General features: G+C 69.1%; 50 protein-coding genes and 2 pseudogenes (2 of these 52 only partly in view). 27 read left to right on the top strand and 25 right to left on the bottom strand.

Annotation, left to right across the window (positions count from 1 at the left end):
* Positions 1 to 334, bottom strand: partial view of a bifunctional glycosyltransferase/CDP-glycerol:glycerophosphate glycerophosphotransferase gene (locus ACWFRJ_RS04370; protein ID WP_453524667.1) — the start only. The gene continues 1895 nt to the left of window position 1, outside the view; only the first 334 of its 2229 coding nucleotides appear in the window; the start codon lies at positions 332 to 334; its stop codon lies beyond the left edge, outside the window.
* A 229-nt stretch (positions 335 to 563) separates the two neighbouring features.
* Between ACWFRJ_RS04370 and ACWFRJ_RS04365 the strand changes: the two genes are divergently transcribed.
* On the top strand, positions 564 to 1274 hold the full coding sequence (locus ACWFRJ_RS04365) for a response regulator transcription factor (protein WP_453524666.1): 711 nt from the start codon (positions 564 to 566) through the stop codon (positions 1272 to 1274).
* A 25-nt stretch (positions 1275 to 1299) separates the two neighbouring features.
* Here ACWFRJ_RS04365 and ACWFRJ_RS04360 read toward each other — a convergent pair whose 3' ends face one another.
* Together ACWFRJ_RS04360 and ACWFRJ_RS04355 are read right to left on the bottom strand one after the other, a co-directional pair.
* On the bottom strand, positions 1300 to 1992 hold the full coding sequence (locus tag ACWFRJ_RS04360) for a response regulator (RefSeq protein ID WP_453524665.1): 693 nt from the start codon (positions 1990 to 1992) through the stop codon (positions 1300 to 1302).
* Positions 1992 to 3239: a sensor histidine kinase gene (locus ACWFRJ_RS04355; protein ID WP_453524664.1), complete on the bottom strand. Its 1248-nt coding sequence runs from the start codon at positions 3237 to 3239 to the stop codon at positions 1992 to 1994. Before ACWFRJ_RS04355 ends, ACWFRJ_RS04360 begins: the two co-directional genes overlap by 1 nt.
* A 132-nt stretch (positions 3240 to 3371) precedes the next feature.
* Between ACWFRJ_RS04355 and ACWFRJ_RS04350 the strand changes: the two genes are divergently transcribed.
* Positions 3372 to 4280: an ABC transporter ATP-binding protein gene (locus ACWFRJ_RS04350; RefSeq protein WP_453524663.1), complete on the top strand. Its 909-nt coding sequence runs from the start codon at positions 3372 to 3374 to the stop codon at positions 4278 to 4280.
* On the top strand, positions 4277 to 5128 hold the full coding sequence (locus ACWFRJ_RS04345; RefSeq protein WP_453524662.1) for an ABC transporter permease: 852 nt from the start codon (positions 4277 to 4279) through the stop codon (positions 5126 to 5128). Before ACWFRJ_RS04350 ends, ACWFRJ_RS04345 begins: the two co-directional genes overlap by 4 nt.
* A gap of 55 nt (positions 5129 to 5183) precedes the next feature.
* On the opposite strand, the gene ACWFRJ_RS04340 is transcribed toward ACWFRJ_RS04345, so the two are convergent.
* Positions 5184 to 6134, bottom strand: coding sequence for an SDR family NAD(P)-dependent oxidoreductase (locus ACWFRJ_RS04340; protein ID WP_453524661.1), 951 nt, complete (start codon positions 6132 to 6134; stop codon positions 5184 to 5186).
* A gap of 248 nt (positions 6135 to 6382) precedes the next feature.
* Between ACWFRJ_RS04340 and ACWFRJ_RS04335 the strand changes: the two genes are divergently transcribed.
* The 3 genes from ACWFRJ_RS04335 to ACWFRJ_RS04325 all read left to right on the top strand — a co-directional run bounded on the left by ACWFRJ_RS04335 (position 6383) and on the right by ACWFRJ_RS04325 (position 10212).
* Positions 6383 to 7603 carry a metallophosphoesterase gene (locus ACWFRJ_RS04335; RefSeq protein WP_453524660.1) on the top strand — a complete coding sequence of 407 codons (1221 nt, stop codon included), beginning with the start codon at positions 6383 to 6385 and terminating at the stop codon, positions 7601 to 7603.
* A 415-nt stretch (positions 7604 to 8018) separates the two neighbouring features.
* Positions 8019 to 9398, top strand: coding sequence for an epoxide hydrolase family protein (locus ACWFRJ_RS04330; RefSeq protein ID WP_453524659.1), 1380 nt, complete (start codon positions 8019 to 8021; stop codon positions 9396 to 9398).
* A gap of 160 nt (positions 9399 to 9558) precedes the next feature.
* The gene (locus tag ACWFRJ_RS04325; protein WP_453524658.1) at positions 9559 to 10212 is read left to right on the top strand and encodes a DUF4232 domain-containing protein; all 654 of its coding nucleotides are present in this window, start codon (positions 9559 to 9561) and stop codon (positions 10210 to 10212) included.
* A 146-nt stretch (positions 10213 to 10358) separates the two neighbouring features.
* Here ACWFRJ_RS04325 and ACWFRJ_RS04320 read toward each other — a convergent pair whose 3' ends face one another.
* The gene (locus ACWFRJ_RS04320; RefSeq protein WP_453524657.1) at positions 10359 to 12605 is read right to left on the bottom strand and encodes an MMPL family transporter; all 2247 of its coding nucleotides are present in this window, start codon (positions 12603 to 12605) and stop codon (positions 10359 to 10361) included.
* Positions 12606 to 12895: 290 nt separating this feature from the next.
* On the opposite strand from ACWFRJ_RS04320, the gene ACWFRJ_RS04315 reads away from it, so the two are divergent.
* Complete coding sequence (locus tag ACWFRJ_RS04315; protein ID WP_453524656.1) at positions 12896 to 14098, top strand: sensor histidine kinase; 1203 nt, start codon at positions 12896 to 12898, stop codon at positions 14096 to 14098.
* On the opposite strand, the gene ACWFRJ_RS04310 is transcribed toward ACWFRJ_RS04315, so the two are convergent.
* Together ACWFRJ_RS04310 and ACWFRJ_RS04305 are read right to left on the bottom strand one after the other, a co-directional pair.
* Positions 14073 to 14765, bottom strand: a complete 693-nt coding sequence (locus tag ACWFRJ_RS04310) for a response regulator (protein ID WP_453524655.1) — start codon at positions 14763 to 14765, stop codon at positions 14073 to 14075. The two genes, ACWFRJ_RS04315 and ACWFRJ_RS04310, sit on opposite strands and share 26 nt — an antisense overlap.
* Before the next feature lie 197 nt (positions 14766 to 14962).
* Positions 14963 to 15868 (bottom strand): AraC family transcriptional regulator, encoded by a 906-nt coding sequence (locus ACWFRJ_RS04305; protein ID WP_453524654.1) that lies wholly within the window; start codon positions 15866 to 15868, stop codon positions 14963 to 14965.
* Positions 15869 to 16013: 145 nt separating this feature from the next.
* Here ACWFRJ_RS04305 and ACWFRJ_RS04300 point away from each other — a divergent pair, with 145 nt between their 5' ends.
* The 4 genes from ACWFRJ_RS04300 (at position 16014) to ACWFRJ_RS04285 (ending at position 19014) form a co-directional block, all read left to right on the top strand.
* Positions 16014 to 16331 carry a putative quinol monooxygenase gene (locus ACWFRJ_RS04300; protein WP_453524653.1) on the top strand — a complete coding sequence of 106 codons (318 nt, stop codon included), beginning with the start codon at positions 16014 to 16016 and terminating at the stop codon, positions 16329 to 16331.
* A gap of 99 nt (positions 16332 to 16430) precedes the next feature.
* Positions 16431 to 17399: an alpha/beta hydrolase gene (locus ACWFRJ_RS04295; protein WP_453524652.1), complete on the top strand. Its 969-nt coding sequence runs from the start codon at positions 16431 to 16433 to the stop codon at positions 17397 to 17399.
* A 58-nt stretch (positions 17400 to 17457) separates the two neighbouring features.
* Positions 17458 to 18216: an SDR family NAD(P)-dependent oxidoreductase gene (locus ACWFRJ_RS04290; RefSeq protein WP_453524651.1), complete on the top strand. Its 759-nt coding sequence runs from the start codon at positions 17458 to 17460 to the stop codon at positions 18214 to 18216.
* 198 nt (positions 18217 to 18414) lie between these two features.
* Positions 18415 to 19014, top strand: coding sequence for a GOLPH3/VPS74 family protein (locus ACWFRJ_RS04285; protein WP_453524650.1), 600 nt, complete (start codon positions 18415 to 18417; stop codon positions 19012 to 19014).
* Between the two features lie 198 nt (positions 19015 to 19212).
* On the opposite strand, the gene ACWFRJ_RS04280 is transcribed toward ACWFRJ_RS04285, so the two are convergent.
* From ACWFRJ_RS04280 to ACWFRJ_RS04255, 6 genes are all read right to left on the bottom strand, one after another.
* A complete protein-coding gene (locus ACWFRJ_RS04280; protein ID WP_453524649.1) occupies positions 19213 to 20652 on the bottom strand; it encodes an FGGY-family carbohydrate kinase in 1440 nt (479 codons plus the stop codon).
* A 104-nt stretch (positions 20653 to 20756) separates the two neighbouring features.
* A complete protein-coding gene (locus tag ACWFRJ_RS04275; RefSeq protein WP_453524648.1) occupies positions 20757 to 22220 on the bottom strand; it encodes an FAD-binding oxidoreductase in 1464 nt (487 codons plus the stop codon).
* Positions 22221 to 22295: 75 nt separating this feature from the next.
* A complete protein-coding gene (locus ACWFRJ_RS04270) occupies positions 22296 to 23072 on the bottom strand; it encodes an SDR family NAD(P)-dependent oxidoreductase (protein WP_453524647.1) in 777 nt (258 codons plus the stop codon).
* Positions 23073 to 23124: 52 nt separating this feature from the next.
* The gene (locus tag ACWFRJ_RS04265; protein ID WP_453524646.1) at positions 23125 to 24426 is read right to left on the bottom strand and encodes an MFS transporter; all 1302 of its coding nucleotides are present in this window, start codon (positions 24424 to 24426) and stop codon (positions 23125 to 23127) included.
* 260 nt (positions 24427 to 24686) lie between these two features.
* Entirely contained in the window at positions 24687 to 25256 is a 570-nt protein-coding gene (locus ACWFRJ_RS04260) for a glycerol-3-phosphate responsive antiterminator (RefSeq protein WP_453524645.1), read from the bottom strand.
* Between the two features lie 88 nt (positions 25257 to 25344).
* Positions 25345 to 26034 (bottom strand): alpha/beta fold hydrolase, encoded by a 690-nt coding sequence (locus ACWFRJ_RS04255; RefSeq protein WP_453524644.1) that lies wholly within the window; start codon positions 26032 to 26034, stop codon positions 25345 to 25347.
* Between the two features lie 236 nt (positions 26035 to 26270).
* On the opposite strand from ACWFRJ_RS04255, the gene ACWFRJ_RS04250 reads away from it, so the two are divergent.
* Positions 26271 to 27587 (top strand): RICIN domain-containing protein, encoded by a 1317-nt coding sequence (locus tag ACWFRJ_RS04250; RefSeq protein WP_453524643.1) that lies wholly within the window; start codon positions 26271 to 26273, stop codon positions 27585 to 27587.
* Positions 27588 to 27668: 81 nt separating this feature from the next.
* On the opposite strand, the gene ACWFRJ_RS04245 is transcribed toward ACWFRJ_RS04250, so the two are convergent.
* Entirely contained in the window at positions 27669 to 27881 is a 213-nt protein-coding gene (locus tag ACWFRJ_RS04245) for a hypothetical protein (RefSeq protein ID WP_453524642.1), read from the bottom strand.
* Positions 27882 to 28032: 151 nt separating this feature from the next.
* Between ACWFRJ_RS04245 and ACWFRJ_RS04240 the strand changes: the two genes are divergently transcribed.
* Entirely contained in the window at positions 28033 to 28377 is a 345-nt protein-coding gene (locus ACWFRJ_RS04240; RefSeq protein ID WP_453524641.1) for a hypothetical protein, read from the top strand.
* A 144-nt stretch (positions 28378 to 28521) separates the two neighbouring features.
* Here ACWFRJ_RS04240 and ACWFRJ_RS04235 read toward each other — a convergent pair whose 3' ends face one another.
* On the bottom strand, positions 28522 to 29307 hold the full coding sequence (locus tag ACWFRJ_RS04235; protein ID WP_453524640.1) for an SAM-dependent methyltransferase: 786 nt from the start codon (positions 29305 to 29307) through the stop codon (positions 28522 to 28524).
* A gap of 439 nt (positions 29308 to 29746) precedes the next feature.
* Between ACWFRJ_RS04235 and ACWFRJ_RS04230 the strand changes: the two genes are divergently transcribed.
* The 4 genes and pseudogenes from ACWFRJ_RS04230 to ACWFRJ_RS04215 all read left to right on the top strand — a co-directional run.
* Positions 29747 to 30265, top strand: a complete 519-nt coding sequence (locus tag ACWFRJ_RS04230) for an adenylate kinase (protein ID WP_453524639.1) — start codon at positions 29747 to 29749, stop codon at positions 30263 to 30265.
* 227 nt (positions 30266 to 30492) lie between these two features.
* Positions 30493 to 30933, top strand: a complete 441-nt coding sequence (locus ACWFRJ_RS04225; RefSeq protein ID WP_453524638.1) for a hypothetical protein — start codon at positions 30493 to 30495, stop codon at positions 30931 to 30933.
* Between the two features lie 188 nt (positions 30934 to 31121).
* Positions 31122 to 31250, top strand: coding sequence for a hypothetical protein (locus tag ACWFRJ_RS04220; RefSeq protein WP_453524637.1), 129 nt, complete (start codon positions 31122 to 31124; stop codon positions 31248 to 31250).
* Between the two features lie 57 nt (positions 31251 to 31307).
* Positions 31308 to 31553 (top strand): annotated as a pseudogene (locus tag ACWFRJ_RS04215) (transposase); the annotation flags it as partial.
* 16 nt (positions 31554 to 31569) lie between these two features.
* On the opposite strand, the gene ACWFRJ_RS04210 reads toward ACWFRJ_RS04215, so the two are convergent.
* Entirely contained in the window at positions 31570 to 32211 is a 642-nt protein-coding gene (locus ACWFRJ_RS04210) for an SMI1/KNR4 family protein (protein WP_453524636.1), read from the bottom strand.
* An 864-nt stretch (positions 32212 to 33075) separates the two neighbouring features.
* Complete coding sequence (locus ACWFRJ_RS04205) at positions 33076 to 34506, bottom strand: endo-1,4-beta-xylanase (RefSeq protein WP_453524635.1); 1431 nt, start codon at positions 34504 to 34506, stop codon at positions 33076 to 33078.
* Positions 34507 to 34952: 446 nt separating this feature from the next.
* Between ACWFRJ_RS04205 and ACWFRJ_RS04200 the strand changes: the two genes are divergently transcribed.
* Positions 34953 to 36422, top strand: a complete 1470-nt coding sequence (locus ACWFRJ_RS04200; RefSeq protein WP_453524634.1) for a non-reducing end alpha-L-arabinofuranosidase family hydrolase — start codon at positions 34953 to 34955, stop codon at positions 36420 to 36422.
* Positions 36423 to 36963: 541 nt separating this feature from the next.
* On the opposite strand, the gene secD is transcribed toward ACWFRJ_RS04200, so the two are convergent.
* The 4 genes and pseudogenes from secD to ACWFRJ_RS04180 form a co-directional block, all read right to left on the bottom strand.
* A complete protein-coding gene (gene secD / locus ACWFRJ_RS04195) occupies positions 36964 to 39318 on the bottom strand; it encodes a protein translocase subunit SecD (RefSeq protein WP_453524633.1) in 2355 nt (784 codons plus the stop codon).
* A 66-nt stretch (positions 39319 to 39384) separates the two neighbouring features.
* Entirely contained in the window at positions 39385 to 39819 is a 435-nt protein-coding gene (locus ACWFRJ_RS04190; RefSeq protein ID WP_453524632.1) for a hypothetical protein, read from the bottom strand.
* Positions 39820 to 39973: 154 nt separating this feature from the next.
* A pseudogene (locus ACWFRJ_RS04185) lies at positions 39974 to 40224 on the bottom strand (TetR/AcrR family transcriptional regulator); the annotation flags it as partial.
* A gap of 612 nt (positions 40225 to 40836) precedes the next feature.
* On the bottom strand, positions 40837 to 41259 hold the full coding sequence (locus ACWFRJ_RS04180) for a secondary thiamine-phosphate synthase enzyme YjbQ (RefSeq protein ID WP_389910736.1): 423 nt from the start codon (positions 41257 to 41259) through the stop codon (positions 40837 to 40839).
* 100 nt (positions 41260 to 41359) lie between these two features.
* Here ACWFRJ_RS04180 and ACWFRJ_RS04175 point away from each other — a divergent pair, with 100 nt between their 5' ends.
* The 6 genes from ACWFRJ_RS04175 to ACWFRJ_RS04150 all read left to right on the top strand — a co-directional run bounded on the left by ACWFRJ_RS04175 (position 41360) and on the right by ACWFRJ_RS04150 (position 46810).
* Positions 41360 to 41443 (top strand): putative leader peptide, encoded by an 84-nt coding sequence (locus tag ACWFRJ_RS04175; RefSeq protein ID WP_349817350.1) that lies wholly within the window; start codon positions 41360 to 41362, stop codon positions 41441 to 41443.
* Positions 41444 to 41573: 130 nt separating this feature from the next.
* On the top strand, positions 41574 to 42479 hold the full coding sequence (locus tag ACWFRJ_RS04170) for an ABC transporter permease (RefSeq protein WP_453524631.1): 906 nt from the start codon (positions 41574 to 41576) through the stop codon (positions 42477 to 42479).
* A complete protein-coding gene (locus ACWFRJ_RS04165; protein ID WP_453524630.1) occupies positions 42452 to 43273 on the top strand; it encodes an ABC transporter ATP-binding protein in 822 nt (273 codons plus the stop codon). The genes ACWFRJ_RS04170 and ACWFRJ_RS04165 overlap by 28 nt, the downstream gene beginning before the upstream one ends.
* A gap of 67 nt (positions 43274 to 43340) precedes the next feature.
* Positions 43341 to 44384: an ABC transporter substrate-binding protein gene (locus ACWFRJ_RS04160; protein WP_453524629.1), complete on the top strand. Its 1044-nt coding sequence runs from the start codon at positions 43341 to 43343 to the stop codon at positions 44382 to 44384.
* A gap of 2 nt (positions 44385 to 44386) precedes the next feature.
* On the top strand, positions 44387 to 45595 hold the full coding sequence (locus ACWFRJ_RS04155; protein WP_453524628.1) for an LLM class flavin-dependent oxidoreductase: 1209 nt from the start codon (positions 44387 to 44389) through the stop codon (positions 45593 to 45595).
* 111 nt (positions 45596 to 45706) lie between these two features.
* On the top strand, positions 45707 to 46810 hold the full coding sequence (locus ACWFRJ_RS04150; protein ID WP_453524627.1) for an NAD(P)-binding domain-containing protein: 1104 nt from the start codon (positions 45707 to 45709) through the stop codon (positions 46808 to 46810).
* 19 nt (positions 46811 to 46829) lie between these two features.
* Here ACWFRJ_RS04150 and ACWFRJ_RS04145 read toward each other — a convergent pair whose 3' ends face one another.
* The 3 genes from ACWFRJ_RS04145 to ACWFRJ_RS04135 all read right to left on the bottom strand — a co-directional run bounded on the left by ACWFRJ_RS04145 (position 46830) and on the right by ACWFRJ_RS04135 (position 50375).
* A complete protein-coding gene (locus tag ACWFRJ_RS04145; protein ID WP_453524626.1) occupies positions 46830 to 47528 on the bottom strand; it encodes an antibiotic biosynthesis monooxygenase in 699 nt (232 codons plus the stop codon).
* Positions 47529 to 47656: 128 nt separating this feature from the next.
* Positions 47657 to 48511, bottom strand: a complete 855-nt coding sequence (gene mltG, locus ACWFRJ_RS04140) for an endolytic transglycosylase MltG (RefSeq protein ID WP_453525063.1) — start codon at positions 48509 to 48511, stop codon at positions 47657 to 47659.
* A gap of 46 nt (positions 48512 to 48557) precedes the next feature.
* Positions 48558 to 50375: an ABC transporter ATP-binding protein gene (locus ACWFRJ_RS04135; protein WP_453524625.1), complete on the bottom strand. Its 1818-nt coding sequence runs from the start codon at positions 50373 to 50375 to the stop codon at positions 48558 to 48560.
* 190 nt (positions 50376 to 50565) lie between these two features.
* Between ACWFRJ_RS04135 and ACWFRJ_RS04130 the strand changes: the two genes are divergently transcribed.
* The 3 genes from ACWFRJ_RS04130 (at position 50566) to ACWFRJ_RS04120 (ending at position 55608) form a co-directional block, all read left to right on the top strand.
* Complete coding sequence (locus ACWFRJ_RS04130) at positions 50566 to 51009, top strand: MarR family winged helix-turn-helix transcriptional regulator (RefSeq protein WP_453524624.1); 444 nt, start codon at positions 50566 to 50568, stop codon at positions 51007 to 51009.
* A gap of 31 nt (positions 51010 to 51040) precedes the next feature.
* Positions 51041 to 53959: an FAD-binding and (Fe-S)-binding domain-containing protein gene (locus tag ACWFRJ_RS04125; RefSeq protein ID WP_453524623.1), complete on the top strand. Its 2919-nt coding sequence runs from the start codon at positions 51041 to 51043 to the stop codon at positions 53957 to 53959.
* Positions 53960 to 54111: 152 nt separating this feature from the next.
* The gene (locus ACWFRJ_RS04120; protein WP_453524622.1) at positions 54112 to 55608 is read left to right on the top strand and encodes a Gfo/Idh/MocA family protein; all 1497 of its coding nucleotides are present in this window, start codon (positions 54112 to 54114) and stop codon (positions 55606 to 55608) included.
* Here the strand turns inward: ACWFRJ_RS04120 and ACWFRJ_RS04115 are convergent.
* A protein-coding gene (locus ACWFRJ_RS04115) for a cation:dicarboxylate symporter family transporter (RefSeq protein ID WP_453524621.1) crosses the window boundary here: on the bottom strand, positions 55547 to 56647 show its 3' portion. The gene runs 360 nt beyond the window's last position; only the last 1101 of its 1461 coding nucleotides appear in the window; its start codon lies beyond the right edge, outside the window; its stop codon occupies positions 55547 to 55549. The genes ACWFRJ_RS04120 and ACWFRJ_RS04115 overlap by 62 nt on opposite strands.

Genomic DNA, 56647 nt, shown 5'->3' with positions numbered 1-56647 from the left:
CTTCCTCTACGCGGCGGGCCAGCACCCCGAGCGCGTCCGGTGCGAGGCAGTCGTGGCCCTCCAGGAACAACACGTAGTCGCCGCAGGACCGCCGGGCTCCGGCCACCCGCGCGGCGCCGGCCGGCAGCCTGTGTGGCAGGCGCACCGCCCGTACCCTTTCGTCCCGTTCGGCGTACTCGTCGATGATGGCTCTGGTGGCGTCCGTCGAACCGTTGTCGACGACGACGAGCTCGACCCCGATGTCGGCGGCTTCCCCGTCCAGGGCGCTGTCCAGGCACTCCCTGAGGAATCCCTGCGCATCGAGGGCGGTGACGACGACACTGAACCTGGTCATGAAGTGACTGTTCCTGACGATGACGTTTCCCCGTGATCTCGGATACGTGGGTGTGTGTCGGGTCAACGGCTCGGGCCCATGGTGTCCGTCGATGTCCCTCGATGTCCGGGGACAGCGTGCTGGTCCCGGGTAAGCGGCCGGTCCCTCGCGGGTGAGAGGCGGGTAAGAAGCCCTGCGCCTGAGCGTCGTTGAGACGATCCGGCCGGACCACCGAGGCAGACTGGGGCACGTGTCGCAACCCGCTGCCCCTACGCCCACCGTGCTGCTCGCCGAGGACGACCGCGCGATCCGGCACGCCCTGGAACGCGCCCTGACCCTGGAGGGCTACGCCGTCACGGCCGTCGCCGACGGCATCGAAGCACTCGCCGCCGCACACCGGACGAAACCCGACGTCCTCGTGCTCGACGTGATGATGCCGGGCATCGACGGCCTCCAGGTCTGCCGCGTCCTGCGCGCCGAGGGCGACCGCACCCCGATCCTGATGCTGACCGCACTCGTGGAGACGCCCGACCGGATCGCGGGCCTCGACGCGGGCGCCGACGACTACCTGGTCAAACCGTTCGACGTGGAGGAGGTCTTCGCCCGGCTGCGCGCGCTGCTGCGCCGCACGGCCCCCGCCCCGGACGAACCGCCCCCCGGCCACCGGGTCACCGCCGCCGACCTGCGGGTCGACCCGGCCGCCCGCCGCGCCTGGCGCGGCACCCGCGAACTGATCCTCACCCGCACCGAGTTCGACCTCCTCGAACTGCTGGCCCGCAATCGCGGCATCGTCCTCGACCACGCCACCATCTACGACCGCATCTGGGGCTACGACTTCGGCCCCGGCTCGAAGAACCTGATGGTGTACGTCGGCTACCTCAGAAGAAAGGTGGACGAGCCGTCCGGAGTGCAGCTCATCCACACGGTCAGGGGCGTGGGCTACGTCCTACGGGAGGCGTGAGACGCACCCTGCTGATGCCCCTTGCCTACCAGTCCGGCCCCACCAGTCCCACCTCGTAGGCGAGAATCACCAGTTGCACTCGGTCCCGGGCGTTCAGCTTGGCGAGCAAGCGGGTCAGGTAGGTCTTGGCGGTGGCCACAGTGATGTGCAGCCGTTCGGCGATCTCGCTGTTGGAGAGACCGCTGCCGACCAGGGTCAGCACCTCGCGTTCCCTGTCGGTGATGGCGTCGAGCACTCCGGCAGGAGGCGGCGTGACCGTGGGGCGGGCCGCGAACTCCTTGATCAGGCGTCGGGTAACACTGGGCGCGATCAGACCGTCCCCGGCCGCGACCACCCGGATCCCGTTGAGGATCTCGTCGAGGTCCATGTCCTTGACCAAGAAGCCTGCGGCCCCGGCGCGCAACGCCCCGTAGACGTTCTCGTCCTCGTCGAAGGTGGTCAGGACGACGACATGGGGCAGTCCCGAATCCTCGGTACCCACCGCCCCTCCGAGGCCCGGCCCTTCGACTATCCGCCGAGTGGCCTCGATGCCGTCCATGCCCGGCATCCGGATGTCCATCACCACGACATCGGGGCTCAGTTCGGCCGCGAGCCGGACGGCCTCGATGCCGTCACCGGCCTCTCCGGCCACCACCAGGTCGGGGGCATCCGTGATGACCATCCGCAAGGAGGCGCGCACCAGTGGCTGGTCGTCGGCGAGCAGAACGCGGACGGTCATCAGTCTCCTGTGGGCAGCGAAGGTGAGGTCGGCAGGGGCAGACGGGCCGTCACCCGGAAACCCCCGTCAGGGCAGGGCGCGGCACTGAACTGGCCGTGCAGCAGGGCGATTCGCTCGCGCATCCCGGCCACACCGTAACCCGGGCCGGGCTCGCCGCCACGCCCGCGGTCGCGTACCTCGATCGCCAGCTCACCCTCACGGAAGTCGACGTCCACCCGACAGGAGTCGGCACCGGAGTGGCGTACGACATTGGTCACCGACTCCTGAATGATGCGGAAGGCAGCGAGGTCGAGATCCACCGGGAGGGCCCGACGCCTGCCTTTCCAGCAGACTCCGACGCGGACTCCGGCGGCCGTGGTCGTCCCGGCGAGCCGGTCGACGTCGGCCAGACCCTCGGCGGGCCGCAGCTGGGCTACTCGTGCTTGTCCGGAGTCGGTCGCCTTCCCGTCCCGGTCCGCGAGATCGGCCTCGCGCAGCGCCCCCAGCATCCGCCGCAGTCCCGACAGCGTCTCGCGCCCGGCGCTCTCCACCGCGAGCATCGCCTCGCGGGCATTGGCCGGCTGGGTCTCGACGACCCGGGCCGCGGCTCCGGCCTGCAGGGCGATGATGCCGACGCTGTGCGCCACGGTGTCATGCATCTCGCGGGCGATGCGCAGACGTTCGTCGGTGATGGCCTGGGTGGCGGTCTTCGCCCGCAGCACCGCGGCATGCGCCCGCGCCTGGTGCGTGGAGTCGCCGACGAGCCAGGCGACGAGCACGGTGAGGGCCACCGCGAGGAGCTGGGCGGTATCGATGTTCGCGCTCATCGCCAGGCGCACGGCAACGGGAAAGAGCAGCAGGAGCAGCGCGAAGGACGCCGCGACGGCACTGGTCCGGCGCGGGTGGCCGAGCGCGACGCAGTGCAACGCGAAGGCGGGTGCGAGGAAGGGCACCAACTCGAACTCGGACATGCCGAGCAACCCGGCCGTCAGCGCCGGGCCGAGCAGGAACAGCGCGTACCCGGTGAGCGGCCGGGCACGCAGCAGGCGGCTGCCGGCCACCACGAGTCCCGCGATCACCACGAGAACCATCCAGCCGATGAAGGGCAGGGAGAAGGTGGGCAGCGGCTGCCCGTCGTACGTGGCCTCACCGGGAAGCCGGTAGAACTTGTCGAGGAGCGCGAACACCGTCGTCGCGCCCCAGAGCACCACCGCCCAGGTCTCCGGGCGTACGCGTCTGAGCAGTGGCACGGGTACGAGGGCGGACATGCCGCGATCGTAACGGCGTGATCCATGACGGTCATCGGGCCCAGGTCGTACAACCTGGGGTGACATCTCAGCCGTCAAGTGTCAGCGCGGGCACGATGCCCCGGGCCCGTGTGCTCGGCAGTGTTGTCCCTCGTGATCGAAGTCAACGAGCTCACCAAGCGATACGGCGGCACGACAGCCGTCCACGACCTGACCTTCACCGTGCGCCCCGGCCGTGTGACCGGCTTCCTCGGCCCGAACGGCTCCGGCAAGTCCACCACCCTGCGGATGATCCTCGGTCTGCACCGCCCCACCGGCGGCACCGTCACCGTCGACGGCCGCCCTTTCCGCGACCACGCGCGCGGACTGCACCACATCGGTTCACTCCTGGACGCCCAGGATGTGCATGGCGGACGCAGCGCCCATGCGCAGCTCTCGACGCTGGCCCGCAGCAACCGCATCCCGCGGCGTCGGGTCGACGAGGTGCTGCGGGAGGTCGGCCTCGCCGAGGTCGCCCGTCGCCGTATCGGCGGCTTCTCCCTCGGCATGAAGCAGCGTCTCGGCATCGCTTCCGCGCTCCTCGGCGACCCGCCCGTCCTGCTCTTCGACGAACCGCTCAACGGTCTCGACCCGGAGGGCGTGAAGTGGGTGCGCGACCTGTTCCGACGGCTCGCCGCCGAGGGCCGAACGGTCTTCGTCTCGAGCCACCTGATGTCTGAAATGGAGCACACCGCCGATGAGTTGGTGGTCATCGGGCGCGGCGAGCTGATCGCGGCCGAGAGCCTGACGGCCTTCTCGGCCCGTGGCACACGTCATTACGTCACCGTCGGCACTCCCGCTGCCACCACCCTGCGTGACCTGCTCACCGCCGAAGGGGCCACGGTGCACCCCGAGGGCGAGCTGCTCACCGTGACCGGACTGACTGCACCTCGGATCAGCCGGATCGCTATGGACCACCGCATTCTCCTGCACCACCTGAGCGCCGGTTCCGCTTCCCTGGAAGAGGCGTTCATGGAGCTCACCGCCGACAGCGTCCAGTACCTCGCAGGAGAGTCCCGATGAGCGTGGCCACATGCCGTGCACCCGCCCCTGACCAGGAGCACGACGCCGAACTCCGGCCCCGGTTCCGCGACCTGCTCGCCGCCGAGTGGATCAAACTCCGGTCACTGCGCTCGACCTGGGTCGCCTATGGGGCCACCGCCGTCGCCGTGATCGCTTTCAATGTGGGCACGGCGTACGACACCTACAACTACTGGCCGCAGCAGGACGCGAACCGCGCCCGCTTCGTCCGGGACGGCATCCCGCTGCAGGAGGCCTTCACCGCCAACGCGGCGGTGGTCATGATGATCGCTCTCGGCGCCCTGGGCGCGATCGCGGTCATCGGCGAGTACAGCACGGGCACCATCCGTACGACGTTCGCGGCCGTACCGGCCCGGCGCTCGGTCTTCGCCGCGAAGGCCGCCGCGGTCACGGCAGCCACGACCGTCTTCGGACTCCTGGTCGCGGGCATCTCGTTCTGGCTCACTCAGGCGATACTCGGCACATGCGGTGTGGGCGTATCGCTCGGCGCCCCACACGCGTTGCGCGTCGTACTGGCCTCCGCGATGCTGGCGCCCGTCTGCGCCCTCACCGGGATGGCTCTCGGCACCGTCATCCGGCAGACCGCCTCCACGATGATCGCCGCTGTGGTGATCATCGTCGTCCTGCCGATGGTCTTCACCGACGGCCGCCACTGGTCGGCGACGGTCGGACACGCCATGCCCCACAAAGCCTGGATCCGGCTGGTGGAGGTCAACCACCAGCCGCAGGGCTTTCCCTGGACCCTCGGCGGGGCCTGGACCGTCTTCGCCGTATGGGCCCTGGCCGCGACCGCGGTCGCGATCGCCGGCGTGCACCGCCGCGACCAGTGACCGCGACGGCACTGCCTCCGCTGCGCACGCTTGGTTGCCGGCGCGCGGCCTGGGGCTAGCCGGGGATGGCACCGGGGTCGACGCCGGTCAGCTCGCAGCTCGCGTCCCACAACAATGCCGCGACGGAGGCGTCGGCGAGGTGGTCCCACACCGCTTCACGACGGGGCTCGCCCCGCAGGCCGAAGACGCGCGGTCCCCACAGCTGGCCGCCGCGCACGGCCGGGTCGAGCACCGCCCGCACCGCGGGCCATGCGCCTGCGTGCTTGCCCTGGACGAGCAGGGCCGCAGGTGCAGCGCTCAGTCGTGCGCCGGTGGTTCGCACATGGACCGGTGGCCGTGACGGAGTGAGGGAGTCCAGCGCGCCGCCGGGATGGGCCACCACGCTCGCCACCGTGCTGCCGACGGCGCGCAGGCGGCGGTCGAGTTCGACGCCGAAGTACATCTGGGCCAACTTGGAGCGTCCGTAGGTGCGCTTGGGCTGGTAGTCCTTCCGGGACTGCAGGTCGTCCAGGTCGAGCCGCTCGGACTTCGCCGCGAAGCTGCCCATGGTCACGACGCGGGCCGCCGGCGCGGCCGACAGCAACGGCATGAGCCACTGGGTCAAGGCGAAGTGCCCGAGGTGGTTCGTGCCGAACATGAGCTCGTGACCGTCCCCGGTCTCCTCGCGCGGCGGGTCGTCAAGCGCGACGCCTGCGTTGTGGACCACCGCGTCGAGGCGTTCCACCCCCAGTGATTCCACCGCTGTTTCGAGCGACGAGAGGTCGGCGAGGTCAAGGCGGACGGCCCGCACCCGTGCGCCGGGCACCCGCGCGCGGATCGAGGCCGTGGCGGCATCGGCCTTGGCGGGATTCCGGCTGCCGAGTACGACGGTGGCTCCGGTTGCCGACAGCTGCTCCGCGACGAAGTACCCGATGCCTGCGTTGCCGCCGGTGACCAGGAAGACGCGGCCATCGGCACCGGGCAGCCGTTGGACGTTCCAGGGCGGGGCGGAGGATGTGGACGACATGGCGACGGGGGGTCCCTTACTGTCGAAGGCGGCTGCGGCTGCTCCCATGGGCAGCTCGACACCCACAATTCCAGCGGTCACCGACACATCGCCTATGGATCACCGACAGTCCCGCCGGACGGCCGGCGTCCCGCCGAGGCGGTACTGGCCAGGACACTCATCTGGTCCGAGCGATGATCGACAAGACGGCCCCCGGGACAACCGGATACATTGCGCGTCGACTGACTGGCTACTTGAGGAGGGGAAGCGTGACCGACACCGGCGAAGCCCGATCCGCGGACGTTTCAGAGCATGCGACCCAGCAGAACCGACTGCGCCGGCTGATGCGCTACATCCCGTTGATCGCCCCCGTCCTGCTGTGGACCGTGCCCTGCGGGGTGCTCCTGTACACCGGCCAGCACTGGCCGCTCCCCGTCGCGCTCGCCGGCACCGCGCTGTTCGCCATCGGCCTGATCGGTATGCCGCTCGCGATGATGCGCGGCCACGGCCGGCGACAGCAGGACTGGGCGGCCATCATCGGGGACACCCTCCTCGGGGCCGGCTGGGTGCTGTTCACCTGGTCCGTCCTGCTCGGCGTCCTGCTGCGCGGCGCCCTGACCTTGGCCGGCGTCAGCGACGGGCAGAGCCGGGCCCGGATCGTCACCTGGGCGGTCCTCGGCACAGCCGCCGTACTGCTCGCCTGGGGCTACGCCGAGGCCCGCCGGGTGCCACGGGTACGCCAACTCGACGTACAACTCCCGCGCCTGGGAGCCGGACTGGACGGCACCCGCGTCGTCCTCATCACCGACACCCACTACGGCCCGCTCGACCGCGCCCGCTGGTCGGAGCGAGTCTGCGAGACGGTCAACACCCTGGAGGCCGACCTGGTCTGCCACACCGGCGACATCGCCGACGGCACGGCCGAACGCCGCCGTGCCCAGGCCGCTCCGCTCGGCACCGTGCGAGCCACCCGGGCCCGGGTCTACGTAACCGGAAACCACGAGTACTACAGCGAGGCGCAGGGCTGGGTCGACCTGATGGACGAGCTGGGCTGGGAGCCGCTGCGCAACCGTCATCTGCTGCTCGAACGCGGCGGCGACACCCTCGTGGTCGCCGGCGTGGACGACGTCACCGCCGAGTCCTCCGGCCTGGCCGGCCACCGCGCCCACCTCGCCGGAGCCCTGAACGGCGCCGACCCCGACCTGCCGGTCCTGCTCCTGGCCCACCAGCCCAAGTTCGTCGACCGGGCCGTGGCAGGCGGCATCGACCTTCAACTCTCCGGCCACACCCACGGCGGCCAGATCTGGCCCTTCCACCACCTCGTCCGCATCGACCAGCCCGCCCTCGCCGGCCTCAGCCGCCACGGCACCCGCACCCTCCTCTACACCAGCCGCGGCACCGGTTTCTGGGGCCCGCCGTTCCGCGTCTTCGCCCCCAGCGAGATCACCCTGCTCGTGCTCCGCTCCCCGCAGCGGCCCGCCACGCCCTGACACTGAGCGGGCCGACAATCCCGCTTCCGGCGACTCGTAGGGGGTGCCGGATGGTGTGGCCTGCGGGCCGGGCGTGGACACGGTGTCCGTCCGGCGTACCCGGCGCGTGCGCGGCCTGTTAGACACATGAGTGATTCCTGACGGAAGCCTGAAAAGGCACTCAAAGGGCGGCGATTGAGGTCCTAACGTAGGCCTGAGTCACAAGCAACGGACGTTGATTGTGTCTGCTTCGGCAGCTGCCGTGACGTTCGCGGCCATGTCAGCGAGCGGAGCGGACGAGACCGAACAGGTACCTGCCCCTTCTTCCCCTGAAAGGTTGAAGCGGCGAACTTCATAGCGGATTCCGGGCGCATCCAAGATTCCCCACTCAGCGGTGAAGCGGACCATCGTCCGCCACCGGGAGAAGGAGCTTCCGATGAGTGCGAATGAGAATACCGGTCGGATCAACACAGGCCGTCGGCAACTACTCGGCCTCGCGGCCGGTGGTGCCGTCGCCGCCCAACTCGGCTTTCCCCTCAGGGCGCAGGGAGCAACGGCGGGCGAGCCGACAGCTGTCCCCACAGCGGAGGCAATCGGCTCGGTCGGCCCCGTGAAGCACATCGATGGTGTCCGCCCCTTCCGCATCGAGGTCCCGCAGAAGGAGATCACCGCGCTTCGACGCCGCCTGCGGGACACGCGCTGGCCGGAGAAGGAGACCGTCGGCGACCGTACCCAGGGCGTCCAGTTGGCGAAGCTCCGCCCTCTGGTCGAGTACTGGGGCACCGACTACGACTGGCGCAGGATCGAGGCCAAGCTCAACGCGCTGCCGCAGTGCATCACCGAACTCGACGGCCTGGACATCCAGTTCGCCCACATCCGCTCTCCGCATGCCGACGCTCTGCCGATGCTCATGACACACGGCTGGCCCGGCTCGATCATCGAGCTGCTGAAGGTGATCGGACCGCTCACCAACCCCACGGCTCACGGCGGACGGGCCAAGGACGCCTTCCACCTCGTCCTTCCGACACTGCCGGGATACGGTTTCTCGGCCAAGCCGACGACGACCGGCTGGAACCCCGCACGGACGGCACGGGCGTTCCACGCGCTCATGCAGCGGCTCGGTTACCGGAAGTACGTCTCCCAGGGCGGCGACTGGGGTGCGGCCATTTCGCACCAGCTCGGGATACAACACCCGCACGGCCTTCTCGGCATTCACGTCAACATGCCCGGAACTGTGCCACCGGCCATCATCAGGCACCTGCGCAACTTCGACCCCGCACCCGCGAAACTGTCGGAGCGCGAGAAGGCCGCGTACGACCGGCTGCTGCACTTCTACCGCGACGGCTACGGATACGCGGCGATGATGAACCAGAGCCCGCAGACGATCGGCTACTCACTTGCCGATTCCCCTGTCGGAATGGCGGCGTTCAACTACGACAAGTTCGCGGAATGGACCGACAGCGGCGGCGAGCCCGAGAAGGTTCTCACCTACGACGAGATGCTCGATGCCATCTCCATGTACTGGCTGACCAATACCGGGGCATCGTCATCCCGGCTCTACTGGGAATCCGCGCGCGGAGGCGGGGGTCCCTTCAACGCCGTCGACATTCCGACCGTTCCCGTGGCGGTCACGGTGTTCCCCGCCGAGATCTACCCCGCGCCTCGGAGCTGGGGAGAGCGGGCCTACGGCAACCTCATCTACTGGAACGAGGTCGACAAGGGCGGCCACTTCGCCGCATGGGAGCAGCCTCGTCTGTTCTCTCAGGAGATCCGCGCGGCCTTCAGGCCACTGCGCGACCACCAGGTCGGCCAGTAGTGCGGGGTGACGGTGGTGGCCGGGGAACACTGTCGGCAAGGGACTGGGCCAGTACGCCTGTGACAGAACGAGGACGTCGCTGAGGACTGCCTGTAACTCGGTGCGAGATACAAATACTTCAGACCACACGCACCGCCCGCGCTCCTCATGGGGGAACACCGTGAAGTACACCCGCACCGCCGCTCTCGCCGCCATCAGCCTCGCCGCCGCCCTCTCGCTCACCGCCTGTGGCGGCGACGACTCCGGCAAGAGCTCGTCCTCCAAGGGCTCCTCGTCCTCTTCGTCCTCGGACGGTGGCTCGGGTTCCGACAGCTCGAAGTCGGAGGCCGACAACGCGAAGTCGGGCTCCGGACAGGACACCAAGACCGACGCGGGTGCCGCGAACGGCGCGACGAAGACCGGCAGCAAGGTCAAGTTCTGCAAGACAGAGGACCTGGCCATCGACGCCACCGACGTCGCGCCCGACGAGGCCTCCGGCCGGATCGACATCACCATGATCAACCGGGGTTCGACCACCTGCTCCGCGACCGGCTTCGCAGGCGTCGACATCAAGGATGACGACAACACCTCCAACCCCATCGAGCGCGGCCAGGCCCAGCCCCGTATCACCACCCTGAAGCCCGGCGACGCCGCCGTCTTCGACCTCGCCTACGACATCGACAACACCGGCAACAGCCTCGCGCACCCGACCAACATCCTGGTCACGCCCCCCAACGAGACCCACACCGTGACCCTGGACTGGCCCGCCAGCGCAGGCGACATCAAGGGCGCCTACACCGACGTCCAGGTCTACCCCACACACACCACCAAGTAGGGGCGAGCCCACTGCCCGCCCCAGCGACGCTCGGCATACCCCCTTGCGCAGCAAGTTCTGAGGCAGCGAGGCCCGCGGTGCCTCTGCGAATGACCCACTGCTGAGGCGATGCGCCCGCACACCCCGTGTGCGGGCGCATCGTGGGCTCAACGGGTCGGAGCCGTGTCGGCTTCCTTGCGGGCGGGTTCGGGGACCACGGGGAGGGTACTGCCGAGATTCTCGCCCTCGACATCGACGTGCGGCAGACGTCGATCGAGCCAGCCGGGCAGCGACCAGGCCCGCCCGGCGAGCAGGGCCAGGACGGCGGGCACGATGGTCATGCGGACCACGAACGCGTCGAAGACGACCCCGATGGCCAGACCGAAGCCGAGCGACTTGATCATGGCGTCGTGGCCGCCGATGAACCCGGCGAAGACACCCGTCATGATCAGCGCGGCCGCGATGACGACCTTGCCGCTGTGCCGGAAACCCTCGGTGATCGCCTGACGCGGATCGGCGCCGTGAACGTACGCCTCGCGGATCCGCGTGACCAGGAAGACCTGATAGTCCATGGCGAGGCCGAAGATGATCCCGACCAGGAGGATCGGCATGAGGCTCATGATCGGGCCGGTGGTCTCCAGGCCGAACAGGTCCTTGGCCCAGCCCCACTGGAAGACCGCGACCACTGCGCCGAGAGAGGCCAGGACGGACAGCAGGAAGCCGAGCGCCGCCTTGAGCGGCACCAGGATCGAGCGGAAGACAAGGATCAGGACCAGGAAGGCGAGGCCGACGACCAGCGCCAGGTAGGGCACGATCGCGTCGGCGAACTTCGAGGCGACGTCGATGTTCATCGCGGTGGTGCCGGTAACCATCGCCTGCGCACCGGTGGCGCTCTGGACGTCCTTGGCCTGGTCGCGGATGGTGTGGACGAGGTCTTTGGTCTCGTCGCTCGCGGGCGCGCTCTTGGGGACGAGGGTGACCATCGCGGTGTCACCGGCCGGGTTGTACGTGGCCGGTGTGACGGTGGCTACGTCCTTCACGTCCTTGACGCTGTCGTCGAGTTGACCGACGGCGTTCTTCGTAGCCGCGGGATCGTCGCCGCTGACGACGAGCGTCAGCGGACCGTTGAAGCCGGGACCGAACGACTCGGCGAGCATGTCGTAGGCCTTGCGCTCCGTGGTGGAGGTGGGCTTGCTGCTGTCGTCGGGCAGACTCAGTTCGAGCCTGGTCGCGGGCAGCGCGATCACGCCGAGGCCGAGGACCGAGAAGAGCAGGACCTTCCACGGGCGGCGCAGCACGAAGGCCGCCCAGCGCTCCGCCAGAGGCTGCTTCGTACCGGCGGCCTTCGTCGAACCAGCGGAACCCGCGGAACCAGCGGCACCTGCGGACTTCTTGCGGGAGGGGCGGCCGAGAACGCGCTCGGGGGCGAAGGCGAGCAGGGCCGGGACCAGGGTGACGGCGACCAGGACGGCAACGACGACGGCGCCGGCCGCGGCCATTCCCATGGCCGTGAGGATGGGCAGGTTCACCACGGCCAGGCCGACCAGGGCGATGACGACGGTCAGACCGGCGAAGACCACCGCGGAACCCGCGGTGCCGTTCGCCCGGGCGGCCGCCTCGCGGGCGTCGTGGCCCACGGCCCGCTCTGCTCGGTAGCGGGAGACGATGAACAGGGAGTAGTCGATGCCCACCGCGATGCCCAGCATGGTCGCGAGCGACGAGGTGCTGCTGTTGAGATCCAGGGCGGTGGTGAGCGCGGTGATGGCGCTGACGGTGATGCCGACACCCAGCAGGGCGGTCAGGAGCGGCATGCCGGCCGCGATGAACGAGCCGAAGGTGACGACCAGGATCAACGCGCCGAGCACGAATCCGATCGCCTCGGCGGCGCTGCTCTCCTCGGCCGGTGCCAGCGCGCTGCCGGACGCCTCCACGGTCAGGCCCTGGCCGCGTGCCGCGTCAAGGGCGTCGTCGAGGTGGCTGTGGTCCGCGTCCGTCAGTTCGGCGGGCTTGGTCTTGTACGTGACCTGGGCGTAGCCGGTGATGCCGTCGGCGCTGATGGTCTTCCCCTTGAACGGGTCGGCGACCGAGGCGACGCGCGGTGAGGATTCCTGCAAGTCCTTGAGCAGTGAGGAGACTTCGGCTCGCGGCTCGTCGGCGGTCAGCTTCTCCCCGTCGGGTGCCCGGACGACGACGCGGACGCTCGCCCCGTCGGCGTTGGCCGCGGGGTATTTCTCACCGAGCACGTCGTACGCCTTCTGCGCCTCGATGCCGGGCAGGGTGATGTTCGAGTCGCCGCTGCCGCTGCTGCCCGCCGCCGCGGCGCCCGCGACGCCGAGTACGACCGCCCAGAGCAACAGGGTCAGCCAGCGACGCCTGAACGCGCCGCGCCCGAGCCGGTGCAGAAAAGTAGCCATGAGAACAACAGACTCCGTACGTCAGGAACGAGACGAGGGTGGGAAGCGGTCGGGGCCCTGGGCTGCTCACCCGGAGAATGTGCCGGGCGCTGTCCCCACAGACCGCGGACGTGGACCGTCGTCGTCGACGGGCCGGGCGGGGCACAGGCGCCGGGGGAACGCCCGTGCCCTCGAACCATGCTGCGGCAGCACGCGGCGGCGCGGCGTCAGCCCTGGGTACGGAGTGCGGCGTTCCGTGTCGGTCATCCGGCCGACACCACAAGAGCCATCCGGCTCTTTAGGCTGGTGGCGTGGACTGGAAGCTTCCGTTCTTACCCGGCATCCGCCGTGTCGTCTCCGCCGCCGCGGTGGTGTCCCTGGCCCTGCTGTGGGCGGCCGACATCCTGGTGCTGCTGTTCGTGACCGAGCCGCCGATCGCGCCCACCAGCTGGCTGCCGGTGTTCGTCACCGGCCCGTTGGCCGCGCTCGCGCTGCCCGGCACCCACCGCCCGCTGCCCTTGCCGGTGCGGGCGGTGGGCGCGGCCGCCATCTCCCTCGCCCTCAGCTGCGTGTGCCTGTTCGCGCCGGTGAGCGGGACGGACTTCGGGTATCTGGAGATGTTCGCGCTGCTGTTCCTGATCATCCGGACACTCGCCCAGGTCCCCGGCACCCGCGCCATGGCGTGGACAGTCACCGCCCTGGCCGTCGGCATGCTGATGCAGACGCTGCGCACCCGGACGCTGGACGGCTTCGTCGGGGGCAGCTACATGGTGACGATCCTGCTCTCGCTCGGCATCGCCATGGGGTGCTTCGTCCGGGCGTCGGAGGCCCGTCGGCAGCGGGCCGTACGGGATGTGCGGCACGCCGAGCGGCTGGCTCTGGCCCGTGATCTGCACGACCTGATCGCCCATCACATGACGGGCATCATCGTGCAGGCCAACGCGGCAAGGACCGTCCACGCGACCGCGCCCGCGAAGGTCGAGCCGGCCCTGGAGGCGATCGCCCGGTCCGGTACGGAGACCTTGGAGTCGATGCGGCGCCTTGTGCGGGTGCTGCGTGAGGACGACCATCAGGCGCTGCGTCCGGGCGATCTCCTCGCCGAACTCGGGGATTTCGTCGGTGAGTTCTCCCGGCGCAGGCCCGACGCTCCGGCGGCCCGGCTCGAGGCGAGCGCCGCGGTCCGCACGAGCCGGCTCAGCCCGGAGGTCGAGGCGACTGTGCTGCGGGTGGTCCGGGAGGCGCTCACCAATGTGCTGCGGCATGCCCCGGGCGAGCGGGTGACCGTGCGTCTGGACGCCGACCCGGGGTGGGTACGGGTGACGGTGACCAACAGCGCGGGGCAGCGCCAGGCGGACCATCCGGCTGGCGGGCGCAGCGGCTTCGGCCTGATCGGTCTTCGCGAACGCGTCGAGGCGCTCGACGGGACGTTCCGGGCCGGTGTCACGAGCTCCGGTCAGTGGGAGGTGGTGGCCGGGCTGCCGCGCCCCCTCACGGACGCTGGTCCCGCGAGGTGACCACACCGTTCTCCCACGCCCAGGCCGCGATCTCCACGCGGTTGCGGGCCTCGACCTTGGCCTGGATACGGGCCAGGTAGGTCTTCACCGACGACAGCGAAAGGAACAGTTCCTCGGCGATCTCCTGGTTGGTGCGTCCCACGGCCACGAGGCGGGCGATCTCCGTCTCCCGGCTGCTCAGCCCGGCGGCCTCCTGCTGCTCCTCGCCGCCGGCTCTGTGCCGCAGCCCGCGCAGCAGCCGCACGGTGACCGAGGGCGAGACCAGCGCGTCGCCGCGGGAGGCCGCCCGCACCGCCTCCACGAGGAGCGCAGGCGGAGCGTCCTTGAGCAGGAAGCCGCAGGCGCCGTAGCGCAGAGCGTCGCGTACGTAGTCGTCCTGGTCGAAGGTGGTGATCACGACGACGTTCATCGCGGATCCGCCGGGCGAGCCGCCCGCCAGGGTGCGGGTGACCTCCAAGCCGTCCATCCGCGGCATGCGGATGTCGGCCAACACCACTGCGGGGCGCAGCCGTCGGGCCAGCTCGACGCACTCGACACCGTCTCGGGCGACACCCACGACCTGGATGCCCGGCTGGGCGTCGAGGATCATCTCGAAGCCGGCCCGGACCAACTCCTGATCGTCGGCGATCACCACATCGATCAGCTCATCGACCAGCTCATCGGCCACAGCCCGTTCCTTCCGTCTCCGGCAAGACTCGCCCCTCACGGGCGCCCCCTGACATGCGACACCGCCCCGCTGCCACCACCAAGTCCCCCTCCACCCCGGAGCTGGTGCTCATCGTAATCTCGGCAGCCCACGGGCCGGAGCGGGGCCGACCTCTCCGCCGGAGGCGGGAGGGACATCTCCGTAGTGCGGGGCCCGGCTCAGGGAAGGGCACCTGCGGGGGTGCGCACGCTGTGGCGCAAACGGGCGGCGTCCTGACTGGGGGGCGCGCCGAACTGGCGGCGGTATTCCCGGCTGAACTGTGACGGGTTGTCATAGCCGACGCGGTGACCGACTCCGGTGACATCTCCCGGGTGGGTGGCGAGCAGCAGCCGGGCCTCCTGGAGCCGGATCTGCTTCTGGAACTGGATGGGGCTCATCGCGGTCACCGCCTGGAAGTTGCGGTAGAAGGCGGAGACGCTCATCCCGGAAAGCCGCGCCACGTCCTCGACCCGGAAGGGCTGCGCGTAGTGCTCGCGGATCCAGCGCACGGCCCGGGAGACGTGGCTGAGGCTGCTGTCGGCCAGGCCGAGTTGGCGAACCGTCGCCCCCTGCTCGCCGGTGATCAGGCGCCACAGGATCTCGCGCTTGACCAGCGGGGCCAGTACGGCCCGGTCGCGGGGCTCGTCCAGCAGGCGCAGCAGCCGGACCACCGCGTCGAGCAACGGGGCCGAAGCGTCGCTGACGGCGATCCCCGACGGTGTGCCTCCGCCGGGGCGAGGAGTGTCTCCGGGCCCGGCCTGCAGCAGCAACTCGGCGACGGCGGACGGTTCCAGCTCGAGACCGAACCCCAGCGCCGGCAGCTCGGGGTCGGCCTGGGTGAACTGTCCGGTGACGGGCAGGTCGACGGATGCGACCAGGTACTGCCCCGGGCCGTACTCGTACACCCGGTCGCCCAGGGCGAGTCGTTTGGCGCCCTGGGCGATGAGGGCCAGCACCGTGCCCGACATCGAGGGCGACGGCGGATCGGACCGGTCGACCTTCGAGATGAGGACGCCGTCCACGGCGGTGGCCCAGTCGGACCGGGCATGCCGGGCCAGCAGGGTGCGGAGCTCTTCGAGGTACATGCCTCCATTGCAGCACCATTCGGCACGGTGGCTCCCGTGGGCGAGAGGATCGTGCAAGTACGAGCGAGCATCGTTCTAACGTTTTCGCAGGTCACACGGGTTGAATGGAATCACCTCACTCCATCAACGCCGAAGAAGGCACCCAATGATCGCCACCTACGGATTCAACGCCACCCTGACCGCCAAGCCCCACATGGGCGACCGGCTGGTCGACCTGCTGCTGACCGGCCTGAACGAGGGCAGCCCCGGCGCGAGCGAACATTGCGTCGTCTACCTCGTCTCCCGCTCCGCGTCCGCCCCCGACGTCGTCCACGTCACCGAGGGCTGGACCAGCGAGGAGGACCACCACCGGATCTTCGCCGACGAGACCGCCCAGGCCATCGTGGCGCAGGTCGACGGACTGCTGGCCAAGGAGTCCGAGTACACCGACTACGTGCCGGTCCGCGGAAAGGCCGCCTCCTGACCCGCCGATCGATCCCCTGGTCCTTCCTGCCGCTCGGTCCCAGCCGAGGCGGCCCTCTCCTCACCCGACGTCCGCCGCCACCCCGTGAAAGGGAGCACCATGTTCACGGCACGACCTGCCCTTGACCCCGAACTGGGCGAGCTGCTCGCCGACATGCCCCTCATGTCCCAGCTCAGTCCGGAAGTGCTCGCGCAACTGCGCCGACTCCCGTCGACGCCCATCGAGTCCCTCCTCGCCCACCGGCACGTCGACCGGCGCGAAGTCACCGTGCCCGCCGAGGACGGTGCCTCCATCCCCCTGTCGGTCTTCAGCCCCGCGAACACCGATCGCACCATCGCCGCACCCTGCGTCTACTGGATGCACGGCGGCGGGATGGTCATGGGTGATCGCTTCTCGCAGATCGACATACCGCTGGAGTGGCTGGACGAGTTCGGCGCGGTGGTGGTCTCCGTGGACTACCGGCTCGCACCCGAGGCCACCGGCACCGCCCTGGTCGAAGACTGCTACCAGGGACTGCTCTGGGTCGCCGAACACGCCGCCGAACTGGGCATCGACCCCGCCCGGATCGTCGTCGCGGGCGCCAGCGCGGGCGGCGGCCTCGCCGCCGGCGTCACCCTGCTGGCCCGCGACCTGGGCACCCCTGCGATCGCCGCGCAGCTGCTGATCTGCCCCATGCTCGACCACCGCAACACCAGCATCTCCAGCCGCCAGTACTCCGGCGTCCCGGGCGTGTGGACCGGCGAGATGAACGAGTTCGGCTGGCGCAGCGTCCTCGGCGAACTCGCCGAGGACGAGGTATCCGCGTACATCTCACCCGCGGTGGCCGACGACCTCTCGGGCCTGCCGACCACCTATGTCGACACCAGTTCCGCCGAGGTCTTCCGCGACGAGGACGCCGACTACGCCACCCGGATCTGGGCGGCCGGCGGCCAGGCCGAACTCCACGTCTGGGCGGGCGGCTTCCACGGATTCGACGCGCTGTACCCGCAGGCGCACATCTCGGCCACGGCCCGCCGGACCCGCAGCGACTGGCTCGCCCGAGTCCTGCTCCCGAACTCCAACGCATGACACCGACGGCTCACACACAACACACACGCACGCACGATCGCACTACAGGAGGAACACCATGAAGGTCGCCATCGTCACGGGCGCCAGCTCCGGCATCGGACGAAGCGCCGCGATCGAGATCGCCAAGCGCGGAACCGGAGTCATCCTGACCTACGGCAGCAACCGGCAAGGCGGTCTTGAGACGGCCGCCGCCATCGAGAAGGAGGGCGGCACGGCCGTCGCACTGCCGCTGGACGTCGGCGAGAGCGGCACTTTCGCGGCCTTCCGTGACACGGTGGCCGGTGTGCTGCGCGACACCTGGCAGCGCGACACCTTCGACTACCTGGTCAACAACGCCGGTTTCGCGCACACATCGCTGATCGAGGACACGGCCGAGGAGACGTTCGACAGGCTCATGCGGGTCCTGCTCAAGGGACCGTACTTCCTGACGCAGAAGCTGCTGCCCCTGACAGCGGACGGCGGGGCCATCGTCAACACGAGCAGCAACTCGGCGGCGACTGCCGGCCTGGAGCCCGGCTACTCGGCCTATGCGTCCATGAAGGGCGGCCTGAACGTGCTGACCCGGTACATGGCAAAGGAATTCAGCACGCGCGGCATCCGCGTCAACGCCGTCTCGCCGGGATCGACCCGCACCCGGATCGCCGACGACGCCTTCACCCGGTTCCCCGAGGTCGTCTCGACCCTTGCCGCGAGGACCGCGCTCGGCCGGGTCGGCGAACCCGACGACATCGGCGCGATGATCGCCACACTGGTCTCCGATGAGAGCCGCTGGGTCACCGCTCAGAACATCGAGGTATCGGGCGGCTACAACCTCTAGCAGAAGATCACTGAAAATCCTGGTGCAGGGGCCGTTCTGATGTCGTCGGCAGAAACTCCCGCCACCTTGCGAAATGGCTTCGGCCGCGCGGGCGGGGCGATACTGGTGGTGACAGTCGCCCCGCCGCCGGGCCGGCCACGAACGCGAGCCCGGTCGGTGAGGACGCACCTTTGTCGATGTCCTTGAGGGGAGCCGTTCATGACCACGGCGAAAGACCTGTTCATCATCGCCATGGACCGCAAGCATTCCGTGGGACAGGGCGACCTGTCCCTCGCACTCGCGGGAGCCGAGCTGATCGATCTCATCGGTGCGGGGGCGGTCGCCGTGGACGGCGACCGCATTGTGCCGGGTGGACAGCCGACGCTGGACGATCGGTTCATGGGCGAGGCTGCGGCAGCGCTCACCCGCCAGGCGCCCTATGAGCGGATCGAGGACTGGCTGTGGCGCCGGGGCCGAGACCTCTCGGCCGCGTATCAGGCCGCCCTGGAGGAGAACGATGAGCTGAAGCCACAGCCAAGCGGCCGGTTGTCCTTCGGCTCGCAACGCGTGGAACCGGTCGACACGCCCGCGCGCCGCCGAGCAACCGAGCGCTGGAATGAGAAGGAACCCGTGCTGGCCGCCCTCGCCTCGGTCGTGGGCATCGACGACGAACGATCCGACGATGAGCCCGGCCTCGATGACGAGGCGGTGACGACCGTGCTGGCCGCCGTCCACGACGCGGTGATGGAGCTGGAGGCCGTACGCCAGAGGCGGACCATCGAGAACGCGGCCTTCGCCAACCTCTGGCGCGGACCGTGAGCCGAGCCCGCATTCGCCCGTCGCGGTCGAGTCCGACGGCGACGGCGACGGCGACGCGGTCGCACGGCCGTCGGGCGGCGCGCCGTATCTCCCGGATGCGAGGAGCCCGGCCTCCTGCTCCGTCGGACCAGGAGGCCCACTGCGAGTAGTTGATCGGCCCAACATTTTCCCAGGCAGGCAAGCCCGGCAAGCCCCCGCCTAGCCGAAAATGTCAGAACTCCGCCGATAGATCGCGTCGGTGTGGCCGCGTACGTCGCGGTAAACGCTCTCCAAGCGCTGGTAGAGACGGTGGTGGGCCTGGCTCGGCAGGAAGATCTCGCCGGGGCGGACCATCTCCGCCACCGCCACGTCGAAGTCGGCGTACGTGCCCAGGCCCACCGCCGCGCAGATCGCGGCGCCGAGCCCGGCAGTGCTTGACGCTTCGGCGCGGCGGGCCGGGACGCCGTGCACGTCGGCGTGGATCTGCATCATCAGGTCGGAGCGGGAGCCGCCGCCGGAGACGATGACCTCGCGGTACTCGGCGCCCAGTTCCGCCGCCATCCGGGCACTGGTGTCATGGATGGTCATGGCGAGGGCCTCGAGGATCGAGCGGTAGATGTGGAAGCGGCCCTGGCGGCCGTCGAAGCCGAGGATGGAGCCCTTGCGGAAGGGGGCTTCCCCGGGGGCGAGCCAGTCCAGAACCGTCATCAGGCCGTCGGAGCCCGCAGCGACCTTCGCCGCCTCGGAGTTGAGGTAGTCCTCGACGGAGAGTCCGGCGGTCCGCGCGTGTGCGGCGGCTTCCTCACCGAGCAGGTCGCGGTACCAGCTCACCGTCCACATGCCGCGCCGCACGCCGTGGGACTCGTAGAGGTAGGCGTGCGGCTCGGAGGCGTAGTTGGTCCAGAAGTCGGTCGCGTTCGGGACGTTGCGCGGGCCCGTCGTCATGCCCGCGACGTACGTGCCGAGGGAGACGAGCAGCGTGTCGGGGCCGCGCAGGCCGCAGCCGAGGGCCTCGACCGCCTTGTCGTTGGCGGTGGCGACGACGGGGATGCCGACCGGGATGCCGGTGTGAGCCGCGGCGGCCTCGGTGACCGTGCCGAGAGTCTCGCCGGGTTGGACCAGCTCGACGAGCATGTCGCGCGGGATGCCGTACTTGGCGAGTTCCGCGTCGTCGTCCGTCCACTGCCAGGTGTCGGAGTCCAGGGGCCACATGCCTGCGCAATTGGCCGCCGTGTCGCGGAAGGCGCCGGTCATGCGGTGGCTGACGTAGCCGGAGGAGGTGGTGACGTAGGCCGCCTCGGGGTTCGTCCGTGTGAAGGGCAGGGAGACCCGCTCGTCCATCCAGCTCATGACCGGCTGGGCGAGGGTGCCGTCCGCTTTGAGGATCGCGCGGCAGAACCGGATCGTGCACAGACCCACCCCCGCGATGTCCGCGGGGTCGCCGCCGAAGGCTGCCATGGCCGCGCGGCTCGCCTCGCCGATCGACGTCCACAGGTCGTCGTCCGGGTGCTCGACGACACCGGGGCGCGGGGTGTCGTAGGGGCGCAGCGCGGCATGGCCCTCGCTGACGGCACGGCCGTGGGCGTCGAAGACGGTCACCTTGGACGACTGGGAGCCGTTGTCGATGCCGATGAAGTAGCGAGGACGGGTGCTGGTCATGCCCACTCCGGTCAGGTCGTACGAGGGGAGAGAAGAACGAGGGAGAGGTGGGGCGCGGCCCCGGTCGCCGGGAGTCAGCCGACCGGAGCCGCGGGCAGGGGACTTCAGGCGTCCATCGGGAAGATGGTGCCCTTGTTCATGATCCCGTTCGGGTCGAAGGTCTCCTTGAGCTTGGCGAGGATCGCGTACGCGCTGCCGTGCTCCTGTGTGGTCCACGGTGCGCGGTACTTGCCGATGCCGTGGTGGTGGACGATCGAGCCGCCGACCCTGAGGGCCTCCTCGACGATGATCGCGTTGAGCGGGATGTGGTACTTGCCGATCTCTTCGCGCGGCTCGCAGTTGATCTTGTAGTCGTAGACGAAGTAGAGGTTCGTGCCCGTCTGGTAGCTGTGCGAGGAGTGGGCACCGAGCATCACCAGATCGTCGGCCGCGGGGAACTCGTCGCGGATGCGGTGCATGACGTTGTCGTACAGCTCGACGGTGCGCGACCAGTCGACCGAGACCTCGGTGGTGTAGCCGAGTTCGGCCTGGTTGAGCATGACCTGCTGCTCGGCCTCGATCTTGTCGACGCCCCAGTTGAGGTTGTCGAACCAGTTCTCGATGAGCGCCGGGGCGACCTTCTCGTGCGCGTACTGGCCGATGACGCGCTCGATCTCCTCGCTGGTGGCGCGCACGATGCCCCGGGGGCCCTCGGCGACGAAGATGACGACGACCTTGCCGTCGTAGAAGTGCGCGAAGTGCTGGCGGGCGTCTTCCGGCGAGTACACGCGCACCACCGACGGCTTGAAGCCGTTCGTCACGACCTCACGGATGACCTTGACGCCGGTGGCGATGTCGTCGACGAGGAAGCCGTGGAACTCGTTGTTCTCCGGCTGGTACTTGAAGATCTTGACGGTGACCTCGGTGATGTAGCACAGCGCGCCCTCGTTGCCGATGACGATGTGCCGGATGTCCGGGCCCGCCGAGCGGCGCGGCACGTTCTTGATGCGGGTCACGGTGCCGTCGGGGAAGACCGCCTCCAGGCCGACGACCATGTCCTCGATCGCCCCGTACAGGGTGGAGAACTGGCCGATGGAGCGGGTGGAGACCAGACCGCCGTACTGGGCGAGCGGCTTGGACTGCGGGGAGTGGCCTGTGGTCAGGCCCTGCTCGCGCAGTGTGTCCTCGAGCAGTTGCAGCGGGACTCCGCACTGGACGGTGACCTGCATGTTCTCCGGGTCGATCTTGATGATCTCGTCGAGGCCCGAGCCGTCGAGTACGAGGGTGTCCTCGACCGCGGTCTCCAGGCCGCCCTCAGTGCCGGTGCGGCCGGTGCGCGCCACGACGTTGATCTTGTTGTCATTGGCGAAAGCGAGGACCTTCGCGATGTCCTCGGTGGAGCGGGCGTTGACGATCGCGGCCGGGATCGGGCCGTCGAAGATGCCGTGCACGGACTGGTACTTCTTGAACCGGTCGACGCTCGCGAGCTTGAGCTGCTCCTGGTCCGTGACGATCTGCTCGGCGGCGAGCAGATCCGTGAGGCGGGCGACGATGTCCTCGCGGGAGAGCTTGGAGAGCGACTGGGCCATGGTGATCTACCTCGTTCGGTGCGGTGTGAGGGGTGTTTGTTCCGTGGGCGTCTGGGGTGGGCGAAGCCGTCGGGCTCAGCGGACCAAGTAGCCTCCGTCGACCGGGAGCACATGGCCGTTGACGTAGTTCGACGCGCGGGAGGCGAGGAAGACCGTCGTTCCCATCAGGTCGGCGACGTCGCCCCAGCGGCCGGCCGGGATGTGGTCAAGGACGCGCTGGTTGGTCTCGGCGTTCGCACGGGTCGCCTCGGTGATCCGCGTGGCGAAGTAGCCGGGCGCGATCGCGTTGACCTGGATGTTGTGCTGGGCGACCTCGTCGCAGTACGCCTTGGTGAAGCCTGCGATGCCGTGCTTCGTGGCGGCGTACGCCGGGGAGAACCGGCCGCCGAGGAACGAGAACATCGACGCGATGTTGATGATCTTGCCGGAGCGCTGCGGGATCATGAACCGGATCGCCTCGTGGCTCAGCTCGAACGGCGCCGTCAGGTTCACGCTGATCATCGGGTCCCACTCGCCCCGCCCGAACTTCTCCACCTCGGCCAGGTTGCAGATGCCGGCCGAGTTCACCACGATGTCCACCGATCCGAAGGCATCCGCGCATCCCTCGACGATCCGCCGTGGCACGCCGGGCTCTGTCAGGTCGGCCTCGAGGAACTCCATGCGGCGTCCTTCGGCCTCGATGAGCTTCTGGGTCGTGCCGTCGTCGGCGGCGACGGACGGCACGAAGACGTTCGCCCCCGCCTTGGCAAGGGCCAGCGAGAAGGCCTGTCCGAGGCCGGTGTTGCCCCCGGTGACGATGGCGTTCTTGCCGTCGAGGGAGAAGAAGTCGCGGTGGAACTCGGTGATGTCCATGGGGAGTTCGCTCTTTCGTGGTGCGCTGCTGGCAGGGGTCCTGGTGGGCGGTTCAAGCGGTCACGGGCACCGCCTGAGTGGTGCCGGGCTCGGTGGCTGCGGACAGTTCACGGCGGCGGACGCGGGCGGTGAGCGTGGTGAGCCCCAGGCCGAGCAGGGCCATGGCCAGGAGGAACAGGAAGAGGGTGGTGTAGCCGCCGCCGCGCTCGGGGACAGCGGGCGTGGCGGCCGGATCGCCGATCCACCAGGCAGACACGGTGGGCAGGAAGGCATCGGGCAGATAGGCGATCCCCGAGGCCAGGCCGATGACCCCGCCACGCTCGTTCTCCGGGATCTCGACCTCACCGACCTGCGCCCAGTAGACACCGCGGCTGGCGAACACCAGGAGGCACAGCACGAACATCAGGACCAGCGCCACCCACTTGAAGGTGGACTCGCGCGGCAGGACGAGGAAGCTCAGAGCCACGGCGGCGCAGCCGGCGAACATCCAGCGCAGAAAACGGGGCGTGGACCGGGTGACCTTGTCCACGACGACTCCGCCCGCGGGACCGGCGACGAACTGGAAGACGTAGGTGCGCACGACTCCGATGACGCCGATGAGCACGGCGGCCATCCCGTACTGGTGCTCGAGGAGCGGCGAGAAGTAGCCGAGCGTGGTGTAGAAGCAGTACATCAGCGCGACCGTGCCGCCGATCAGCCACGTGTATTTGTTCCGCGCGGCGCGTCCCAGCTGGCGCAGGGTGAGGGTGCTGGAGCCGAGGTCGGCCAGGCGCCGCTCGTCGCCCTTGACGAACAGCCACACGAGTGCGGCGTAGACGAAGCACAGGAGGCCGTAGAGCCGGATCAGCCAGAGAACGCCCGCCGCCTCGGCGACGCTCGCCGCGACGACGGCCGTCCCCACGAAGCCGACGATCGTCGACGTGACACCCCTCATGCCCTCCAGGAAACCGAACAGACGGCCCTGCTCCGAGGAATCGCCCAGCATTCCGATGGCTTTCACCAGAGCGGCCCAGTAGAGGCCCATTCCCATGACGGCCATGAGGACGTGTGCGGCGAGAATTCCCCAGTACCCCGGAACGGTCCCGAGATAGAGGTCCGCCAATCCGGTGCCGATGAGCGCGGTCACGATGAGGACCTTCGGCCGGAACCTGTCCGCGAACCATCCGCCGAAGAAGTACATCACCATGGCGACGATGCCGAAGACCGAGATGATGTTGGCGTAGTCCTGCGCCGAGAGCTCGAGAGCCTGAGCCGTGGGCCCCAGGAACACGAATCGTATGTACGCGACCTGATAGATGATTCCGCAGGTCATCGACAGGATCAGAAAGCTGACCCATCTCTGGGACTTGGTCACGGCGCTCACCACCTCTTTGTGGAAATGCAGGGCAGGATGGCGTGCCCAAAAGGCCAAAAGGGCACAAAAAAAGAACAGCAACTCTCCCGGTGTCGGGTGGAGTTACTGTTCTCTGGTCTCTAGTAACTGCCCCGGAACAGAGGTTCGTTGACCCTTGTTCCGGAAGCCGATATGTGATTGTGGTGCAGCATGTGGCGGCGCCTTCTGCGGGCCGCTCCGCAAAAGTAAATCGGAGGTGTCTGCAGTGTCAACCCCCGGATTCACATCGCCCAGACCTCCCGGTTCGACGAGGCGATCGCGCTCGCTCCCGCCTTCAGAGCGGCGAACACGTCGTCCCGGTCGCAGACCAGGCCGCCCGCGATGAGCGGCACGTCGATGTCCGCGACGACCCAGGAGATGACCCGCGGCATACAGCCCGGCAGGATCTCGACGCAGTCGGCTTTCGACATGCGCAGCTGCGGGGCGAGGTTGCGGTACGAGAGCGAGTCGATGAGGAAGAAGCGGTGCACCGTGTAGAGCCCGAGGTCGCGAGCCGCGCGCAGCATGAACGCCTTGGAGCTGAGGATCCCGTCGGCGGCCGTCTTCTCCTTGACGTAGCGGACCACGACCTCCTTGGCGGCGAAGCCTTCGAGCAGATCCACATTGACGAGCACGATCCGGCCGTCGTCCTTGAGCCGTCGCACGATCGCGGGCAGATCGAGGACGGTGCCGTAGAGCAGGAAGACGATGCGGCAGTCGGAGCGCAGCACGGCGTCGAGATCGCCCTCGTCCTTGATGCTGGCGACGACCGGGTACTCCTCCAGGAGCGACGGGAGCGGCGTGGTGGTCAAAGTGGACTCCTGGAGTGCGGCGCGGCGACAAGCTCCCTCAGGGTACGGGCGTGGCCTGGGCCCGCGACACGGACCCAGGCCACCCCACTCAGTACCCTTCGAGGGACCTCGCGGCCTCGCGGATCACGTCAAGAACAAGGTCAGGATGCGAGAGCATCGGCACATGGCTGCTGGTCACCTCGTAGGTCTTCGCGCCCATGCGCTTGGCCGCGAAGCGTTCCAGCTCGGGGTTGACCGTGCGGTCGTTGGTGGCGACGATGGACCAACTCGGCTTCGTGCGCCAGGCCGTGCCGGGAACCTGCTGGTTGAACAGGTCCACGACCGGCACCGCCCCCGTCGCCAGGACGAGCATCTGCTCCGCCTCCGGCAGGTCGCCGCAGAAGTCCGGAACACCTGAGGACTTGAGCCACACGCGCCCATCAGCGACATCGACGTGATCGAAGACGGGCGTGCGGGTGAACTGGTCCTGCTGTGACTGCGACGTCTCGTCCTCGTCCGGACCCAGCGCGGCGATGTACACCAGGGCGCCGACGCGGTCGTGCGTGCCGGCCTTGGTGATCAGGGTCCCGCCGTACGAGTGACCGACGAGCACGATCGGGCCTGGGACGTGATTGAGCGTGAAGTTGACGCACGCGACGTCGCTCTCGAGCGAGTTGAGGCCGTGCTGCGAGACGAAGACCTCGTGCCCTTCGGCCTGGAGCGTGGGGATCAGCTTGGTGAAGCATGACCCGTCGGCCCAGAGCCCGTGGGCGAATACGATGCTGGGCTTGCCCACCATGAGAGTCCCTCTTCCGTAGACATCGGGCGATGACGTGGCAGTGCGCTGGATGTCCACCGCAAGATCTTGTCCGTGCGCAGAAATGGCGCCCGCCCCGACCCTGTGGCGTTCCACTGCACAGGTCATCCGCTTCAGCGGGGTCGATGCCTCACCCTTTTCAGGTGAGGCCCGCCAATGCTCACGTTGTCCGAAACAGCCCATACCTCTGGCATATGAGACCTGCGACAGTTCAGGACATGACAACTGGCAGAGGGAACGAGAGAGCCTCCCGCCGCGGCAGACCGAGGTCACTGGTCCGCTTACGCCGCCTGACGGCGATGCTGGTCACGCTGCTTCTCGCCTGCGCGGGGGTGGTCGCGAACAGCGGTGTGGCGCAGGCGGCGAACCCCGACAGCCATGTCGCGGCGACCTGGAACATGCAGGCAGGGCCGGACCGCTGGCAGGGCGCGTACAACTTGGCCCGCACCCACGACGTCGTCGCCCTCCAGGAAGTGCCGCAGGGGCAACCCGCCGGTTCGTACTACCAGGGCATGGTGAACGGAGTCGAGCACTACCTCTGGGTGCAGGGGGACAACGGGCCGCTCCGACATCTGTACATCCTGCGGACCACGTCCCGGGATCTTGGAATGGTCACCTCCTGGCAGCCGGACAACGTCCTTCCCATCAACAGCGTCTACCGCCCGGCGCTCGGAGTGGTGAACCGCGCCGATGGCATCCTGTTCGCCTCCGTACACGCGGCCTCGGGCGGCGGGAACGACGCCGGGGCCCTGCTGCGCCGCATCGCCGAGGCCGCGTTCTTACAAGGCTTCCTGGACTGGGCCGCGTTGGGCGACTTCAACCGGACCCCGCAGAACCTGGCCGCGCTCAACCCGCCCGCGGGCTACCGCGTCTACAACGGCGGCCAGGCCACCCAGCAGTCAGGCAACGAACTCGACTACATGGTCTCCGACGTCGACACCGACCGCTGGCAGGCCACCGTGCTGTCCAACTACGGCAGCGATCATTGGCCCGTGCGCTTCGGAACCCTCCAGGCGGGCGCAGGACCGGCCGAGTTGACGATCCACGCGGACAACAGCGACCGGCTCCTGGACGTGTACCAGGGCGAGGACGCCAACGGCACCCACGTGATCCAGTACCACGACAACGGCGCCGACAACCAGCGCTGGTACCTCCGCGGGCTGGGGCTGACCGGCGACACCGGTAGGCCGCTGTACCGGATCGTGAGCAAGTCCAACGGGAAATGCGTCGATGTCGCAGGCGGCCAGCGCTCGGGCCGCGGCGACTACCTGAACATCTGGGACTGCCACCCCGCCAACGGCGAACCCGGATCCGGTGGTTACCCCCGCGACACCCAGAACTTCACACTGGAACACCCCAACCCGAGGTTCCCGAACCTGACCGCCCTGCGCAACAACGGAACCGACCTGTACGCGAACATCAATCACAACGAGACCGGCGATGGCACCTGGGTCATCCAATGGCCCTACCAGCTGAGCTCCGACTGGCCCAGTCCCGCGGCCAACGAGACCTTCTACCTGCACCCCAGGGAGTAGGCAGCGAAGGCCGGGACGCCCCCTCGCTCAGACGTGGCGCATCCCCGTCAGCAGGGCGGTCAGGATGCGCGCGAGGCGAGGTTAGACGTCGACCCGCGCGTGCGCCAGCTCGGGACGGGCTTCGTCGAGCGCACACAGCTGGGTGCCAGGGGCCGACATCTGCCACAGCGCCCCGGCCATGCCCGTGGCCGTGGCCGTGGCCGTGGCGACGGCATCCATGGCCGCGCCTTCACCGATGCCCAGCCGGTCGCGCAACTCGCGCGGCCAGCTGGAGGAAGCCGCCGCCAGAGGCACGGTCCTGACGCAGTTCAACAGGGCGCACTTCGAGGAGGGACAGGCCGTGTACGGAGGCTGCCGTCCCGTGGATGATGGGTGCAACAGGTCCGGCGCGTCGCCCTCTCTGGCCACCGGTCGCAGTGCGCCAGGGAGATGTGAAGGAGCCAAAATGGAGGACGTGTCCTATGGGTACGTCGAGTTGCTGGCCGCTCCCAGGATCGACACGGCGATCGACAGCGTCGCCGAGATCGACGGGACACAGCAACTCGTCGTCCTCGTCACACCGTACGAGGGCATGGGCGGCGGAGACTTGGTCCACTTGAGGTGGGACACGGGAGTCCTGCGCACCTCTCGGATCGACACGCACCTCGTCGACACGGCAGAGGTGGGCCAGATCATGGTCTTCACCGTCTCGCGGCCGGTTCCGGGGGCAACGCGAGTCAGCTATGTCATCAGCCGCCCGTCCGGCGAATGGCGGGCCTCGGAGCGGCTGGACGTCACCGTGCGCGGGTGAGGCGCCCACGCACACGAAGCCATGGTGGGGCCAAGCGGCGCCATCTGACCGACCTGGCTCTCGCAGCCAGGCTGCCACAAGGTTCTGCTGAGGGGCGCCGCCCTCGCGTGCCAGGTACAGCGCTCGTGAACTGACCTCCTACGGTCAGGGAACCCGTGCCACCACCGCGTACATCCCGCTCGGCTCGGGCTGCGGCGCGGGTTGCTCGCGGAACCACTCGGGGGCCGTCACCAGGCCGGGCTCGACGGGCTCCAGGCCCTCGGTAAAGCGGACCGTCTCCTCCCGGGAGCGGAGCGCGAGCGTCATACCGCTCCTCGCGTACTGCTCGGTGGCCTGCTCCGCCACCTCAGGGAAGATGTCGTTGGAGGCGTGCGAGAGCACCAGGTGGCTGCCGGACGGCAGGGCCGAGACCAGCGTGGCGACGATGCCGTACGGGTCCTGCTCGTCCGCGACGAAGTGCATCAGCGCGATCAGCGAAAGACCGATCGGACGGCCGAAGTCCAGGACGGTTCGGGCGTGTTCGAGGATCGCCTCCGGCTCACGCACATCGGCCTGGATGTAGTCGGTTGCGCCTTCGGGGCTGCTGACCAGCAGGGCCTCCGCGTGGCGCAGCACGATGGGGTCGTTGTCGGTGTAGACGACCTTCGAGGACGGCTCAATGCGCTGCACGATCTGGTGCAGATTGGGCGCGGTGGGGATACCGGCGCCGATGTCGAGGAACTGGTCGACGCCCAGCCCCGCGAGATGGGCGGCGGCCCGGTTCATGAACGCGCGGTTCTGCAGGGCGCCGATGCGCACCTCGGGCGGCAGCTTCTCGCCCACTGCCTCGTCGACGGGGTAGTTGTCCTTGCCGCCGAGCAGCCAGTCGTAAACCCGTGCGGGGTGCGCCTGACTGGTGTCGATGCGGGGGCCGGGTGAGGGTGCCGTCATGGGCGGACTCCATCGTCGTGGGAAGGCGGGCGGAGTGGCTGGCACTGAGCAGTGTTTCATGCCAACTGACCTTCATATGAACGGTGTTAGCGCTGTTAGCGCTTGCAGAGTCCGCCAGGACATCCGGGAAGTCCCCTCAGTGACACCAGCTCGGAGGGGCCACTGTTCGGCCCGCAGGGCCTGCTGCACCCCGTCACCGAATGGGCCGCGGCCTTCCGCCTCGCAGGCAACGCGTTCAAGGAAGCGGTCGCCCGTGGTTCTCTCGACCGGGGAATCCGGTGGGCGACCCTGCTCAGCATCGCAGGTCCGGGGCGCAGGACCGTTGCGGAGTCGCGTGATCTTGTAGCCAGGGTCACCTGCCTGGTCAGGGTCGTGGCGTCGGCCCCTGACGGCGCGGGCGGCCGGGTGTTGCACCACGCGCTGGGATATGTTGCACCGCGTGGAGCGGATCTTGGTGGTGGGTGTCACGGGTGCGGGTAAATCGACGCTGGCCCGCGCCCTGAGCAGTCGGCTGGGCCTGCCGTACCGCGAGCTGGATGCGCTGCACTACAACGGCCCCAACTGGGCCACGAACAACAGGCTGGCCGAGGACGTATCAAGGCTGACGTCCCCATCGCGCTGGATTTTCGACTCCCTCGGAACTCCCGAAGTCCGTGATCTGTTGTGGGTGCGGGCCGACACGGTGATCTGGCTGGACTATCCGAAACGTGTCGTCATGCCCCGGGTCCTGCGCCGGTCCTTGCGCCGCACCGTCACGCGGGAGGTGCTCTTCGGCGGTAACCGGGAAACCTGGAGGGACTGGCTGAACCGGGAGCATCCCGCCTGGTGGGCCTGGTCCCAGCACGCGTCACGCCGCCGCGACATCGGGCATCGGATCCGCGACCCGCGCTTCGCCCCACTCGACACGCTCCGCTTCAGCTACCCCAGCGACACCACGGCCTGGCTGGCATCCCTCTGATCCGCTACCGGCGGATCAAAGGAGCGGTCGGCTGGACAGAAGGGCTACGCCAGTCCTGCCGGGTAGCCGAGGCCGGGGTGGATGCCCTTGTCGTCGAACATGGCGTGGCGCAGAGTTGCGGGGCCTGTCGCCCCGGATACCTCCCAATCGTCGGCACACCCGATGTGTTAAGCATTCGCCGGTGCCCTGGTGCGCGGGGTGGCGGCCGGGCAGGCTAGTTTGCTCGGATGAGTCTCCTTGATGATGTGGCCGAGCGCGACGGCTGGCAGTGCTGGGTGTGTGACGAAGCGGTCGACCCCGACGAGTCGGTCAACGACCCGCGGGGGCCCAGTGTCGACAGCCGGACTGCCGACCGGAAGGCCAAGGTCGCCGAGCGGCTCGCGCACCGCGGATGCAACACGCGCAAGGGCGCGGTCAAGGTGACCATCGCCTGGCCTGACCGCCTGTACGTGGTCGAACCCGCGCCGCTGATCACCGTTGCCGAGAGGCTGGAGCGCAAGGGGGGCCGCGAGATGGTAGGCCGCTGTCCGACCAAGCGGGACGCCCAAGAGGCGGCGGATTGGCTGGTGGACCGGTTCTCCCGACTGGTACCGGGGCTGCCGGTGACCGCCGACATCCAGCCGGGAGGCGGCCAGTTCCTCGTCATCCTGGCCACCGGCCGCCGCTGACCAGGGATCACCAGCGCACACCCGCGCCGAGCTGAACCGTCGGCCCACTCCGACCTGTCCTGGCACGAGCTGACCCACGTTGCCCGCCCGTGCCCAGCTACGGGTCAATGCCGCCGGTCGCCGCAGCCATGGCAGGGGGCCGCACCGAAAACACAGCGCGTGCCTGTGCGTCAGTCACCAAGGCTCTGGTGGAGGCGTGCTCCGTCCTGGGCGATGAGGCCATCGCCACGTACGAGAGGGCCGCGGCCGAGCTTCCCTGTGGCGGCCACGCCCTGGGCGCCGATCTCGATCAGCCCAGGAAACTCAACCGCACCTGACGGTCGGGGTTGTCCTGGTTCGTGTCCACCAAACTCCATTAGGACAACCGCGCGTGGCTCCGCCGCAAGGGCATCTCGCACACCATCCCCGAGCGGGCCGACCAGGCCGGAAACCGGGCCCGGCGAGGCAGCCGGACAGGCCGCCCGCCGGGCTTCGACCGTGAGGTCTACAAGCGCCGCAACGTCGTGGAACGCTGCTTCACCCGCTTGAAGCGGTGGCGAGGGATCGCCACCCGGTACGACAAAACCGCTCAGTCCTACGAAGCGGCCGTCGCCCTCGCATCACTCCTGATGTGGGCGTGAAGGCTGACGAACCAACTCAGTCCATGTCCTCCTCGTCCTCATCCTCCTCCATGCTCGCGTACCCGGAGTGGAACAGCGCGGAGAAGCTGGGGTACTTCGTCGTGTCGCCGTACTTCGGCGCGAACTCGTAGGCGGCCCACTCGCCGCCCGGCCCGACGTCGGTCGGATCGAGCAGCCAGAAGTCCTCTCCCCGGGCGATTTCGATGGACCGGCGAAACAACTGAACATCGTCCTCGTTGCCGGGTATCGAGTCGTAGGTCGCGATCACGCTTCTGCCGGCCTCGCTGTCCCGCATCCACACGACGCTGCCGCACGGATGGACGTCGTCCACCCAGCCATCCAGGCGCGTCCACCCGTCGCTCGCCAGGAAGAATCCCCGCAGGCTCGGCGGGAACCGCACTCCGAGCCGCTCCTCGGATGCCACCAGAGCTTCCTCCCGAGCAGGGGCTTCACCCAACCACGGCTCAACCCTCTCCCCTCGATCCAGAGCCTCCAGCTGATCGTCGTCCAGCAGGTCGACCAACTCTTCACCCTCGGCACGGACCTTCACGTACAGCTCGCCGTATCCCTCCAGAAAGACACGCCACTCCTCCGGCGTGATCAGAACAGCGGCAACTTCATTCTCTTCAGGCTCAGTTGTCTCACTCACGCCGATCATGGTGCCAGGTGGCTATGACAATGCCGATGGCTGCCGCCCGTACCGCTCCGATGCGGGCGTGGCATTTGACGACACCGCCTGGACATCCACCGCACCCTGAACGAATCGCCATAGGGGCACATGCACGGCGTCGGACTGCTCCAACCATGGTTCGTGCCCCGCGCCCTCGATCCGCCTCAGCGGACGAGCCAACCGCAGCGCAAGTGACTCAGGCGCGGACAAAGGGCGAGGGTTGCATGCCCGCGAAAGTGGAGCCTCTGGACGGATGCGGTGAGCTCGCGTCCGTCGTGTCCGTCATCTGTGGATCGCTTTCGTCACAGGGCCGGCAGCTTCGGCCAGTTGCCCTACGTGGAGTCCGGCGACGGCGAGCCCGTGCTACTGCTCCACCGGACGCCACGCTCCTGGACGGCGTACCTCGACGTGTTCCCTCTGGTCGGTGCCCGGTATCGGGCGATCGCGATGGACACCCTGGGCTACGGAGCGTCGGCGACCTGGTCGAGGCGCTCGGTCTGGACCGCTTCCACCTGGTCGGGCACCATACCGGCGGAGTGGTCGCCGTCGAGGTGGCGGCCCGCTTCCGGGGCTGTGTCCGACCAGAGTGCTGTCCGGCGGACATGTGGCGGCGCCGGAGCAGGTGCCGAAGGAGTTCGCCGACACCGTCGTGGAGTGGGCCGGCCGCGGCTGACCCGGCAGGACGCGTGCACCCCCGTGGGAGCGGGCGCTCCCCCGGCGAACATGCTGATCGCCGGGGGTCGCCGCCACCATGGCGGCGACCCCGGCGTACGAGCACGCGTTCGTGAGGGGGCGCGGGAAGCCGCGCCGTGGGCCCTTATCGATCCGCGATTTCGGGAGCGGCCGGCCTTATCAGGTGCGTGTCCAGCGCTGGTTGCTGCCGTTTGAGCAGGAGTAGAGCTGGATCAGGGTGCCGTTGGCCGTGCCGGCCCCGACGGCGTCGAGGCAGAGGCCGGACTGGACGCCGACAATGGAGCCGTCGGAGTTGAGGCGCCACTTCTGGTTGTCGGCGCCCCAGCAGCTGTGGATCTGAACCTTGGTGCCGTTGCCGGTGCCGCCCGCGTCCAGGCACTTGTTTCCGTAGACCCTGAGTTCACCGGCGGCGGTGTACGTCCACTGCTGATTGGTGCTGCCTGAACAGTCCCACAGCTGGAGCTGGGTGCCGTCGGTGGTACTGGAGTTGGGGACGTCCAGGCAGCGGCCCGAGCCGACGCCCTTGATCTGTCCGGCGTCCGAAGGAGGCGTGGTGGAGCCGCCGTTGAGTGCGTTGAGGACGGCGGTGTAGGCGGGCTTCTTGCTGCCGTCGCCGTTGAACAGCAGCGGCGTGTCCTGCGATCGCCAGGAGTCGGTGTCGCGCACGCCCCAGACGGTGATGCCGAGGCAGCGCGAAACGGCCAGGCAGTCGTTGGTCACATTGGCGTAGGTCGTGGCCGAGGCGCCCTGAATGTCGAGTTCGGTGACGGCCACGTCGACGCCGAGGGCGGCGAAGTTCTGCAGGGTGGTGCGGAAGTTGCTGTTGTAGGGGCTGCCGCTGTTGAAGTGGGACTGGAAGCCGACGCAGTCGATCGGCACACCGCGCTGCTTGAAGTCCTTGACCATGGCGTACATGGCCTGGGTCTTGGCCCAGGTCCAGTTCTCGACGTTGTAGTCGTTGTAGCAGAGCTTGGCGGCCGGGTCGGCGGCGCGCGCGGCACGGAAGGCGGCCTCGATCCAGTCGTTGCCGGTGCGCTGCAGGTTGGAGTCGCGCCGGGCTCCCGAACTGCCGTCGGCAAATGCCTCGTTCACGACGTCCCACTGGGCGATCTTGCCCTTGTAGTGGCCCATCACGCCGTTGATGTGGTCGATCATCGCCTGGCGCAGGGTGCTGCCGCTGAGGCTCTGCATCCAGCCGGGCTGCTGGGAGTGCCAGGCCAGGGTGTGGCCGCGCACCTGCTTGCCGTTCTGCACCGCCCAGTTGTAGACGCGGTCGCCGGCGGTGAAGTTGAACTGGCCGCGCTGCGGTTCGGTGGCGTCGATCTTCATCTCGTTCTCGGCCGTCACCGAGTTGAACTCACGGCCCGCGATCGTCGTGTACGCCGATTCGCCCAGCTTGCCCGAGGCGATGGCGGTGCCGAAGTAGCGGCCGCTCTGCGCGGCCGCGGCGCCGAGCGTGCTCTCGGCCGCGTGTGCGGTCGGCGGTACTACCAGTGCGGCGACCAGCGCGAGGACAGCGACGGCCAGCGATAACAGCAGACCGCGGAGCTTTCGGCGGACAGCGGGTCTGGGAAGGGCGGACAAGTTCATGACGGTGCCTCCAAAGTCGAGATGGCGAAAGGACTGAAGCGCGGGGTATGCGTCGCCCGCTCCCACTCGGCAGGCGGACGGGGCGAGCGGCGGTGCGAGGATCTCCGTTGGGCACAGAGTGTTCAGAGCCGGCACAGGTCGATATCTCGAACAGTGATCGGCTTCTCAGACAGGAATGGTCGAGCGATTGACGGTGGATCGTCAACACTCCACGCAGAAGAAATTTCCGTTCCTCTCCCGAAACTTCCGGAACCTCATCGATCGACGTGGCAAATCGTCAACCTCGGGGAAGAGGCGTGGTTTGCGGCCAGATCGGAGACAGGCCTTGACCGGAGGGACCCGCGTTCCTAGCTTGTGGCGTCAATGGATCCGGGAATCTTCCGGAAACTTTCGGAACCGTCTCTGCCCCTGCCTGCCGCGTCCCCTGCCCCCATGGAGGCCCTCCGATGTGGTTACGCCACTCGTCCCCGCCCCGTCTCAGACGCCTGGTCACCGTCCTGTCACCCCTGTTGCTCATGGCCGCCTTCCTCAGCGCCCAGCCCGCCGCCGCCGCGGCGACCATCGACTCCAACGCCTCATACGTCCTGGTCAACCGCAACAGCGGCAAAGCCCTGGACGTCTACAACATGGCGACCAACGACGGCGCCCGCATCGCTCAGTGGCCCAGAAACGATCAGAGCCAGCAGCAGTGGCAGTTCGTCGACTCCGGTGACGGCTACTACCGCGTCAAGTCCCGCCTCTCGGGCAAGGTCCTTGACGTCAACAACTGGTCCACCGCGAACGGCGGCTCGATCGTCCAGTGGACCGACCTGAACGCCGCCAACCAGCAGTGGCGGCTGGCCGACAGCTCGGACGGCTACGTGCGGCTCGTCTCACGCCACAGCGACAAGGCCCTCGAAGTGCAGGGCGGCTCCACCGCCGACAACGCGAACATCGTCCAGTACGACGACTGGGGCGGCGCCAACCAGCAGTGGAAACTCGTCAAGGTCGGCGACGACAGCCCCGGCTCGTGCGATCTTCCGTCGTCCTACCGCTGGACATCGACGGGCGCGCTGGCACAGCCCAAGTCGGGGTGGGTGTCGCTCAAGGACTTCACCGTCGTCCCCTACAACGGCAAGCAGCTCGTCTACGCGACGACGCACGACACGGGGACGAGCTGGGGTTCGATGAACTTCAACCTGTTCACCAACTGGTCGGAGATGGCATCGGCCGGCCAGAACACGATGTCGACGCCCACCGTCGCGCCCACGCTCTTCTACTTCGCGCCGAAGAACATCTGGGTGCTCACCTACCAGTGGGGCGGGAGCGCCTTCTCGTACCGGACGTCGAGCGACCCCACCAACCCGAACGGCTGGTCGTCCCCGCAGGTGCTCTTCTCCGGAAGCATCGCCGGCTCCGGAACCGGACCCATCGACCAGACGCTCATCGGTGACGGGACGAACATGTATCTGTTCTTCGCCGGTGACAACGGCAAGATCTACCGGGCCGGCATGCCGATCGGGAACTTCCCGGGCAGCTTCGGCACGACCTCGACCGTGGTCATGAGCGACACGACGAACAACCTGTTCGAAGCCCCGCAGGTCTACAAGCTGCAGGGCCAGAACCGCTACCTCATGATCGTCGAGGCGATCGGCTCGCAGGGCCGCTACTTCCGCTCGTTCACGGCGACCAGCCTGAACGGCTCATGGACGCCCCAGGCAGCGACGGAGAGCAACCCCTTCGCCGGCAAGGCCAACAGTGGCGCCACCTGGACCAACGACATCAGCCACGGCGAACTGATCCGCACCAGCCCCGATCAGACCATGACCGTCGATCCCTGCAAGCTGCAGTTCCTCTACCAGGGGCGCAGCCCCGGCTCAGGCGGTGACTACGGCCTTCTGCCCTACCGCCCGGGTCTGCTCACCCTGCAGCACTGACGGCATGACGCTGATCCGGCTCCAGCAGGGAGCCGGATCAGCGCACGTGACATCCCGCCCCGCTCCGGTGCGCCTAGACCACTTGAGACCGATACCCGCCCCCGGCCCGAGCGGCGGGGCCGACCAACCGCGCGGCAGTCGGCCTCATCACCCCGCTGCGGGGGCCACCTCCGCGCGAGCGCGTGCCCCGGTCGGCAGCCCTGAGCCACGCGTGACGACCCATCAGGCAATGCGCCGCCCATGCTTCAAACGTGCGTCACGTGCGTCGAATATGCGTGGCTCGAACATCTAGGCGCCGTGGATGAGTTCAGACTGTCTGCCGGCGTCGCGGCAGGTCATCCCACCGATGAAGATCTGTCGGAGGCCGAGCTGGCGCTCGAAGAGATGCGTTCTCGCTCTGCGGTCGCGACAGGCACTCCCTGCTCGACTGCCCGTCGGTCTTCTCCGCCGCCTACTCGTCAAGCCAGCGTGGAGTTCGGGCCGCCGCCGAGCGTGCGCCCGGCGGCGGCCCGCAGCCGCTCCTGCTGAGGTCCTGCTGAGGTCAGACGACCGCGCCGTTCTGCTCCCGTGCCGCGCGCCGCGCCTCAAGGGGGCCGCCCGTCCCGCCGCCGGTGGAACCTCCGCGATCACGACGCGGCTCCCGCGCAGGGCGGCGCCGCTCCAGCGTCACCGCCGTCGGCACCGCGGCGAACACGGTGGACACCGTGCCGATCACCACGCCCGCGATCAGCGCGAGCGAGAAGTCGGCGAGCGAGTCCCCGCCGAGCACGGTCAGCGCGGCGAGGATGAAGAGCGCCCCCATGCCGGTGTTGACGGTGCGCGGCAGGGTCTGGAGGACGGCCCTGTTCGCGGTGTGTTCCAGGTCCGTGCGCGGATCGCGCCGCCGGGCCTCCCGCACCCGGTCGAAGACGACGACGGTGTCGTTGACCGAGTAGCCGATGACGGTGAGCAACGCGGCGAGGAAGACGCTGTCCACCGGCTTGCCGAGCCAGGCGAACAGACCGACCACGACCAGTACGTCGTGCACCATCGCGCTGACGGCCGCCGCGGCGAACGTCCACCGGAACCGCACGCTCAGATAGACGAGCTGCGCGGCGACGGCGATCCCCAGCGCGATCAGCGCCTTCACCCGCAGCTCGTCACCGAGGCTCGGGCCGATCATCTCGTCGCGCTCGACGGTGACCTCGCCTCCCGGCTTCTCCAGCGCGTTCTTGATGGTGTGCTGCTCGTCGTCCGTGAGCTCGCCCGTGCGTACGGAGATGTCGCCGTCGCCGGACTCCTGGACCACGGCACGGGGGAAACCGGCGTCGGCCACGACGGTCCGTGCCGTGTCCACGTCGACCGTCCGGCTCGTGGAGTACTCGACGAGCCGGCCGCCCGTGAACTCCACCCCGAAGGCGAGACCGCGCACCGCGATCCCGGCGAGCGCGACCACCACGAGCAGCGCGCTGACGCCGAGCCAGCGCCTGCGGTGCCGCACGATCTGTGGGTCGCGTCGCGCGATCCACGCGCGTACCCGACCCGTCGACGTGATGCCGGTGATGCCGGGCCGCTCGCGCACGGAGCGGCGGCGTACGGCGAATTCGGCGAGCACACGGGTGACGACGAGCGCGGAGACCATCGACGCGACGACGCCGATGGACAGCGTCACACCGAAGCCCTTGACGGGGCCGGTGGCGAAGAAGAACAGCAGGCCCGCGGCCAGCAGCGTGGTGACGTTGGAGTCGATGACCGCGCTCCACGCCTTGCGGAACCCGCGGGCGAGGGGCTTGTCGAGCGACTTCGTCCGTGCGCCGAGATACTCCTCGCGGGCCCGTTCGAAGACGAGCACGTTCGCGTCGACGGCCATGCCGATCGCCAGGACGAACCCGGCGAGGCCCGGCAGCGTGAGCGTCGCCCCGAGGGCCACGAGGGCCGCGTACGAGATGAGTCCGTAGAGCGCGAGCGCGACGGTGGCGAGGGCTCCGAGGAGTCGGTAGACGACCATGATGAACAGCGCGGTGAGCGCGAGCCCGATGAGTGCGGCCTGCGTCGACGCGGCGATGGCGTCGGCGCCGAGTGTCGCGCCGACCGTCCGCTGCTCGACGACGTCGACGGGCACCGGCAGGGCGCCGCCCTTCACCAGCGCGGCCAGATCCCGGGCCTCTTCGTGGGAGAACCCACCGGTGATCCGCGTGTCCCCGCCGGTGATGCCGGTGTCGCACGGCACTTCGGGGTTCATGCCGGGCGCGGAGATGACCTTGTCGTCGAGGACGATGGCCACGCGCCGCTCGGGAGACCCCTGGGCCGCACAGGCGGCGGCACCGGTGATGCGGGCCCAGTCGCCGCTCGCGTCCTCGCGGAAGGTGAGGCCGACGGTCCATCCGGCCATGCCCTGCTGGTCGAAGGCGGCCTCGGCGTCCTGCACGCCGTCACCGGTCAACGAGGACGCACCGAGCCGCAGGTAGCTGCCCTTCTGGTCGGGATCGGGGAGTGTGCGGGACCCGTCGTCGGCGGCGCGTCCTTCGCCCTCGGGGGCTCGGTCGGTGACGCCGGAGACGGGATGGACGGTCAGTTGGGCCGTACGGCCGATCACCTCGGCCGCCTCGCGCGGGTCCTGAACTCCCGGCAGCTCGACGATGATGCGGTTGTCGCCCGAGCGGGAGAGGCTCGGCTCGGACACACCGAGCGCGTCCACGCGCTGGCGCAGCACCTCAAGGGCTCGGTCGGTGGCCCGGGGGTCGGCCTTGATCTTCCGGTCGGGAGAGTTCTTGGTCTCCAGGACGATCTGGGTGCCGCCGCGCAGGTCGAGGCCGAGGCGGGCGGATTGAGTGAGAGCGACGGCGAGGGACGCGGCGATCACCGCGAGTGCGAACAGCGCACGCCACAAGGGCGCGCGGGACTTGGTCTGAGACATGAAACCGCTCCACGGCAGGACGAAGGGGCAGCTGCCCGACCGCCTCGCACGCGGTGCGCGGACGGGTCAGGCGCTGACGGTGGTGAGTTCGCTGCGTGGTGCCGAGGGCGGGGCCCGCGGTTCCGCAGGGCCGTCGGAACGCTGAGCGGCGGACGGGGCCTGCGCGAGTGCCTGGTCCGGTCCGCCGTGGCTGCGGTGCGACGCCGACTCGGTCGCCGTCGCCGTGATCAGCCCGAGATGCGGGAAGGGGGTCGTATCGGGAGGTGTGCCGCGGACCGCGGGTGTGGTCAGGAGGGCGGCGTGCGGGGCGGGTTGACCCTGCGGATGCCCGCACCAGTCGGCGCCGACCGAAGGGGCGTCGCGCTGCGGCGTCAGGGAGGAGAGCGACGCCGAGGGCGCGAACAGCGTGACGAGCGAGAGCAACGCCGCCGAAGCGAGCGCGAGCACCCACGAGGCGCGTGCGTCCCGGGCGGGCGGGAGGAGCGTGGCGCGCTGCGGCACGGTTGCCTCCCTGCTCGTGCGGTGGACCTGGTCCCGGGGCTGAGATCGGTACTTCGGCGAGCAGGGCGTCCGGTGACTGATCGCCGGGGCGCTGCTTCCACCACCCTATGCAACCGGCGGCGCAGTCGGGGAGGGGCTGCCCCGCGCGGTGGAGTCAACCGAGGTCGGGCAGCGGGCGCCGGGAGACCTCGCGGGCGTCGTCCGGGGCTACCCCCAGCATGCGCAGGACCATCTCGGCCAGGTCGACGCGGCCTCGTCCCCGTCGACCTCCGGGCGGGCAAACCTCAGCTCGACGAGGGAGAGCAGGGTGCCGCCCAGGGCGGCCAGGGCGACGGACGGGTCGAGCGCGGTGAAGCGGCCGGAGGTGACGCCGGCCTCCAGGTCGCGCAGGGCGCGGGGGGGGAGCGTCGCGGCCATCTCCGTCCACGACCGCGGGGAGGATCTCATCAACGCATGACGCGTGCCCACGTCGCCGCAGCCCTAGAACTCCAGGTCGCCGCGACCGGCCCTCCAACGACAAACTCCGCTGGCAGCTCACCTCCAACCAAGCCGAAACCGAGGATCACAAGGGGGCGTTATGCACAGGGTGGAGCTCGCGCGCGGCCGACCAGGCGCTCACTGCGATGCCGGATGACGTGCATGAGGAGATGCTCGCGCTCATCGACTCCGTGGCCGACGCTCGCCAGGTCGGAGCCGGGCCGGATGGCGACGGCCGACGCCGTGCTCCGCGGACGGGCGGGTCACGGGGTCTGTCGCCCCGGAGACCTCCCAGTCGTCGGCCCACCCGATGATGTGGCCACCCACCGCGGCGGCGGCCGCGATGACGTCGCTCCGCCGGCGTTCCGGCGACGACGTGGCCGCCTTCACACGCGACAGGCGCCGCACCCCGAGTAGGCACTTTCCGCATCCGTCATAGGGACGTTCGATCATTTCCAGGTCCGTACCGCTCAAGGTCTCTCCGTATCGAGCACGCAGGGTACGGAGAAGTGGCGGCCACACCCCGGAAGGCGATCCTGGTCAGCCCAGGAAGCTCAACCGGACCTGACGGTCGGGGTTGTCCTGGTTCGTGTCCACCAGACACACCGACTGCCATGTCCCCAGCTCCAGACGCCCCCCGAGCACCGGCAACGTCGCATGCGGCGGCACCAGCGCCGGGAGGACGTGGTCGCGGCCATGGCCGGGGCTGCCGTGGCGGTGCTGCCAGCGGTCGTCGGCCGGGAGCAGGGTGTGCAGCGCGGCCAGCAGGTCGTTGTCGCTGCCCGCGCCCGTCTCCAGGATCGCGATGCCGGCGGTCGCGTGGGGGACGAAGACGTTGAGCAGGCCGTCACGACCGGATGCCGCCTCGCTCAGGAAGCTCTGGACGGCGTCGGTGAGGTCGAAGACCTTCTCGGCCGAACCGGTGGTGACGTTCAGGACACGGGTGGTGAAAGCATCGGACATGGGGCCATCCTCCCTCACTCTCTCCCATTCGCTGATACGCGGCGTCCGCCTTTCGAGACGGCATTGACCGTACGCTGACGATCTGGCTACGTTCAGCGGCATGTTGCGTTCAGCTCTGCTCACCACGCGCGGTCACATCGACCTGCTGCGGGTGGCTTCTGCTGCGTGTCGTCGCGGCTGCTGACGCCCTCTCAGCCTCAGCCCGCTCTCCCCCCTTCGCGTTTCTCTGCCCTGACGCCTTCGCGCGGTTGATTTCACCGTCCCTCGCGTAGGCCCTTCGGGCATCCCTCCCTCCTGCCGTGGAGCACCCACCCATGACCATCAGCCATGCCCCACCGGGCTCCGAGTCCGACATTTCGGATATATCAAAGTCCGACGATCCCGCTCAGGACACCCAAGACGCCCGGTCGGCCGAGCTCGATCTCGTCCCCATCGTCCCCTCTTCCACCCGCCGCGCCCGCGTCCCTCGCTGGCTGCGCCGCACCTCCGGACCCGTCGCCCTCCTCGCACTGTGGCAACTCCTCAGCTCCACAGGGGCGTTGAGCCAGGACATCCTCGCCTCGCCGGGGACCATCGCCGGCGTCGGCCGTGACCTCCTCGGCGACGGTTCGCTGACCTCCGCCATGGGGGTCTCCCTGCAGCGGGTCGCCGTGGGGATGCTGCTCGGCACCGTCGTCGGGATCTCCCTCGCGCTCGTCTCGGGGCTCTTCCGCGTCGGCGAGGATCTCGTCGACGCCAGCGTGCAGATGCTGCGCACCGTGCCCTTCGTCGGGCTCATCCCGCTCTTCATCATCTGGTTCGGCATCGGTGAGGCGCCCAAGGTCGCCATCATCACGCTGGGCGTCACGTTCCCGCTCTATCTGAACGTGTACGCGGGAATCCGCGGGGTCGACTCGCAGCTCATCGAGGCCGGGGAGTCCCTCGGACTCTCGCGGTGGGGGCTCGTGCGCCACGTCATCCTGCCTGGCGCGCTGCCGGGTGCGATGACCGGGCTCCGGTACTCCCTCGGCATCGCCTGGCTCGCCCTCGTCTTCGCCGAGCAGATCAACGCGGACTCCGGGATCGGCTTCCTGATGGTCCAGGCGCGTGACTTCCTGCGGACCGATGTGATCGTCGTCTGCCTGATCGTCTACGCCTTCCTCGGCCTCATCGCCGACTTCATCGTCCGCACCCTCGAAAGGCTGCTGCTGCAATGGCGACCGACGTTCACCGGCCGGTGACCCCCACCACCACCGCGGTCACCGCGGCGCCCGCCCCCACGACGCGGGCCACTTCAGCCGTACGGGTCGAAGGCCTGACCCGCTCCTTCGACGGGCGCGCCGTCATCGATCAGCTCGACCTCGACGTACGCCCCGGCGAGTTCGTGGCGCTGCTCGGGCGCAGCGGCTGCGGAAAGTCGACCCTCCTTCGCATCCTTGCCGGGCTCGACCGGGACATCGAGGGTACGGTCCTCGTGCCGCGCCGCAAGGCCGTCGCGTTCCAGTCGCCCCGGCTCATGCCCTGGAAGCGCGTGTGGCGCAACATCCTGCTCGGCCTCAAGGGGAAGCCCGAACGCGCCGTCGCCGAGCGGGCGTTGGAGGAGGTCGGCCTCAAGCACCGTACGAACGCGTGGCCCAAGACGCTCTCCGGCGGAGAGGCCCAGCGTGCCTCGCTGGCCCGCGCTCTGGTGCGTGAGCCCGATCTGCTGCTGCTCGACGAGCCGTTCGGCGCGCTCGACGCGCTCACCCGCATCAAGGCCCAGCGCCTCGTCGACGAACTGTGGCAGCGGCGCGGCTGCGCCGTCCTGCTCGTCACGCACGACGTCGAGGAAGCCGTACTCCTCGCCGACCGGGTGCTCGTCATGGACGACGGGGTCATCGCGTACGAGACCGAGATCGACATCGAGCGGCCGCGCGGCATCTCCGATCCGCGCTTCGCCGAGCTGCGTGCCGAGCTCCTGCAGCGCTTGGGCGTCGACGCGGACATCGCTGCGGACGTCTCCCCCGAATCCTCACCCGAAGCCGCCGCGGCCTGAACCACCACCCGTATCCCCCTTCCCCGTGAACAGCACGAACAGACCCAACGGACCGAACGGACTCACCATGCGACGACACCTCGCCGCCCCCGCCCTGCTCCTCCCCCCGGCCCTGCTGCTCGCCGCGTGCTCCGGCTCCCCCTCCGCCAGCACCTCGTCCGCGGGTGCGGGCGGCAGGACCGACGGCAAGGGGTCGCTCACCCTCAACGTCGGTGACCAGAAGGGCGGTTCGGAGGCCGTGCTGCGCGCGGCCGGGGAGCTCGACGACCTGAAGTACAAGATCCACTGGTCCACCTTCACCTCCGGGCCGCCCCTCCTGGAGGCGATCAACGCCAAGGCCGTGGACGTCGGAGCCGTCGGCAACACGCCACCCGTCTTCGCCGCCGGAGCGAACTCGAAGATCACCGTCGTGGGCGCGAGCCACGGCACCGCGTCGGGCGAGGCGATCCTCGTCCCGAACGGCTCGTCCCTGAAGAAGGCCGGGGATCTGAAGGGCAAGTCCATCGCCGTGACCCAGGGTTCGTCGGCGAACTACCAGCTGATCGCGTCCCTCAAGAAGGTGGGCCTCGGCCTGAAGGACGTCAAGGTCAAGTATCTGCAGCCCGCCGACGCCCTTGCCGCGTTCACCAGCGGCAAGGTGGACGCCTGGGCCGTCTGGGACCCGTACACCTCGCAGGTCCTCGAGAGCAAGAAGGGCCGCATCCTGACCGACGGCGACGGCCTGGTGAACGGCCTCAGCTTCCAGGTGGCGGCGCCGGGCGCGCTCAAGGACAAGAAGAAGTCCGCGGCGATCGACGACTACCTCAAGCGGCTGCAGAAGGCCCAGGCCTGGGTCTACAAGCACCCGGAGGCGTGGGCGAAGGTCTGGGCGAAGGACACCGGCCTGCCCTACGAGGCCGCACTCGCCGCAGTCAAGCGCAGCAACGGCACACGCGTCCCGGTGGCCGTGGACAAGAACGTGATCACCTCCGAGCAGGAGATCGCGGACACCTTCACCGACCAGAAGCTCATCCCACGCCGCGTCGACTTCGGCGACTTCGTCGACCCCCGTTTCAACGGCGACCTGCCGCCCTCGACCAGCAAGCCGCGCACGTACGAGAAGGAGTCCTGACGATGACCGTCCACCTGAACTGGTTCCTGCCGACCGGCGGCGACGGTCGCACCCTCGTCGACCGGCACGCCTACACCGACGGCGGCGTGAAGCGCTCCCGTGTCACCCCGGTCAGCGGGGTGCGGGCCCCCGACATCGACTATCTGATCCAGATCGCCAAGGCGGCCGAGCAGTTGGGCTTCGAGGCGGTGCTGACCCCGACCGGCACCTGGTGCGAGGACGCCTGGCTGACGACGGTCGCACTGGCCCAGCACACGGAGCGGCTCAAATTCCTGGTGGCGTTCCGGCCCGGCGTCATCTCCCCCGTGCTCGCCGCGCAGATGGCGTCCACGTATCAGCGCATCACGCGCGGGCGCCTGCTCCTGAACGTCGTCACGGGCGGCGACTCGACCGAGCAGCGACGCTTCGGCGACCATCTCGACCACGATCACCGATATGCCCGTACCGATGAGTTCCTGTCGGTCGTACGGGGCGTGTGGGGCGGTAAGCCCTTCGACTTCCGCGGGGAGCACTACGACGTGGAGGGCGGGCTCACCGCGCTGCCGCCGGACCCTCTGCCGGAGGTGTTCTTCGGTGGTTCGTCCGCGGCGGCCGGGCCGGTCGCCGCGCGGCACGCGGATGTGTATCTGACGTGGGGTGAACCGCCGGAGCAGGTCAAGCAGAAGATCGACTGGATTCGTGGGCTCGCCGAGGAGCAGGGCCGCACGGTCCGGTTCGGGATCCGTCTTCACACCATCTCGCGCGACTCGGCCGCCGACGCGTGGGCCACCGCGAACCGGCTGCTCGACGACCTCGACCCGGACACCGTCGCCGCCGCCCAGCAGGCACTCGGCCGCAGCGAGTCCGTCGGCCAGCAGCGGATGCTGGCACTGCACGGCGGCTCCCGGGACAAGCTGGAGATCTCGCCGAACCTGTGGGCGGGCGTGGGTCTCGTACGGGGCGGCGCGGGCACCGCGCTCGTCGGCAGCCACGCGGATGTCGCCGATCGGATCGAGGAGTATCACGCGCTCGGCGTCGAGCACTTCGTCTTCTCGGGCTATCCGCATCTGGAGGAGGCGTACTGGTTCGGCGAGGGCGTGATCCCGGATCTGGCGGCGCGTGGGCTGCTGCCCCGGATTCCGGCCTCGCAGCTGGGCGGGGTGCCCGCGGCGAACGGGCGTCCGGCCTCGGCTCCGGGCGGCGCGCCGCTCCTGGTGGCGGGCGGACGCTGACCCGCACACCGGTGAGGGAAGATCCCGGGCCCCGATGGAGTTAGTAGAAACGTGAACGACATCGGGGCACGGGACACAGCCGCAGACGCTGCCGCAATCGAAACGGCACAAGTGGCGGCGCAAGAAGCCGCACAAGAAGTGGACGCGGTCGTCATCGGCGCCGGGCAGGCGGGCCTGTCCAGCGCCTTCCACCTGCGCAGGGTCGGCTTCGAGCCGGACCGGGACTTCGTCGTCCTCGACCACTCGCCCCGGCCCGGCGGCGCCTGGCAGTTCCGCTGGCCCTCGCTCACGTACGGGAAAGTGCACGGCATGCACCAGCTTCCCGGCATGGAACTGACCGGCGCCGATCCCGCGCGTCCCTCGTCGGAGGTCATCCAGGAGTACTTCGAGGAGTACGAGCGGCGCTTCGATCTGCGGGTGCACCGGCCCGTCGACGTACACCAGGTACGCGAGGGCGACGGCGGGCGGCTGCTTGTCGAGACGTCGGCCGGGACCTGGGCGACCCGCACCCTGATCAATGCCACGGGTACCTGGGACCGGCCCTTCTGGCCGCGTTATCCGGGGCAGGACACCTTCCGTGGACGGCAGTTGCACACGGCCGTCTATCCCGGGCCCGAGGCCTTCGAGGGGCAGCGGGTGATCGTCGTGGGCGGCGGGGCTTCGGGCACCCAGCATCTGATGGAGATCGCTCCGTACGCCGCCGGGACCACCTGGGTCACCCGTCGGCCGCCCGTCTTCCGCGAGGGGCCGTTCGACGAGAACTGGGGGCGCGAGGCCGTCGCCATGGTCGAGGAGCGGGTGCGCCAGGGGCTCGCGCCGCGGAGTGTGGTGTCCGTGACGGGGCTGCCCGTCAACGACGCCGTCCGGCAGGCGCGGGCCGACGGCGTGCTCGACCGGCTCCCGATGTTCGACCGCATCACGCCGAGCGGCGTGGAGTGGGACGACGGGCGGCGCGTCGATGCCGACGTCATTCTCTGGGCCACCGGATTCCGGGCGGCGATCGAGCACTTGGCACCGCTGCGGCTGCGCGAGCCGGGCGGCGGCATCCGGATCGAGGGCACCCGGGCCGCCGCCGACCCCCGTATCCACCTGGTGGGCTACGGGCCGTCGGCCAGCACGATCGGCGCGAACCGTGCAGGGCGGGCGGCGGTGCGGGACATTCAGCGGCTCCTGGCGGACGCACCGGATGCTGCAGTCGCGCCGGTCACGGTGTGACGCGAGGGTGCCGGTCGGCTCAGGGCGCCGGGACGTTCTCCAGGCTCCTGTACGGGCGATAGCGCGGCACGTCGAGCCGGGAGTGAGCCGGAGTGACGCCGTCAAGGGTGCCGATCACGGTGCGCAACTCGTTCGTACCGCCGTCATCGGCGAAGCGCCGCCAGGCCGCCATGTCCTGCCACTCCACGTAATTGAGGACCCGTCGGCCGTCCTTGCTCGCATGGAAGTGCGCCCCCAGCAGCCCTGCCGGACGGATCCGCTCCAGAATGCCGATGACCGCGTCACTCAGGGCGCGCTGGCCGTCCGGCCCCCGCGTATCGAAGGTGGGCGTGACAAGCACCCCCGGACGCAGGGACGCGCTCTCCCGCGGGGCGTAGCTGCGGTACAGCGCATAGCGCACGAGGCCGGGGCGCTCGATGCCCGGGAGTGTCTCGTCGATCTTGCCGATGGCGACGGGCCGCCGGTCGCGTACCCAGTCCCGGTGGGCGTCGTCGTCCGTCCACTGGGCGTAGTTGAGGACGTGTGAGCCGTCCTCGCTCAGGAACGTGGTGAGCGAGAGCATCGCGTCCGGGCGTTCCTGGCGTTCCCACTCCTCGATCACGAGGTCGGCGGCGCGGCGCTGGACGTCCGGCGCCGGCACGATCCAGGAGCTGACGAGGATCGTGCCGGCGTCCGCGCGCCGGACGTCGGGGAACGGTGCGGATATCGGTGCGAGCATGGTCGGTCCTCCCAGAGCCTGCGATGGGGTCAAGGCAGACACTCACACCTCAAGTGCGATCGAGGTCAAGGGAAAACTCCCGGGCTCCTGGCTGTCCTGGCCGCGCTGTCCTGGCCGCCTTGGCCGTCCTAGCTGTCCCGACTGTCCCGCTGCTTCTCGTCCCCGCCCTTGCCCTTGTTCTTGTTGAACTCCGCCACGTTCTTCTGCTGCTCCTCGAAGCTCGAAGTGAAGCGGGTGTCCCCCGGCTTCACCGTCACGAAGTAGAGCCAGTTGCCCTGCGCCGGGCTGGTCGCCGCGCGCATCGCGTCCTCGCCGGGGTTACCGATCGGGGTTGGGGGCAGGCCCATCCGCGTATAGGTGTTGTAGGGGTTGTTGATCTTTGTGTCGCGGTCGCGGGTGTTGAGCGTCGAGCGGTTCAGGGCGTAGTTGATCGTCGAGTCCATCTGCAGGGGCATGCCCTGGTCGAGTCTGTTGTAGATGACGCGGGCCACCTTGCCCATGTCCGCCTTGGAGCCCGCCTCGGCCTCGATCATGCTGGCGATGGTGACGGTCTGGTAGACGTTCACGGCGTTGCGGTTGGCGCCCGCGGTGACCTGGTTGCCGCTGAACTTCTTGGTGGACGTGTTCACCATGTACGACAGCACGGACGCGGGAGTCGCCTTGTCGCCGATGGGATACGTGGCCGGGAAGAGATAGCCCTCGGGGTTTCCGCCCGCGTCACTGGGGAGTTTGAGATCGGCCTTGGGAATGGCCTTCTTCGTGGTGCCGGTCGGCACGCCGAGGGCCTTGTCGACAGCCCCGTACACCTGGCCCGAACGCCAGCCCTCCGGGATGGTCAGCGACTCGGGGCGTCCGCTGTCGTCCGGGAGCAGCAGCGGTACCGCCAGGGCGGTGACCGCCGCGACGGCTCCGGTCGCGATCAGGGCGATCCGGCCCCGACGCGTCAGTCGAATCGTGCCCCGGCGCGGAGTCTTGGTCTGCAGCATGCAGGCACATTATCCTGCAAATCCCGACATTCGGTGGATATCGTCATGTCGCGGGCTCCAGCTGGGCGTCTCTGCGTACCAGGGCGGCGTAACGTCCGTCCTTCTCCAGGAGCTCCTCGTGGGTGCCGCGCTCAACGGCACGGCCCGCATCGAGGACCACGATCTGGTCGGCGCCGCGGACCGTGGAGAGCCGGTGGGCGATGGTGAGTGTCGTCCGGTCGGCGGACAGGGCGTCGATGGCTTCCTGCACGGCGCGCTCGGTGTGCGTGTCGAGGGCGCTTGTCGCTTCGTCCAGGATGAGCACGGGCGGATCGCGCAGGATCGTACGGGCGATGGCCAGGCGCTGCTTCTCGCCTCCGGAGAAACGGTGGCCGCGCTCGCCGACCACCGTGTCGTACCCGTCGGGCAGGGACGCGATGTGGTCGTGGATCTGGGCGGCGCCTGTGGCGGCGACCAGTTCCTCGTCCGTGGCGTCGGGCTTGGCGAAGCGCAGGTTCTCGGCGACCGACGCGTGGAAGAGATACGTCTCCTGGGAGACGACGCCGACCGCCCGGGCCAGCGTGTCGAAGTCCAGGTCGCGCACGTCGACGCCGTCGATCGTGACGCGCCCGCCCGTCACGTCGTAGAGCCGCGGGACGAGATAGCTGAGGGTCGACTTTCCCGAGCCGGTGGGGCCGACGACGGCCAGGCTGCCTCCGGCGGGGACGGTGATGTCGATGCCGTCGAGGATCGGGCGGCCGACGCCGTCGTCCCCGTCGTAGCGGAATTCGACGTCCTCGAAGCGGACTTCGCCCTTGACCTTGTCCAGGCGCACCGGGTGCTCGGGCTCGGTGATGTCGATGGGCAGGTCCAGGTACTCGAAGATGCGCTGGAAGAGCGCGAGCGAGGTCTGGATCTGTACGCCGGTGGAGAGCAGGCTGACGGTGGGCCGGAACAGGCCCTGCTGGAGCGAGACGAAGGCGACGAGCGTGCCGATCGAGACCGTCGGGCCGCCCAGCTGGAAGGCGAGGCCCGCGGTCCAGTAGATGACGGCGGGCATGGCGGCCATGACGATCGAGATGACGGCCATGCGCCAGCGCCCCGCCATGTTCGAGCGGACCTCCAGGTCGACAAGGCGCTCGGACTCGTCGGAGAAGGTCCTGGTGAGCGAGTCGGAGCGGCCCATCGTGCGGCCGAGCAGGATGCCGCTGACGGAGAGCGACTCGGTGACCGTTGCGGCCATCGCGGCCATCTGCTTCTGCCGCAGCGTGGCTATCTTCTTGCGCTCGCGGCCGACCCGGCGACTGATCCACACGAAGACGGGCAGCAGGAGCAGCGAGACGACCGTCAGGCGCCAGTCGAGGGCGAGCATCGCGACGATCGTGGCGATCACGCTGGTGAGGTTCGAGACCAGGGAGGTGGCGGTGGAGGTGACCGTCGCCTGCATGCCGCCGATGTCGCTGGCGATGCGGGACTGGACCTCACCGGTGCGGGTCCTGGTGAAGAAGGCGAGCGACATGCTCTGCAGGCGGCCGTAGACGGCGGTGCGCAGGTCGTGCATGACGCGCTGCCCGACCGTCGTGCTGATCAGGGTCTGCAGGACGCCGAAGACGCTGGTGACGACCGCGCTGAGGATCATGCCGAGGGCGAGCAGGCTCAGCAGGCCCGTCCGCCCCTGCGGGATCGCGGTGTCGAGGATCTCCTTCAGCAGGAAGGGGGTGGCGACCGAGACCAGGGATGCGGCGCCGACGAGCAGGCCGACGATCGCGAGGCGGGCGCGGTAGGGACGGAAGAGGCGCAGGATGCGGCGGATCTGCCGCGGCTGCTCCTCCTGGCCGGGGGCCGGGGGCTGCGGTGTCCACTTGGGTTCGTCGTGACGCATGGGCTCCTACGGGAGGTGAGACGGCAGCCGGCGCACACGTGGGCCGGCGGGGGCAACCGGCACACGGGCCGGTGAGGACGGTCGGCGGCCGGTCGACGATGGGTGTCGGGATACGGCCGATGACGATTGAGGGAGCATAGCTCACTGTTACCTATACTCACAATGCACTAGGTCCTGATAATGTTCCCGCATGAACACCCCGGACGCCGACGGACTGCTCGCCGAACAGCTGCTGCGGCTGACCCGCAGGCTGCACCGCATCCAGAAGCGCCATCTGATGCCGACCGGCATCACCCCGGCCCAGTCCCGCCTCCTTCGCACCCTCGTGCACTACGACACGCCGCCGCGCATGGCCGACCTGGCCCAGCGCCTCGAAGTGGTCCCGCGCGCAGTGACGAGCCTGGTGGACGGCCTGGAGGCCAGTGATCTCGTGCGCCGCGTCCCCGATCCCACCAATCGCCGGGTGATCCGCATCGAGCTCACGGACGCGGGACACAAGGCTTTCGGGGAGTTGCGCAGCGCGCGTCTGGCCGCCGCGGAGGACATCCTGGCTCCACTGGACGCCGAGCAGCGCGAGCAGCTCGGCGGCCTGCTGAACGCGCTGTTCGATGTGCCGGACGTCCGTCGCTGCTGAGTCGCTGCTGAGTCGCTGTTGAGGAGAGTTCATGCCGTTGCTTGAGCCCACGCCGGAAGCCCTGCGCCCCGCGTCGCGACCGGAGGGCCCGGCCCACGACCGGGTGCCGGACCGGCAGGCCAAGGGCACGCCCGAACCGCTGCGCTCGGAGCTGTCCGCACTCCTCGGCGCGGACAAGGTCCTGACGAAGATCTCCGACCTCGTGCGGTACGCCTCCGACGCGAGCCCCTACCGCTTCGTGCCGCAGGTCGTGGTCGTCGCCGAGGACATCGACGACGTCTCCGCCGTCCTGTCGTACGCGCACGGCAGGAGCCGCGAGGTCGTCTTCCGTGCGGCGGGCACCTCGCTCAACGGCCAGGCCCAGGGCGAGGACATCCTGGTCGACGTGCGCAAGCACTGGGCGGGCGTCGAGGTCATCGGCGACGGCGAGCAGGCGCGCATCGCTCCCGGGACGACCGTTCTGCGGGCCAACGCCACGCTCTCCCGGCACGGGCGCGTCCTCGGCCCGGACCCGGCGAGCGCCATCGCCTGCACGATCGGCGGGGTCGTCGCGAACAACGCCTCCGGGATGACGGCGGGCACCACCCGCAACTCGTACCGCACGGTGGCCTCGCTGACCTTCGTCCTGCCGACGGGCACGGTCGTCGACACGGCCGAGCCGGACGCCGACGAGCAGCTCGCGCATGCCGAACCAGCTTTGTGTGAGGGCCTGTTGGCCATCAAGCGGGAGATCGAGGCGGACAAGGAGCTCACGGCCCGCATCCGTGCCAAGTACGAGATCAAGAACACGAACGGCTACCGCCTCGACGCGTTCCTGGACGGTGCGACACCCGTCGAGATCCTGCGCGGTCTGATGGTCGGCTCCGAGGGCACATTCGGGTTCATCTCGGAGGTCGTCTTCGACACGCTGCCGCTGGACCGGCAGGTCACGACGGCCCTCCTCTTCTTCCCGTCGCTTCCCGCAGCGGCGGCTGCCGTCCCGCTGTTCAACGAGGCGGGCGCGCTGGCCGTCGAGCTGATGGACGGCAACACCCTGCGCGCGTCGACCAGCGTCGCGGGGGTGCCCGCCGACTGGGGGCGGCTCCCGAAGTCGACGGCCGCGCTCCTGGTGGAGTTCCGCGCACCGGACGAGGCGCGCCAGGAGGCGTACGAAGCGGCGGCCGCCAAGGTCGTCGAGGGGCTCGAACTCGTCACGCCGGTCTCCTCGGTGACGAACGCCTTCACGCGTGATCCGAAGACGATCGGCGGCTACTGGAAGGCCCGTAAGGCGTTCGTGACGGCGGTCGGTGGCTCTCGGCCCTCCGGGACGACACTGATCACCGAGGACTTCGCGGTGCCGCCGTCGCGGCTCGCCGACGCCTGCGAGGCCCTCCTCGAACTGCAGACGCGGCACGGCTTCGACGCGGCCGTCGCGGGGCATGCCGCGCACGGCAATCTGCACTTCCTGCTCGCCTTCGACGCGGGCCTTCCGGCGGACGTGGAGCGCTACGCCGCGTTCATGGACGACTTCTGCCGACTGACCGTCGAGCGCTTCGACGGCTCGCTCAAGGCCGAGCACGCGACGGGACGCAACATCGCCCCGTTCCTGGAGCTCGAATGGGGCACGAAGGCCACGGAGTTGATGTGGCGCACCAAGCAGGTCATCGACCCGGACTGCGTGCTCGCGCCGCGCATCGTCCTCGACCGCGACCCGAAGGCCCACCTCCGTGGCCTGAAGACCATCCCCAAGGTGGAGCTGATCGCGGACCCCTGCATCGAATGCGGCTTCTGCGAACCCACCTGTCCCAGCGAGGACCTGACGACCACTCCGCGCCAGCGGATCGTGCTGCGCCGCGAGATGATGCGCCAGACACCCGGTTCCCCGGTCGAGGACGGACTCGTCGAGGCGTACGGATACGACGCCGTGGACACCTGCGCCGGCGACTCGACCTGCAAGCTGGCCTGCCCGGTGGGCATCGACACGGGCGCCCTGATGAAGGATTTCCGCCGCGCACGGCACTCGCCGCGCGAGGAGAAGGTGGCCGCCTTCACCGCCAAGAACTTCAAGGCGGTCGAGGCCGCCGCAAGGCTCGCGGTAGGCGCCTCGAGCCGCATCAGCGACCGGCTCCTGACCACGGTGACGCGCACCGCGCGCAAGGCCGTCCGCCCCGATCTGGTTCCCGAGTGGCTGCCGGACATCCCGGGAGCCGCCGCCCGCAAGCTGCCGCGCACCCCACGCGTGGGCGCGAGCGCCGTCTACTACCCGGCGTGCGTCAACCGCATCTTCGGAAGCCCCGGTGACCGCTCGCTGCCTCAGGCCGTGGTCGCCGTCTCCGCGCGCGCGGGGCGGCCCGTCTGGATTCCTGACGATGTCGCGGGGACGTGCTGCGCCACGATCTGGCACTCCAAGGGGTACGACGAGGGCAACACGGTGATGGCCAACCGCATCGTCGAGGCGGCCTGGGGCTGGACGGCGGGAGGCAGGCTGCCCCTGGTGGTGGACGCCTCGTCCTGCACGCTCGGCATCGCGCACGAGGTCATGCCCTATCTCACCGCCGACAACCGGCAGTTGCACCGGGAGCTGACCGTCGTCGACTCCCTCGTCTGGGCCGCGGACGAGCTGCTCCCCCACCTGACCGTGCACCGCACGGTCGGCTCCGCCGTCCTGCACCCCACCTGCTCGATGAGCCATCTCGGCGACGAGGCTCAGCTGCGCGCGGTCGCCGAGGCCTGCGCGGACGAAGTGGTGGTCCCGGACGACGCGGGCTGCTGCGCCTTCGCCGGTGACCGCGGCATGCTGCACAAGGAGCTGACCGAGTCGGCCACCCGTAAGGAGGCGGCGGAGGTCACCGCCCGCGCCTTCGACGCGCACCTCTCGGCGAACCGCATGTGCGAGGTGGGCATGGACCACGCCACGGGCCGCGCCTACTACTCCGTACTCCTGGAGCTGGAGCGCGCGACGCGTCCGTGAGTAACTGAGTAACGGCGTCCCAGAAACGAGGCTCCCGAGACCGGACGCGAAATAAATCCAACTCCCTGGCCACTTCAGTCCCTTGCGCCACGCCTCTCCCCCTATCAGGGTTGCATCCGTTCCAGCGCAGGCATCCAAGCCACGGAGGTCCGATGCACGACGAGCACGCGATACCGAACTTTGACGAGTCCGACCACTCCGCTACGTCTACTGAGTCCGCGACCCCTGATGACCTTGCCGACGGTGCGTCCCGCCGCGCCGTGCTCCGCACCGCGGGCCTCGCCGGGGCCGGGCTCGGCCTAGGTGCCCTCGCGGGCGGCACGGCCCACGCCGACGCCCCGCAGGGTGCGCCCACCGCGCCCGCCGCCGCTGCCTCGGCTGCCGAGGCGCCGCCGCGCAAGGGCAAGACCATGGTCGGCGTACCGTTCGAGCGGCGCTCCACTGTGCGTGTCGGCATCGTCGGGCTCGGCAATCGCGGCGGCAGCATGATCGATCTTTTCCTGGCGATCCCGGGAGTGCGGGTCGTCGCGCTCTGCGACCCGGTCAAGGACAAGACCGCGGCCGCCGCGAAGAAGGTCACCGCCGCGGGCCAGCCCGCCCCGGCGACGTACACCAAGGGCGATCACGACTTCGAGAACCTGTGCAAGCGCGGGGACATCGACTTCGTGTACGTGGCTACGCCCTGGGACTGGCACTTCGACATGGCCAGGACGGCGATGCTGAACGGCAAGCACGTCGGCGTGGAGTGTCCCATCTCGCTCCAGCTCGACCAGCTGTGGGAACTGGTCGACCTCTCCGAGCGGACCCGCAGACACTGCATGCAGTTGGAGAACTGCTGTTACGGCAAGAACGAGATGCGTGTCCTGCGCATGGCCCACGCGGGGAAGTTCGGCGATCTGCTGCACGGCGCCGGCGCGTACAACCACGACCTGCGCGGCCTGATGTTCGACCCGGACTACTACGAAGGTCCGTGGCGGCGCCTGTGGCACACGCGGCTGCGCGGCGACCTCTACCCCAACCACGGCTTCGGCCCGGTCTCCAATTACATGGACATCAACCGTGGCGACCGCGTCACGCACATCTCCAGCTTCGGCACGCCGGCCCTCGGTCTGGCCGAGTACCGCAAGGCGCACATGCCCGCGGGCGACCCGAGCTGGAAGGAGACGTACATCGAGAGTGACCGCACGATCAGCCTCGTCCAGACGGCGAAGGGGCGGGTGATCCGTCTGGAGCACGACGTCTCGACCCCCCACCCCTACAGCCGCATCAACAGCCTCGGCGGTACCAAGGGCGTCTTCGAGGACTATCCCGAGCGCATCTACATCGAGCCGGACCACACGAACGACGAGTGGGGCGACTTCGGCAAGTACGCCGCTGACTTCGACCACTGGCTGTGGAAGGAGCACTCCAATCCGCCGGGCGGGCACGGCGGCATGGACTACATCATGATCTTCCGTCTGATGCAGACCATGCAGCTCGGCCTCGTGCCCGACTTCGACGTCTACGACGCCGCGACCTGGACGTCGCCCGTCCCCCTGAGCCATCTGTCGATCAAGGCGAAGGGCGCGCCGCAGGCGATCCCGGACTTCACTCGCGGTCTGTGGAAGAAGGCTCGGCCGGGAGTGGACTCGGAGAAGCCGCAGGCGTAGCAGACGTAGCAGGCGTAAGGGTCTTGGGCCCGGCGGTGCCTTCATCGGCGCTGCCGGGCTCCTCCTCGACCGGTTGCCCGGTTGCCTGCATCTGTTCCGGTACGAAGGCGATCTCTCCGGAGAGGACCTTCTTGGCCCGCGCCGTGTCCAACGCGCCCTCCCAGCGCGAGACCACGAAAACGGCGACACAGTTGCCGAGCAGGTTCGTGGCGACGCGCATGGCGTCCATGATGCGGTCCACCCCGAGCAGCAGGGCGACCGCGCCCGCGGGGATGACCCCGAGCGCGGAGGCGGTCGCGGACAGCGCGAGAAACGCCGAACCGGGAACGCCCGCCATGCCCTTGCTGGTCAGCATCAGGACGAGGACGACCGTGATCTGCTGGCCCAGACTCAGGTCCACTCCCACGGCCTGCGCGATGAACAACGTACCGATGGAGAGGTAGATCGAGGCGCCGTCGAGGTTGAAGGAGTACCCCGTCGGCAGGACGAGACCCACCGCGTCGTCGCGGCAGCCCGCCTGGCGCAGCTTCTGCATCATCCGCGGCATGACGGCCTCGCTGGAGGCCGTGCCGAGCGCGAGCAGCATCTCCTCGCGCGTGTAACGGACGAACTTCCACAGACTCAGGCCGGTCAGCGCCTTCAGGGCGACGCCGAGCAGGACGAGGAAGATCAGGGCGACCGCGTAACAGACACCGATGAGCTTGCCGTACGTCGACAGGGCGCCGATGCCGTACTCCCCCACCAGATGCGCGGTGGCACCGAAGACGGCGAGCGGAGCCAGCTTCATGATGAAGCCGACGATCGCGAAGACGATCTCCTGACCCTGCTCGATGGCGGGCAGGATCGCGGGGACCTTCGTGTTGCCGAGATGCAGCAGGGCCGCGCCCACCAGGCAGGACAGGACGAGGACTTGGAGCAGCGAGTTCTCGGCGAAGGCGCCGATGGCGCTGTCGGGCAGCGAGTGCAGGAGGAACTCACTGGTCGATGGCAGCTCACCGCCGCCGGTCTTCGCGTCGACGGCGGACGCGTCGAGTTTGGA

This window comes from Streptomyces sp. NPDC055239, from assembly GCF_053606205.1.
The sequence above is the reverse complement of the archived record's forward strand: the minus strand, read 5'-3'. Positions and strand labels throughout refer to the sequence as shown.

Coding starts and splice junctions, on each gene's coding strand:
- ACWFRJ_RS04200 (WP_453524634.1), top strand. CDS start 34,953: ATGTGGTTACGCCACTCGTCCCCGCCCCGTCTCAGACGCCTGGTCACC.
- ACWFRJ_RS04240 (WP_453524641.1), top strand. CDS start 28,033: ATGGAGGACGTGTCCTATGGGTACGTCGAGTTGCTGGCCGCTCCCAGG.
- ACWFRJ_RS04340 (WP_453524661.1), bottom strand. CDS start 6,134: ATGTCGTCCACATCCTCCGCCCCGCCCTGGAACGTCCAACGGCTGCCC.
- ACWFRJ_RS04235 (WP_453524640.1), bottom strand. CDS start 29,307: ATGACGGCACCCTCACCCGGCCCCCGCATCGACACCAGTCAGGCGCAC.
- ACWFRJ_RS04160 (WP_453524629.1), top strand. CDS start 43,341: ATGCGACGACACCTCGCCGCCCCCGCCCTGCTCCTCCCCCCGGCCCTG.
- ACWFRJ_RS04290 (WP_453524651.1), top strand. CDS start 17,458: ATGAAGGTCGCCATCGTCACGGGCGCCAGCTCCGGCATCGGACGAAGC.
- ACWFRJ_RS04360 (WP_453524665.1), bottom strand. CDS start 1,992: ATGACCGTCCGCGTTCTGCTCGCCGACGACCAGCCACTGGTGCGCGCC.
- ACWFRJ_RS04280 (WP_453524649.1), bottom strand. CDS start 20,652: ATGACCAGCACCCGTCCTCGCTACTTCATCGGCATCGACAACGGCTCC.
- ACWFRJ_RS04270 (WP_453524647.1), bottom strand. CDS start 23,072: ATGGACATCACCGAGTTCCACCGCGACTTCTTCTCCCTCGACGGCAAG.
- ACWFRJ_RS04345 (WP_453524662.1), top strand. CDS start 4,277: ATGAGCGTGGCCACATGCCGTGCACCCGCCCCTGACCAGGAGCACGAC.
- ACWFRJ_RS04175 (WP_349817350.1), top strand. CDS start 41,360: ATGTTGCGTTCAGCTCTGCTCACCACGCGCGGTCACATCGACCTGCTG.
- ACWFRJ_RS04165 (WP_453524630.1), top strand. CDS start 42,452: ATGGCGACCGACGTTCACCGGCCGGTGACCCCCACCACCACCGCGGTC.
- ACWFRJ_RS04225 (WP_453524638.1), top strand. CDS start 30,493: ATGAGTCTCCTTGATGATGTGGCCGAGCGCGACGGCTGGCAGTGCTGG.
- ACWFRJ_RS04135 (WP_453524625.1), bottom strand. CDS start 50,375: ATGCGTCACGACGAACCCAAGTGGACACCGCAGCCCCCGGCCCCCGGC.
- ACWFRJ_RS04320 (WP_453524657.1), bottom strand. CDS start 12,605: ATGGCTACTTTTCTGCACCGGCTCGGGCGCGGCGCGTTCAGGCGTCGC.
- ACWFRJ_RS04120 (WP_453524622.1), top strand. CDS start 54,112: ATGCACGACGAGCACGCGATACCGAACTTTGACGAGTCCGACCACTCC.
- ACWFRJ_RS04305 (WP_453524654.1), bottom strand. CDS start 15,868: ATGTACCTCGAAGAGCTCCGCACCCTGCTGGCCCGGCATGCCCGGTCC.
- ACWFRJ_RS04155 (WP_453524628.1), top strand. CDS start 44,387: ATGACCGTCCACCTGAACTGGTTCCTGCCGACCGGCGGCGACGGTCGC.
- ACWFRJ_RS04255 (WP_453524644.1), bottom strand. CDS start 26,034: ATGGTGGGCAAGCCCAGCATCGTATTCGCCCACGGGCTCTGGGCCGAC.
- ACWFRJ_RS04205 (WP_453524635.1), bottom strand. CDS start 34,506: ATGAACTTGTCCGCCCTTCCCAGACCCGCTGTCCGCCGAAAGCTCCGC.
- ACWFRJ_RS04125 (WP_453524623.1), top strand. CDS start 51,041: ATGCCGTTGCTTGAGCCCACGCCGGAAGCCCTGCGCCCCGCGTCGCGA.
- ACWFRJ_RS04180 (WP_389910736.1), bottom strand. CDS start 41,259: ATGTCCGATGCTTTCACCACCCGTGTCCTGAACGTCACCACCGGTTCG.
- secD (WP_453524633.1), bottom strand. CDS start 39,318: ATGTCTCAGACCAAGTCCCGCGCGCCCTTGTGGCGTGCGCTGTTCGCA.
- ACWFRJ_RS04170 (WP_453524631.1), top strand. CDS start 41,574: ATGACCATCAGCCATGCCCCACCGGGCTCCGAGTCCGACATTTCGGAT.
- ACWFRJ_RS04130 (WP_453524624.1), top strand. CDS start 50,566: ATGAACACCCCGGACGCCGACGGACTGCTCGCCGAACAGCTGCTGCGG.
- ACWFRJ_RS04275 (WP_453524648.1), bottom strand. CDS start 22,220: ATGGCCCAGTCGCTCTCCAAGCTCTCCCGCGAGGACATCGTCGCCCGC.
- ACWFRJ_RS04145 (WP_453524626.1), bottom strand. CDS start 47,528: ATGCTCGCACCGATATCCGCACCGTTCCCCGACGTCCGGCGCGCGGAC.
- ACWFRJ_RS04355 (WP_453524664.1), bottom strand. CDS start 3,239: ATGTCCGCCCTCGTACCCGTGCCACTGCTCAGACGCGTACGCCCGGAG.
- ACWFRJ_RS04285 (WP_453524650.1), top strand. CDS start 18,415: ATGACCACGGCGAAAGACCTGTTCATCATCGCCATGGACCGCAAGCAT.
- ACWFRJ_RS04300 (WP_453524653.1), top strand. CDS start 16,014: ATGATCGCCACCTACGGATTCAACGCCACCCTGACCGCCAAGCCCCAC.
- ACWFRJ_RS04330 (WP_453524659.1), top strand. CDS start 8,019: ATGAGTGCGAATGAGAATACCGGTCGGATCAACACAGGCCGTCGGCAA.
- ACWFRJ_RS04250 (WP_453524643.1), top strand. CDS start 26,271: ATGACAACTGGCAGAGGGAACGAGAGAGCCTCCCGCCGCGGCAGACCG.
- ACWFRJ_RS04210 (WP_453524636.1), bottom strand. CDS start 32,211: ATGATCGGCGTGAGTGAGACAACTGAGCCTGAAGAGAATGAAGTTGCC.
- ACWFRJ_RS04295 (WP_453524652.1), top strand. CDS start 16,431: ATGTTCACGGCACGACCTGCCCTTGACCCCGAACTGGGCGAGCTGCTC.